The organism is Lutibacter flavus, from assembly GCF_900188355.1.
Lineage (GTDB): Bacteria > Bacteroidota > Bacteroidia > Flavobacteriales > Flavobacteriaceae > Lutibacter > Lutibacter flavus.
Genome location: NZ_FZNX01000001.1, coordinates 708110 through 765780 on the forward strand (window position 1 = coordinate 708110; position 57671 = coordinate 765780).

Consider the following 57671-nt stretch of genomic DNA (forward strand, 5'->3'; position numbering starts at 1 on the left):
TTGTCTAATTTTTCTAAAGAATTTAATCATTGGTTAGCGGTTTGTGATAATGAAGCACAACGGGATTTTATAAGATTTGTGCGACTGGAAAATCGGAGATTTTTCGGTTGTAGCAAATCGATTGTTGAATGTTTGTCTGTTCGTTATTTAGTTTAAAAGTAAGCATAAATTTTATGAGGTGTTAGCCTTTCGTTATTTTTTATAATTCCGCGAAATTGAAAACGATTAGTGCAAACTAAGTATTGCCTTTTCATTTCTGAATCTATTTCAACTTTTATTTGGGCAGTACGTTCTTCTATTTTATTCCACGTTTGTTTCAAATAACGTGCGCGATTTTATTCAAAAATTATAGCTTGTTTGAAATTTATTTAAAATATAATATCAGGATTAATAATACTTTAAAAATAGGTCTTCAATAGAAAGATAGCGCTCGCCAGTGTCATAATTTATAGTTAATATAGTTTTTTTTGAATTTATAGTTTGTAATTGTTTTCTAACCGCAGCCAAAGATGCTCCGGTAGAAATACCTACCAAAATGCCTTCGATTTTTGCTAAATTTTGAACTTCTGAAAATGCTTCCTCTTTTGTTATTTTAATGACGCCATCAATTGAATTTTTATTGAACACTTCAGGAAAAAAACCTGGTCCAATACCTTGTATTGGGTGAGGTCCTGGTTCTCCTCCAGAGATTATTGCAGAATCATTGGGTTCTACTGCTATGACCTTTAAATTTGAAAAGGTTTCCTTTAAACCCTCAGAAATACCAGTAATATGACCGCCAGTACCAACTCCAGTAATTAAATAATCTAAACCTTCAGGAAAATCATTAGCAATTTCTAAAGCTGTTGTTTTACGATGTATTTCTGGGTTTGCTTGGTTTGTGAATTGTGAAGGCATCCACGCATTTTTATTACTTGCCACTAATTCATTAGCTTTTGCAATGGTACCTCCTAAGCCTAATTCTTTTGGAGTTAGTACAAGATTAGCACCGTAAGCGGCCATTAAAGACCTTCTTTCAACAGACATTGATTCAGGCATTACAAGAGTAAGTTTGTAGTTTTTCACTGCGGCAACCATTGCTAAACCAATACCAGTATTTCCAGAAGTGGGCTCAATAATTTCTGTGTCTTGAGTTAAAATATTTCTTTTTTCAGCATCCTCAATCATAGACAATGCAATTCTGTCTTTAATGCTTCCTCCTGGGTTAGCTTTTTCAAGTTTCATCCAAACATTTGTATTTGGAAATAATTTAGCCAATCGTACAACTGGTGTGTTACCAATGCTTTCTAAAATGTTATTGATTTTCATATTGTTTTTATATTTAATTTATTCTATGTTATTTTTCACATTGAATGTAAATACATCAGGCCTCGAATAGTGTCCAACGACATCAAACATTCGTTTAGCTTTTATGATTTGTTTAAGATCAATATCTGCATATAAAATACCCTCTTCTGCCTCAAGCGGACCTGCTAATAATTGTCCATTTGGACCAATTATAGAGCTATTCCCAACATTAATCCACTCTCTTCCTTCCGGGTAAAGTTTTTTAAACTCATATTCATCAGGAATGTCATCCATTTTTAAGGACATACAAGCACTTATTACAAATAATCCACCTTCTCTAGCTATATTTTGCATAGATTGTATCCAGTTTGGACTTTTGTCCCAAGTTGGAGATGCTAGTATTTGAGTTCCAAATTCGTAGATTGCATTTCTTGCTAATGGCATAAAGTTTTCCCAACAAATCAATCCTGCTATTTTTCCAGCTGAAGTGTTATAAGAACATAGAGTACTACCAGCGCCTTGCGACCAAATTAGACGTTCACCTCCAGTTGGAATTAACTTCCTATGTTTACCTAGAATATTACCTTTATCATCTATAAAAAGTAAGCTATTAAATAAACTTGCGCTACTGGTTTCAGAATTTTTCTCGCTCATACCAATTACAACATTGATATTTGCTTTTTTTGCAGCTTTACAAAGTTTACTGGTGCTACTATCTGGAACAGAAACAGCATTTTCAACAAGTTTTAAATAAAGTTCATTTAAATCAGTTCCTTTACTATTCGGAATTAGCCATACCCAATCTGGGTATCCAGAGATAAAAGCCTCTGGAAAGACAATTAAGTTAGCTCCATTTTCTCCTGCTTCTAATATCGCTTCACAGGCTTTTTGAACAGTTTTTTCTTTGTTCAGGAATATTGGTGAAAGTTGTGCGGATGCTACCTTTATATTTTTAGTCATTTAAATTATTTTTAATTAGCTATAACGAGTTTTTATAAGATTTGTTCGATTGGAAAATTGAAGATTTTACCCTTGTAACAAATCGTTTGTTGAATGTTAATCAGTTAGTATTTAGTTTAAATGTAAGTATAATTTTTTTGAGGTGTTACCTTTCTTTGCTTTACATTATTGAAATCAACTTAAATATAGTCTAAAATCGGTCAATTTTATTTTTTAGAAAGATGCTTACTTTTCTGTATAGCACAAAGCTAAATTTTTCTAAAGAACTTTAACATTGATCAGTGGTTGATTTTAATGAAGGCTAACGGTTTAGGGTTATGATTTGTTGCGAGAAAATCCGCTAGGATTTTCGGACAAGAAATTAGGTTAAATGTACAAAACGATTGTCGGACTTGCACGAAATAGCAATAAATTATACCCATTGTTGGCGTGTCGTTATTTGTTTCTGTTTTTCATTAAAGTACTCTCCCAATCATAGAACCAGCATTAAGTACACAATGAGCAATAATTAATGGCCATAAATTTCGTCCAAACTTCACATATGCTATTCCCATAATTAAACCAATAATACCAACTGTAATTGACCTTTCTGAAAAATCATTAGAATGTCTAAACCCAAATATTGCTGCTTGTAATATCACAGCAATAACAGTTGCGAAATAGGTCTTAGAAAATAATCTTTCAATCCAATTTATTAAAAAACCTCTATCCAATAATTCTTCTAACATTGATTGAAGTAAAATGAAAGGGATTATTAAAAAAAAGTGTGACCAATTTCCTTTTAAGTCTCCAAATTTAGAAACAGCACTTTCCGATGATGTGTCTGATGCCATAGAAAATGGTAAATGGTCTTTAAAAATATTAAATGCTATTAGCGAAATCATTGTAGTTGCAAGAATTAAAGCCGCAATCCCTAACGTTTTCCATAAATTATCAGGTTTTCGTAAGCCTAGTTCTTTCCAAGTCACACTTCTGACTTTCATTCTCCAAGTAGCTACAATCAAGGTCGTGAATGACCAAAAAAGTCCATTTGCTATAAATCCTACTTTTGGAATATAAATTTCTCTAATCAAAAACATTATAGAGATATAAATAACCAAATCAAATAAAAATCCTTTGTAGTTATTTTTTCCTTCTAATTCAGTTTTTGATTTCGTATTATCTATCATACTTTTTCTGTCCTAATTAGATTGTTATTTTTCAAGAGTTATGTCCTTTTTTCTAATGCACGCCAACGTGATTTTATAAGATTTGTGCGACGTAAAAATCGGAGATTTTTCCGCCGTAGCAAATCGTTAGTTGAATGTTTGTCGGTTTGTTATTTAGTTTAAATGTAAGCATAAATTTTATGAGTTGTTGCCAGTAGTTTTTATCTCTTAAATCTATTAATTACTTTCTTTATAAATTCCGAAATAATATTGATGTCCTTTTTTATTGAATCTTTTTCAAATTGGCTGACGTTATTTCTTTTCGTTTTAGCCCAGTTTAATTTCAAAGTAGCTATGTCTGAATTAATCGAATCTTTCTCGAATTGACTTACTTTACTTTTAAACTCATTTATGAGCTGTGATACTTGAATATTAATTTTTTCGGATTGAGGCTGTTCATTCCATGTATTTTTTATGTCTTGCCAAATATTTTTCTGTTCACTATTCCACATAATATTATATTTTATTCGTTATACAATCCAATAGGATTTTTTTAATTCTTTTCATTTTTACTGCAATATGATTTTCTGTTAATCCGGTTATTTCAGCAATTTCTTTATACTTCAATTCTTCTAAATAAAGGATAATGATTGATTTATTTTCATTGTTTAATTTTGAGATACAAGAAGTCAAAGCATTATACTTTTCTTGCTGATTATTCTCAATAGGAATTTCGACAGGAATGAATTGAATAGATTCTAATTGAAGTGTCTTCTTATAAGTTTTCTCTAATTTTTGTTTTGAGCGAAGACAGACATTTAGTGTAATTCTGTAAATCCAAGTGCCAATACTCGAATTGCCTTTAAAAGTTGAAAGAGATTTCCAAATTGCAAAAATTACTTCTTGGAAAAGGTCTTGAGGTTCTAAAGGGGAAACTGCGTAGATTTTACAAATTCTATAAATTTTCTCTTTATTATTCTCAAGTAGCTGTTCAAATGTTTCTGTCATTGGTTTTTTATCTTTCATTATTATTCTCTACTTATTTAGTGACAAGAGTTTTCGAAATATGACAGATTTTTGAATTTATTTACGGATTTTCTTAAATTACTGGCAACGGTCTAGGCTATGAGTAGTTGCGTGGGTTAGCACTTAATTTTGCAAGTACACACCGAGTTGGAAATTCCGCAGGAATTTCCAAAGTAAGCGAGAACAAGCAATTACTTATAGCCATTGTTAGCCACTGACTTTTTTATAGTTTAAATTCCGTTATTTTTTCATTCGTGTCAAAAATATTTGGATAATGTTCTTTTATATTTTTAATCATAAATTCTAGAGGCACATCGTCAAAATATCCATAATCATCTACATATTCCATAAATCGACTTCCCTCACTATTATATTGTTGTAAAAATGAATTGTTTTCTCCGTCAAAATCCAATGGTTCTACATTCAATTTCTCACATAAAGATTTGTTAAATGCAGGTGACATTTTCAACCATTTTTTATCGAGATAGACGTTAACCATTCCGTGTGGTGTCAATTCATTTGAACCAAATTTTTCAGTTAATCTTTCGACAGCTATATGATTCTTTACTTTTCCCAAGTGTAGTCTTGCAGGAATTCCTAAAGCACGAAGGCAGGCAATTAATATTATAGATTTTTCCACACAATTACCCGACTGTTTTTCAGCAATGTGGCTCGACTTGTACTTTTCCTTTGAAAGGCTTATGCTGTAAGGGTCATATTTCCAATCGTCTCTTACTTTAGTATAAATTCCAATTGTCTTTTCTTTATCAGATAGTCTATTAGTTTTAAATTCAGATATCAGATTCTGAACTAATTCATTTTCAATGTCAAAATAATATGTTGATTCTAAATACTTCATTTGTAATTAAGACGAATTTCTAGTTTGTGGCTAACGTGTTTTTATAAGATTTGTGCGACTGGAAAATCGGAGATTTTTCGGACGTAGCAAATCGTTTGTTGAATGTTTGTCGGTTCGTAATTTACCTTAAATGTAAGCATAAATTTTATGAGGTGTTGTGTGTAGTTATTGATTCATACTTTGTTCAACAAAATCTACTGCCTCATTTATGCTTATCGTAAACATTCCGCCTTTTCCACTGTCAAACGCTTTTTTCCACTCATTATAACCATCCAAATAATCAGGCAAATCATTATTAGAACTTTCTAATTCTGTCAAGCTTTTGATAATCGATTCATTTGAAAAAGGTAAATGACCAATTTCCTCTGAAATTCCGCTTTCTTTTTGAGAATTTTCGATTTTCAATCCTTTTACTGCAATATGAACTACGATTTCTCCTTTGTCATATTTCTCAACTCTCAAAATTATTATTCTTGATTTTTCTTCTCCTTTTCGAGTATTGTATTTCCAAATTTGTCCGCTTTTAAGTTCAAAGTTTTTCAAATTAATTTCTGATTTTTTTTTATTCTGACCGAATAAACCAAATAGGGAAAATAATAAAATCATAGTGGTTAGTTTAATCTTTTTCATTTTATGTTTTGCATCTGTTCGAATTACACACAACGGGATTTTATAAGATTTGTGCGACTGGAAAATCGGAGATTTTTCTGCCGTAGCAAATCGTTAGTTGAATGTTTGTCGGTTCGTTATTTAGTTTAAATGTGAGCATAAATTTTATGAGTTGTTGTGTGTTGTGCTTTTTATTCTCAGTTAGTCAAGAAATCGATTTCTCCATTATTAATTTCTTTTGTCAATTGTCGTATTTTTCCATTCTTATCTTTGTAACTCATTACAACTGATTTTCCATCTTTCCATCCTAACAATCTAAACTCATTTTGGGTAATATTAAAGTCCGAGTTGTAAGATGCTGGTGTTGATTTCCAATTATCTTTATTGTTTGTCATAAAGGTGATAAAATCTTTCCATTTCTCAGAGTTAATTTTAAGAGTATCAATTTTAAAATCAGAATATTCCGATTCCACTTTTTGAATTCGTTGAGTTAGAATAAATGGTGAATCTTGATTAATAACCTCATTCAAATCAATTTTATTCTGACAACTTAAAAAAGTCATCAGGATTATAATAATCGAACTCAAATTTAAATATTTTCTCATTTTTTGTCGCATTACACACAACGTTGATGTATATGGAAAGTTGCGTGTTTGTGGGCGATGATTTTCCGAAGGTAAATCAGAAGCAAGCAAACGAGCAACTAACATTGGTTTAGCTAAAACTAGCAATTTTTTATATACTGTGTTGGCAATAGTATTTTTATTCAGTTAGATTTTCCGTTATAGGTTTCAGAGTTTCAATTGTCGGCATTTCTGTAATTTCAAATTCTCCGTCTATTGAGTAAAATTCCAATTCAGTCGGCATTAGGTCAGTTCCGAATACAGATATTCCAATCAATTCTCCGTTTTTGCCTTTTCCAGCGTAATCTATTATTAAATTCCCGTTTTGAACTTCCGAGTCAAATGTTTTTCCAAATATTATAGTCGGACATTTTCCGCAACCACATCTCGCAATAACTTTCAGATTTCCGATTGAATTAGTCCATTCCGATTTTTCTTTTCCAAACAGATAGGTCAGAAATTCAATTTCGGATTTTGTCAATTCTCTTTTATCTGGAATGCTATATTTCATTAATCAAATTGTTCACTTTTTACGTTCCGTTGATATTAATGCCAACGGGCTTTTATAAGATTTGTGCGACTGGAAAATCGGAGATTTTTCGGACGTAGCAAATCGTTTGTTGAATGTTTGTCGTTAATATTAGTTCGAATTTAAGCATAAATTTTATAAGTTGTTAGCAGCCGGCTTTATGCATATCCATTTGTTCCGATTGATAAACATTCTCCAGATGATAGATTTAATCTAATCGTAAAATAACAATTTCCTCCATCAAATACTGAAATGATTTCTTTTCTCCAATCCGAGTTGAAATCATCACAAAATCGGTTTATCCAGATTTCTTTTTCTCCTTTTTGATTTAAATATGGAACGTATTGAATTTTATAATTCGTGAGTTTCATTATTCGATACATTTTAGCATATTTTTTCTTTTCTCCTCGTTTTTTGAATCCCTCATTTACTTGAGTATTATAAATCTCAATATACTCTTGTGTTTTTTTTCCGACAAGTTTAAATTCCTCATCCGATAATTCAGTCTTTTTAGCATTTTTAGGTAGAACTTTATAAGTCAAAATAAGTTCGTCTAACGTTGATTGTTTTGATAAAATCACATATTCAGATTGTCCTCGACAAACTCCTAAATATAAAAGTCCAATTAATATTATGATAGATTTTTTCATTTCTTCTTGCTGCTAACTGAACAATATAAGATTAGGCAGTTTCTAAGTAATAGCAATAACTCTTGTAAAGTTTACTTAGTTAATAAATGAACTTGAACACATTAGTAGTTTAACTGCTTAATTTTATATATAGTTACCTGACGAAGTAAACTTTTTAAAATAACATTATGAAAACAAAAATAAAAATTAATTGCGACTGTGGGATAAGCCACGAAGTAAATAGAGATAATGAAGCACCTAAGACAGCTATAAGTATGGGCTGTAATTGGTGTCCGAAATGTGAAGATACGGCCAATGAGTATTATAGAGAATGGTATAATTATACTGACGATGGAGATAGTAACACCAATTACGGTGATGATCCAAAGCAATTAATGATGTTTAGTATAGCAGATGACATATTAGAAAATCACGAACCTAAAAAAGAGCCTGTTATTTTAAATTGCAGGTAACGGGCTTTTATAAGATTTGTGCGACTGGAAAATCGGAGATTTTTCGGACGTAGCAAATCGTTTATTGAATGTTTGTCGTTTGTTCTAGTTCAAATTTAAGCATAAATTTTATGAGTTGTTGGCAACTGGCTTTTAATCATTCTGTTTATTCGAACCTTTGCAAACATCTCCTTCTTCAATTCCTATAATCCACTCGTTCAATTTTTTTATCCTATTCTCAGTTAGGTTTGTCAAGTACATCCATTTGCACATTGGAAATATGCTTCCATATTCAGATTTGTCAATCGAGGGATATTTCATTTCAACTTCTGCATCTCTGAAATCGACCCAAATTCGTTGAGCTTTTTTCAGGTTTTGAATAAACAACAAATCGGAATTATATTCTGTCAAAATTTGATTATAAATTGAGTTTAATTTGTTATCAGTTTTGACATAATCAATTTTAGCTTTTTCATTCATTTCTCCTTGAGTTTGAGAAATAATCTGTTGTGATGAAATCAGAATAAATATTATTAAAATCTTTTTCATTTGTGTTATTTTTCTGCTTGTTGCCAACGGGATTTTATAAGATTTGTGCGACTGAGAAATCGGAGATTTTTCGGTGGTAGCAAATCGGTTTGTTGAAATGTTTGTTGGTTCGTACTAGTTCAAATTTAAGCATAAATTTTATGAGGTGTTAGGCAACGTTATTTTATATAATTATTTAAATCGACCCTAATTTGAGCAATTAAATGAATAATCTCTTGATTCTCAAATATCGAATAATTATCAAGGAGTTTATTCAATTTTTTAATTTGTTTATTGACATCTTCAGTAAGGCTATTATCAATAATAATATTGTCAAGTAGTTGTTTTGCCGCAATTAAATTATTAATCGTTAATCTTAATGGATCTTTCTTTTTTTCGATTAAATTTTTTGATAATTTCCATTCTCCGAGATGCTTTGCACCAATTAAATAATATTTTAATGAATTTATTAAATCATTATTTTGTTTAAAATGTGCTCCAATCGACATATTGATGTTTCCGAGTGCTAAATTTAAATTAGTGTCAATACCTTTTAGCTTATCCTTATGTTCTATAATTTTTAAAGTCTGTTCACTAATTTTCTTCTTTGTAAAACCTTTAATTTTAGCCAATTCATACCTTAAAACACCAAAAGAAAGTAATGCTAAAATTGCTAAAATACTCGTTAAAATAACAGCAAATCTCGATTCTTGTCTATTTAGTGCAGAAATAAAGTAATCTTCTTTCGCTCGATAAAATAGTAACTCTTTTTCTAAAGTTTCTTTTGTATTAGTTGTTCTCGTTAACTCTGAAGATTTCTTATTTAATTCTATAAGAATACTGTCTTGAGTTTTATTTGTTTTCTTTATATCATTTTCCAATTGTTCAATTCTTTTTGTTAACGGTCCCCTTTGACTAATAGAAATAATAGGTGAAATTAAAAGAAGAATTACTAATATCTTTTTCATAGTTTTTTTTTTATGTTGCCTAACGTGTTAGAATATGAAAAGTTGCGATTTTGAAAGCGCAATTTTCCGATGTTTAAATTTAGTTTTTTTTAAATTAATAAACTTTCAATTTTGTTGAATTTAGCAATTTTTTATATGCATGGTTGTATTTTAGCGGCTTTACATAATAATTTTAAAAAATAATTCCGTTGCAATTTTCAAATCCGATATAATTTTCAAAATCTGGAATTTGACATTTTTGTTTTAACTTTTCTTAAAAACTTTTTAGGTTTCAATTTTTTCATTTTGTGTTCCAATAAGTTTTTCGGTTTCAATGCTTAAATCGGTTGTTATGCTCAACTTTTTGCGTTTCAGTTTGTAATTCCGCCGTTGTGCTAAAATCATTCCGTTTCATTGAGCTTTTCACGTTTCAAATTTCATTTTCCTATTTATTTCTAAAATCAAACCGATTCAATTTTTAATTTCATTCGGCTCGTGTGTCAGTCAGTTTAACTTTTTTTACTTAAAAAACTAAAATTGTGGATTTCAGACCTGAAATCCGCCGTTAAATACAACGGTTTAGTGTAACCAAAGATGGCTTTGGTTATCGCAATTTTTCGATTATAAAAATAATAAAATTAGAATTAAGAAACATTCTATTTAGTGGGAATTGCCAATTTTGGTTAAACATTGTTGCTTGTAGCAGCTTTGCGTTTTGGTGCTCAAAAATCAGACCGTTGCAATATTCAATCTGTGATGTTTCTTATATCTTAAATTTATCTTTTAGTTTAATTAATCTTAAAATCTAATCGAGTTTCATCTTACTACTCAGTTAGTTTTCCGATTTCAATGCTTAAATCTGCTGTTTTGCTCAATTTTCACGTTTCATATAGTAATTCAGTTGTTGTGCTAAAAATCATTCCGCTACAATGAATATTTGCGTTTCAATTTATCTTTTGCTTAATTCTCAATTTATTCCAATTTAGTTTCTGTTTGATAGAGTAGAAGAGTGATCAGAATTTTCCCTCATTAATAATTTTTTCACGCCTCTGTCAGACTAACTATTTTAATCTTAAATGACTAAAATGTGGATTTCAGAAGTGAAATCCGCTGTTACAAGCAACGTGATTTTATATGATTTGTGCGACTGGAAAATCGGAGATTTTTCGGTTGTAGCAAATCGTTAGTTGAATGTTTGTCGTTTGTGTTAGTTTAAATGTAAGCATAAATTATATGAGGTGTTGGCTAACGTTTTTTATTTTATTATTCCAATTCCGATAAATAAAATCGCAACAATTATTATTAAAAGTCCAAATGAAAATAATTTGTCAGACATTTTTACTTGCGGGTTTTTTGCTCCGAAAGAATCATTAATCTCATCAGAATATCTTAAGTAAAGAATAAAGTCTCTGTTATGAATCATAAAACTAATTTTCTTAAAAACTCGGTCAAAAACCCAATAAATTATTGGTGCTAAAAATCCTAAAAACATAATCCTATCATTCTTGAATTCGGGTTTAGTAATGTTTAGTCCATAAAGACCAATTGAAAATAATCCAATACAAATCAACCAAGTAATTTTTGGATTCATCCATTTCTTTTTTCGAGTGTAAAGAATAAAGAAACTTACTCCTAGTGCAATTCCAATTCCGATTATACTATTGTCCATTATAATGTCTCATTCTTTATTCTAGCTGTTTTTTTTCTTAAATGTTAGCCAACGAGTTTTTATAAGATTTGTGCGATTGGAAAATCGGAGATTTTTCTGCCGTAGCAAATCGTTTGTTGAATGTTTGTCGTTTGTGTTAGTTCAAATTTAAGCATAAATTTTATGAGTTGTTGTGTGTAGGTTTAGTTTTACGAATTATTCTATATACCTCAATATCATTGATCAAATTGGGTTTTAACTCAAACTGTTCTTTTAATAATGATATGCCAATATTCTCTTTTGATTCAAGTAGTTCGAACCAGTTTTTCTCATAAACTACAGAATTTGAAATGTCAACATTAGTGAATATACATTTTTCGAAATTTGTTTTATACAAAATTGCTGAACAAAAACTACAATTAGTCAAATTTACTTGTACAAAAGTGGCTTCTTTTAAATTTGTCGAATAAAATTGTGCATTTTCAAGAGTACTCATCATAAACATTGTGTTGCTTAAGTTTGCACCTGAAAATTTCCAATTTTTCATATTATCATAAGTTGAAAAAGAATTGTCTGAAGCTAAATAACAATGAGATAAATCAATATTTTTAGCATTTAAATCATAAAGTCTTTTAATTAATCCTCTTGTTCTGAACATCGCTTCTTCATTCTCCCAAAACTTATAATCATTAATTTCTTCTTTATATCTTGTAATATTATCGTTCTTACTTTTTATAGTCTCGTAAATTGTCAATAATATACCGAATATTAAAAGGTCAAAAATTAGTCCGTGAAATTCAACCAGAATATCGTGATAAGAGTATTTTTCATCGAAAAAATCAAGAACTAAAACTATTATTAATCCTAAAATTGACAATGCAATCATAAGATTTATTTTAGAATCTGAAATCTTTGTATATGTTTTCTTTAAATTCAAGATTTAATCATTTTTAACTTACACACAACGAGTTTTTATATGATTTGTGCGACTGGAAAATCGGAGATTTTTCGGTGGTAGCAAATCGTTAGTTGAATGTTTGTCGTTAATGTTAGTTTGAATGTAAGCATAAATTATATGAGGTGTTGGCTGTAGTTTTTAATCGTTAATATTTTCTATCAGTTTATATTTTTCTTTAACAAGTTTTGTTCTTTTCTCTCCAATCGGTTCTGTTTTTAAAACACTTTCAATTTCGATGAATTTATTGGCAAAAGCATAAAATTTTTCAGTAGTAATAAAATTCTCTAACCAGTCAGCAAAATCGATTAACTCGTTTTGGTCTTTTGAATAAATCAATTGTTCAGCTAAACTCGAATATTCCCAATTTGAATTCTCAGATTTATCAAAGTCAAGCAATTCTTTGTTTAAAAATCTGTCAATCAAATACGTGTTAGAGTAAAATGTCTCCATAGCCTTTTTCTCGGCTTGTTTAATCCGTTTAGTTTTAAAAAGGGTAATTGTCCATTCAAACAGAAAAATTGGAAATCCGCAGTCATCTGGAAAGTTTTTTTCGAACCAGTTGTAATATCTTAAAGCTCCTGAATAATCGTTTATTTTCAAATATAATTCTGGTGGTAAATAGCGAAGTCCTCGACTATCATCATAATATCCTCCCCAACGTTTTTTATCAGCAGAAAGTGCACGTTTTATTTTCGTGATTTTATTCTTTATTCTTTCTACTTGTTTTGGTGTCATTTTTATCTTTTTCGTGTTATTACAGCCAACGGTTTAGTATTAAGATTTGTGCGACTTAAAAATCGGAGATTTTTCGGTTGTAGCAAATCGATTGTTAAATGTGTGTCGGTTTGTATTTAGTTTAAATTTTAGCATAAATTTTATACATTGTTGCCTTTTAGTTGCTTTTTTATCAACCTATAAATTTTCTTAAATCATCAATATACTTTGTGTAAATAAAAATAATAATCAAAATCGTAAATGTAATACTCAATAAAGTTATAATCCAATTTTTAATTTTGGCTTTTCTGTTTTCCGCAATCATTTGGGTTTTTATTTCTTCAAGTAATTCTGGCGATGCTTTTTTATCAAGTAATATATTTTTTCTCGAATTACCCAATTTCGAGTTTAATCTTTTTTTGTCAAAGTATCTCGTTCTATTCTTTACTCTCGAATTATTTTTGAGAGAATTTATCATTGCTTGAGCTGCTGAACCTACACCTAACATCTTTTAAATCTAAATTTTATCTAATAATTTATTCTTTAAAAAAACATTGATTTGGTCTCTCAAAAGTGTTAATTGATTTTCATTAAATACTAAAACACAATCTTCTTTACTCTCGTTATCAAAAGCACTAATTTGTAAATATTCTGATTCATTTTCTAAAATCAGTTTTCTTGATTTTGCTGAATCCTCATTTGGAAATAATACTTCAATGTCTGGAATTTCTGTTTTCATATCTTTTTATTTTTTAAATAATATTTTTCGGAAGTGTTTTAATCCGCAATTAAAGGCAACGTGTTTGTGTATGATTTCGTTGCGTATTTCAGCAACTAAATTAGTAAACAAAAACCAACCAGAGGAAATTCCGAAGGAATTTCCAAGTAGGCGAGTACCAGCAATGAATTATACACGGTGTTGCCAGTAGTTTTTCATTCCTTTTTGTTCAGTTCAATTGGATTCGGGCTTTCAGGTAATCCGATTAACTTGTCATCATAAAAGTACATTTCTTGGATTTCCCCATTCCACCATTTCAACACAATACTATCTCCTCTTTTTTCATTCATTCCCATTTCAATTATTTTCAGGGAATCCAAAGGATTTGGGTTTAATTCATAAATCCCATATGTGTTTGGGTTTTCGGAAATTCTTAATTGAATATTTCTGTTCTCAATTTTAAAATCATATCTAGTTTGCGAGTAAGGATTATTTTCCAAATAGGAATTCCAGAAAAATGAGAATATCCAATAACAGACTATTGTGTTAAAAAAGAATAAAATCGAAAGTCTTTTTTTAATGAAGAAAACAATAATTCCAATCAGAATATTCACTCCAAATATTTCAAGTCTGTGCGATTCAACTCCGACAGACATAAATGGGTCAGGTTTAATATTACCAACCCAATATTTCATAAGTAAAATATCGATTAGCAAAATCAGAATTCCAATTCCGACTAATAATTTCGTTTCTGATTTCGTCATTCTCAAATTACTGGCAACGGTTTAGCTATGAACAGTACGGGAGCAAACTAGCGTTTGCTTTCCGCCACGCACATAGCGAAATCTTTTGGTTTTCTTTTTTCTTTGTCCCGCTAAAAAGCAAAATCCCAAAGATTTTGCGGACTTCATAAAAATACGCAAACCCTGCGACTAAGCCCGAAGCCCGTATTGTTTATAGGTTGTGTTGTACTGCGTTTTTATCTCCGTTGACTTTTGAAAAGGTACGTAAATTGAATTCCAACTCCTATACTTAATTCTTCAAAATCTTGAACTTTATAGAATCGTGTAAAACCATAAAAGTTTTTATACTCTTTTTTTATCTCCGCTTGGTATTCCGTTAGATTATCGTAAAGTGAAGCCTTTGCAGAAAAAGACAAGAAGAATGGTTTTCCTATCCAAGAACCAATACCCAAAGTTGGCCCAACACTTTTTACATTTAGTGTTTCCATTGAATTTGTGAAGTCAATACTGCTTATCCCAACAATTGCTCTAATTCGATTAAAATTTAGGCTCGTCTCTATTGAATAAGCTGCTAATTCTATTCGGTTATTAAAGTCTAAGTTCCGATAATAAGCATTAATGTCTGTATCAAAATCACAGCTTACAAAAAGATGTTCTACACCTAGATTAGCATTTAAAAATCGGTTTTCTTTTAAATCCGTCTGATAACTAACACCGCTTTTTAATGTTGGTTGTCCAAAGATTACTGGAAAACTCAAATTGATTTGACCTCCAATTGGGTTATTAATTACACCGCTTACAATATTAAATCCGATTTTTTGATGGTCAAACCAATCTCGACTACAGTCTTCTCTTATCATAATATTTAAATCCTTTTCTCCTTTCAACTCTATTTCTTGTGTACGAATTCCAACACTTGAAACTATGATAGTTGAATTCTTCTCGGAAACAATTAGTGAAAATCGTCCGTCAAAATCTGTCTGAGTTCCATTTTTTGTTCCTTTCTCAATAATCGAAACTCCAGGATAAGGTTCCTTATATTTTTTTTCAATAACAATACCGTTAATTTCAATTTGCGCTAAGCCTAAAAATGGAAACAGAAAGATTATTAGCCTTATTTTGAAATTCATTCTGAAGGTTTTTTTAAATGCAGTACAACGTGTTTGTGTATGATTAGTGGCGTGGTTAAGCACCTAATTTAGCAAATAAAAACCGAATAGAAAATCCGCGAGGATTTTCGTAAGTAGGCTTGCACCAGCCATTAATTATACACGGTGTTGTGCGTTCGTTTTTTTATTCAGTTTATGTTCCGTTCAATTCAATTTCCAATAAATCAGAATCTTCTGGATGAACTTTTATTTTAAATTTTTGTCCAACTTTCAATAATTCAGGTTTATAAGTTGTCCGTGACTTTATAATTTTTTTTCCATTATGTTTAAATTCGAACAAGAAAATATCTTCCATTTGTGTTGTTCCTTTTGAAACATTAAGTTTTATTTCAGTTATTGTTCCTTCTGTCCAGATAAAATTCGATTCAAGTTTTTCAATTCTGCTATGTCTATAAATAGAAAATATAATTCCGAATATTAATATCAGAATTCCTCCAATTAATGCACTTTTTTTTCCGTCAGTTAGTTTCTTATAGAAATCAATAATTTTACTCATAAATTGATGCACCTTTTAATATATGACTGAAATTTTCCCAAGTCGGATTATCCGCATTTATATTCATTCCCATATTGTCATAAAAACCTTGAATATCTTCTGTATAAGCAATCATACTTTCTAAAAAATCAGAAAGATTTACGTTTTCCCAATTCTCTTTGTTTTGGTCAAAATCAGTTTTAAATTCCTTTAAAAATTCAATAAATTCTATTCTTGTCATTGTTCTTTCGGTTTGGCTTAAATGACGCACAACGGGTTTGTATAACTAAAGTTGCGTTTTAGTTATAACAATTTTTCGTTTGATAAATTTATTAAAATTAAGGTTTAGAATTATTCTATTTTACCCTATTTAGCCATTTTGGTTATACGGTGTTACCCACAGTTGTTGAATCATTAGGAGGAGGAAGACTTCCGTTAAACATATCAAAAATTTCTTGGTCATAAATTCCTGCAGTTAGAATTTCATCTTGCTTAATAGTTACGTCAGTGTTAAGTTCAACTGAAGTAGAGTCATCGTCTAAATTTTCAATATAATAATTAACTATTTCTAAGTAATTAGTTGTTATTTTTACTTTTTTAGATGGTTCTTTTCTATATCCACTCAAAATTGGAGAAATAACCATATAGTTTGTCTTTTGAGGTTCTGGAATTATCTCACAAAAACCAATATAAACTTTATTGTTTTTAAGTGTTATTTGCATAAGTTTTCCTTCATCTGAAGATCTTTCAAACAATTTTTCTAATTCATCACCGTTTTTTCTTATTGCCCAAATAATCGGGTCAATTTTTCCATATTTTCGATATATGCACTTATTTGAAATAAAAACTAAAATGATAGATGAGAGTGTACCAACAAATACTGTCCAAAAATAATCAGGCTTTTGAAAAGGTATTATTTTAAGGAAACTTACTATTGAAGGAATAAGTTGAGGAAATAATAATTCAATAATTGATCTAATAAAAAAAGAAATTAAGATAATCAGAATCGCAATTATTATTGATTCAAAAAGTAGTCTACGTTGATGAAATCTTTGAATATTATATTTGAATAATACAGAATAAACTAAAATTATATATCCTGCACAAATAGGAAGTAATAATAAATTGTAAGGCATTAGCTTGCAGTTTCCAAATGCTTTTTAATAACATCTGAATTCTTTAAACTTTCTATAGCTTTCTGAACGTCTTTTCTCTTAAAAAATATTGATTTATCAATATACAATCTACCAGAAAAGGTTCCTCTAACTCCTGAATCTATGTTTCTATTTTTAGATGCTTTTGCCATAATTAACTATTATACTTTGTCTAAATATACATCAAATATCTTTCCGAAAGGCGAATTTAATAGTTTTTTTTGAGATTAATTAATATTATTTATAAAAAACCACTACATTTCGTAATTGTGGGTAACGGGTTTGAATATGAAAAGTTGCAGGTTTTAAACCACAATTTTTCGATGTTTAAATTTAGTTTTTTAAAATTAGTAAACATTGTATTTTACTGAATTTAGCAATTTTTTATATGCGGTGTTACAATTTGCAGCTTTTCATTCTGGTGCTAAAAAATCAAACCGTTTCAACTTTCAATTCGGAGAACTCTATTAAAAACTGAAATCTCTCTTTTTAGTTTTAATTTTTATTAATTCTTTTCCGTTTCAACTCTTAAATTCCACGTTTCAATGGGTTTTTATTTTTCTCATAAATTACTCATTTTTTCGACCAATTTATTATTCCGCCGTTGTGCTAAAATCGTTTTTCTCCACCGAGTTATTTTTCGGTTTCAATATTTTCCTCCGATTTATTGCTAAATTCTGACCGTTTCAATTTTCTTTCGGTGTGTGTCTTAGACAGTCAATATTTTTTTAACTCAAAATGCTCAAATTAAGGACTTCAGGCTGAAGTCCGCTGTTAATTGTAACTAGTTTTTATAAGATTTGTGCGACTGGAAAATCGGAGATTTTTCTGCCGTAGCAAATCGTTTGTTGAATGTTTGTCGGTTCGTTATTTAGTTTAAAAGTAAGCATAAATTTTATGAGGTGTTGGTAAACGTTTTTTAATCTATCGGAATTTCAATTTCCTCAATATTCGGTAATTCAATCTGAATTGTGTCAATTCTTTGTTTTTTCTCGGATATGTTATTTTCTTTAAAATATAATTTCGCTCTTTTTTTAAACTCTTTAATTGTCTTTTCTTTCCAGTTTTCTAAATCATTCGAATCTATTTCGGTAATATTATTCTCAATTTTGGAAAGTTTATAATTTTGGTTCAGAAATTTTCTGTTTAGTGTGATTTTATCTTTCGAATAATTAATTAAACTAAATGTGTCAATTTTAGGTTCATACTCTTGATTATCAATTATTAATAGATTATTTTCAATTCTGTTCTTGTTCTTTATAATCTCAATGTTATTCTCGCAATAAATCAATTTTAAAATATAATCTTTTTCAATCTTTAATTCCGAGTAATTTTCGGGATTGTTGTCTATTTTCCAAGTTCCAATCAATAATTCAGAATTGTCATTTTTCGTACAACTCAGAATTAAAATGGATGACAATAAAATAATCAGATATCTCATTTCTTTATGTTTACCAACGGGCTTTTATAAGATTTGTGCGACTGGAAAATCGGAGATTTTTCGGACGTAGCAAATTGTTAGTTGAATGTTTGTCGTTTGTACTAAATCAAATTTAAGCATAAATTTTATGAGTTGTTGTAATTTTTTGCGATACGTTATGCTGATAATTGAATTTTAGTATTTTCCGAGATTTGTCATTCTTGTTCTTTATAAAAATCCTTTTTTTTGTTATTAATTTATCTTTTTTCTTGTTTTAGCGTTTTGCAATTTTTCTCCGTTTCAATGCTCAAATCCGCTCTGATTTTAAATTTCTCCGTTTCATTGAGCTTTTTGCGTTTCAATTCTCAAAAATCAGTAGAGTAGAAGTGAACTCAAATTTATCATTTTTATTTAATTTGTCATTAAACTAATTAAAAAAAAACAATTTTCTCATTTTACTAAATTTATCATTGAATGAATTTTTAATCAACTCAATTTTGTCATTTTACTGAATTTATCATTTATAGAAATTTAAATCAAATCAATTCTCCTCCTGGTTTAAATCTTAAAAATCTATTTTATTAAACTCAATTTTATCTGTTTTGTTTCTGACCGGAAAATTTCATCAGAGCAATTAATTACAACCGTGTTTTTATAAGATTTGTGCGACGTAAAAATCGGAGATTTTTCCGCCGTAGCAATATTTTTATTGAATGTTTGTCGGTTTCTGCTAGTTCAAAAGTAAGCATAAATTTTATGAGGTGTTGGCAACAGTATTTTCTACTTTCTGAATGTTTTCTGTCAGTTTTTTATTTACAATTATAAATTTGATAATTATAAATCCAAAAAATAATATAATCGGAATTTTCATATATTCCCAATAAGGATTATTCTCATTCATTGTCTGCCAAGCACTCATAAATAATATTAAAATTCCTAAAATAACTTGAATTATGTTCGTTCTTATTCTATTGTTTAATTTGTCAATCTGAAATTTCAAATCATTATTCAATTTTTCAATTCCATTGAAATCATTGTAATTATTTATTTTTTTAAAGTGTTTCAATAATTTGAGTTCAAAAATCGCATTCGGTAGATTTAAGAATACTATTAAACTCAAAAGGGCAATTAATCCTGTTTTCTGCCATTTATAAAAATCAAATTCTAATTGTTCAGATATAATACTTGTCATTAAAATTCCGAAACAAATTATGGTTATTGAAATATTCATAAAGTTCCACATTTTCAGGAATTGAATTTGTTTGTCAATTCCTTTTATTCTTTCTCCGTAATATGATTTAAGAGAAATTATTATGTTTTTTCGGTTGTCAATGTTTGTTTTCATATCGTTGTCAACAATTATTCTCCGTTATTTTTTTTTCTAAAAATTTAAAACATTTATTGCATTTAAAAGAAATATTATTAGAAATGTTACTCCGATACTGACGAAAATTGCTCCTTGCCAATAAAATAATCTCGTTCCCCAATTTTTCCATGTTCCTTTGCTAAAAACTTCATTTTTGAAATAATTCTTAGAAATTTTCCAATAAAGAAATATGGTTATTAAAAATAGTAGTATTGCAATAATCCAAATATTTTCCATTTTTCAATTTTTTTAATTGTTGCCAACTAGTTATATGTTAATAAAAAGTGTTTTTATCCCCCTAAAATTTACGGGATAAAAAACACTATTGTTGTTTTTTTGATATATATGCTATTTCATAAAAATGCAATAGCAACGTTTGTATCAAATTTAGTAATATTTGTTTCATTTTAAGCTATTTGTATATAAAATTTCAATTATTTAGTTGTCCTATGTTTAATTTAGGATACATCTATTTAATCTTAATTTCCTCTATTAAAGTAAGTAATTTGTTACGATTAATAGGTTTTGAAATATAAGCATTGCAACCAACGTCAATCACTTTTCTTTTATAGCTGTCTTGTGCAAATGCCGTATGTCCAATAATATAAACATCTTTATTAAAAGTTCTAATTTTTTTTGTTGCCTCAAAACCATTTAAATGCGGCATTTTTATATCCATTAAAATAAGATCTGTATCTGGGTGTTTTTTAGCTAGTTCAACTACTTCATTCCCATCTTTAGCGTAATACAAACTTTTGGTTACGTCTTTTAAAATTTCTTTTAAAAAATAAAAAGTAGTGCTGTCATCTTCAGCAATTATAATTTTATAGGTTAAAGATGTAAATTGTTTTATAGCTGTTTTCTCTTCAGATTCAATTATTAGAGATATTTTATTTGAAGAATTAGGAATACGAATATAAAAAGTAGTTCCTTTATTTGGCGTAGATTCTAACTTTATAATTCCATCTAATAATTGTACATAGCCTTTAGAAATTGACAATCCTAACCCTGTGCCTTCAAAGCCGCTAGAATGTGAAAAATCAGCTTGTACAAATTCATTAAATATAGTAGCTTGTTTATCTAAAGGGATGCCAATACCAGTATCTTTAATCCAAAATTCAACATATTCATTATGAGAACTATAATTAATTTCAATAGCGCCCTTAAATGTAAATTTTAGAGCATTTTTAATTAAATTGGTTAAAATGGAATTCAATTTATATTCATCGGTGTAAAATGGCTGATTCTTATTTAAAACAGTTTCATTTAATTTAAATTCCAGTCCCTTTAATGCTGCCTCAGGGCTAAAGAAATCTAACAGTTCATTTATGATTTTATTAATATTTATAGGTTTAATATGAACAGTTTCTAATCCAGATTCTAGTTTAGAAATATCCATAATATTGTTAATCGTATTCAACATTCTGTTTCCACTTTGTTGAATAATATTTATAAATTTAGCTTTCTTTTCTGAAGAATAATCAGCTGTTTTTAACAATTCGGTAAAGCCCAAAATACCATTCATAGGTGTTCTTATTTCATGACTCATATTGGCTAAAAAAGCCGATTTCATTCTGTCGCTTTCTTCGGCTTTAAATTTTTGAATTTCCAACTCTTGCATAATATCTGCATTCACTTCAATTTGGTGTCGCAAATCTTTTGTTTTTTTTCGAACTTGTATTCGTAAAATCCAATTTATAATTAAAAGAAATAAAAATAATGCTACAACAACCAGTATATATTTTAAATAATTTCGCCAGCTAAATTGTGGTTTATCATAGTTGGAGATCCATTTGTCATAAATTTGTTGATAAGTGCCATTGGCAAGAATTATTTCTAATCCATTATTTAAAGTTTCTGCTAATTCTGGCGAATTTTTGGAAACTTTAAAACCCATATTGCGCTCTAAAATTCGATGATCAAGTGTTTTTATATAATCTTTATTTAGTTTTTCTGCAAAATACATACCGCCAATTCGTTGTCCAAAAAGACAAGTAACATCTCTTCGGTCTATATTTTTTATGAGTTCTTCATAATTTTTTACATATATAAATTTAGCTGTAGGATTTATGGATAATACATAGTGTATAAGAACATCGTTTTTCCACATGGCCACCAAAGGTTCTTTTATAGTACGAAATTGCTCTAATGAAAATTTATTGAAGTAATTTGTATTGTAAAAAAAGCAATGAGAGGTATTTATTGTTGATCGTGTATAAATATACTTTTCATCATATCTGCCAGGGTAGTGAGCTCCTCCAATTGCCTGAATATATCCGCTATCTAATGCTTTGTTTATAGCATTCCAATTATCAGAATTTAATTGTATCTCCTTGTTTTCATATAAATCATTAATAGCATTTAATATATCTATATTAAAACCAGCAGGTTCGCCATTGTCATTTATGTAATTAAAAGGTGGATAATTGTCGCTAAATTGCACGTTGTATTGGGCATTTAACTTATAAGTAACCATAATAAGGAATAGGGAAATGGCAAAAACACTATTTTTCATAAAGGGAAATGGGGATTTCAACGAGCAAAATTACTAATTTTTTTTGTTTTTAAGGTGGTGTAAGTGCATTTTTAATAATTACCGGATAGTCTATTATTAGTTTGGTTATCATTCGTTTCCATTAAATTTTTTAATGCCAAGTCCAAAGGAGTTTCAATTTCTTCTTTAGATATAATAGTAGGTACTAGTATGCTTTTTTCAGTTCGTTTTAATTGTAAATCATTAAAATCACATTCCGGGTAAAAAGTCTTAAATAATTTAATAGCAATCATAAATTGCCTGTAGGTGCTTACGCTATAATTTCTTGGTACAAAAACATCTTTAATAAACAATTCAATGGTTTGGTTAGAAATTGTTGAAATAGAAGTGTCTTTTAGATAATCGAAAAAATCTGCAATAAAAGAGAAATAGGTTTTAATGGTACTTTCACTATAGCATTTTCCTTCTAAATATTTAACATACAGCCTTATTATTTGTTTGTTCTGTTCGGATATTTCTCGTGTTTTTTTAATCGGTTTTACTTTTAGCTTTTCATAAACAGAAGGATCTAATTTAAAAGTTACTTTATCATTTAAAGTTTGTTTTAAAAGTGCAATATTTTCTAAAGTAAATTGGGTATACCATCCTCGTAAAGTTTTACTCCAGTAATAACCACCTAGGTTATAAAGAATATTTTTTATTTCATTATTGTAAGGGAACAGCAATAAAAGCTGAATTTTATTTTTGTGAATTACCTTTTTTAATAAAATAGGAGGGAGTGTGTTTTGAGTGTTTTTCATAGCATTTCAAATATATATTTTTTTGAAACATTATAAAAAAAATATGTTGAAAAATGAGCTATTTTTTCTTAAAATTAGAAGGATATAAGTCAATTCCCTTTTTTTCTGCAGCTTTTAAAATAAACGGAATTAACAGCGTAGCGCCTGGAATAAGCATAAATGGCACTCCAATTCCCAATATTTTAAAAACATCAGCAACCTGTGTCTTTAAATGTTTTTCTTCTTCTTTTGAAATAGCTTTTGCAGAAACAAATTTCACAATAATTCTTGAGGTTTCTTTAGAACCTGAAGCTTCATTTTTAAGACCAATTAAAAATCCATTTAAAGCTTTTGTAGCTTTAAATTTGTTCTTTTTTATAATTTGCGCAAATTCAAACTTACCATTTTTTTCAAAAACAGCTAAATCAATTTGTACAGGTTCTTTATGGTCTTTCATTAATAAAATAGCTTTAACACTTACTTATTGAAAGTGCAAGTTTACTTATTTTAGTTCAATTGGAAAATTTGTTCAACATTTTTTTCTACATAGGTTTTTAAAATGCGTTTTACATCATTATTATCTTTTTGACTTGTAATTATTTCGCAATAATCATCTATCGATTTTAGTTTTTGTTTCTTATCGGCATACCCAAAACCCTTATAAATTCCGTTTAAAATAAGTACATAAGCATTTTCATTTTTTGCTCTGCCAGTTTCTTTTATAATAAAGTTCTCCGATTCAAATTTAATAGATTCAATTGCTTTTTTTACTCTTTTATTATACAATTCAACAGGTTCTTCATCTTTACAAATACCTTTGCATTGCTTTATTTGATAATGAAAACAAGTGGTTACATTAGATTGTAAATGACAATATTTTGGACACAATTCAAACGATTCACATAATTTTTCCATAAAAACCCGGCATTCTGTTACATTGTGAAATTTCATTAACGGTTTTGGAATTAATTTTAATCGGTTATGTGCCAGGTGAATAATGCCATTTCTATCTTCGTAACTAAACAAGCCTACACTTTCCTGAGCCCGTCTTTGAGCTCTGTTAAACTTTGGAAACAACTTTTTAATTTCTGAAGATTCTAATAACAATGCTAATAATTCGCTTCCGGTTTCAACAAAAGTTACGTTAGCGGTTTCTAAACACATAGTAATTTCCTTTTTGGCTTTATCGTAAAAATGACTGATTACACGTTGTTTTATATTGTTGGCTTTACCAACATAAATAATTTCGTCTTTTTCGTTTTTAAAATAATAAACGCCTGTTTTTTCCGACAATTCATCTACTATTTTTTTTGGAAGTAAAGGAGGTAAAGTTCCTTGTCTGGATTTTGGGTTTAAAAAGGAATTAAATACACGTTGATCTGTATCTAAATTTAACAATTTTTCAAATAAAATGGTAGTAGCTTCTGCATCTCCTTTTGCACGGTGACGGTCTATAATTTCAATATTTTGAGTACTGCAAAGCGCTCCTAAACTGTACGATTTTAATCCCGGAATTAATTTTCTGGAAAGTCGAATTGTGCACAGTTTTTTTCGTTTAAAATCAAACCCAAGTGATTTAAATTCTTTTTGAATTATATTGTAATCAAAGTTTACATTGTGTGCTACAAAAATGGTGTCTTTTGTTATTTCGGCTACTTTTTTGGCAATTTCATAAAATTTAGGAGCATTGCCAACCATTGCATTCGTAATTCCTGTTAAATTGGTAATAAATGGTGGAATTACAGATTCAGGATTTACAAGCGTAGTATATTCGTCTATTACTTTTTTACCATCAAAAATAAAAATGGAAATTTCAGTTATTTTAGAGCTGTGTCCTGTTGTTTCTATATCAACAATTGCGTACATTAATTTAGGGTTTTCTCAAGTTCTTTTAATTCAACTCCCAATTGAGTTAACATATTGGCTATACTGCTAATTTTTAATTCTTGTTCATCGTATTCCTGTGTGTTTATGCTACAGGTAAATTCCCATAATTCTAAAATTTCATCAACAGGCACAAAATAAGGATCGTATTTTTTATTGTCTGAAGCCAGCAATAACATTTGATGTTCATCTATTTTATCAAAAACACGTTTGTATACAATACCATCGTTTAGCGTTAGTACTATATAGGTTTTTCCATCTTTTACATCTCTAATATCTTCAATAAAACGAGCAACAATATAAGAACCGCTTTTTACGGGCAGCATAGAATCTCCTTTTATTGGAAAAGCTCGGTGTGTTCCGGTTGGTAAAAACGGTAGTTTAATTTTATTTAAATGCTCTATGTACTCCGGATCCGAATACCCTCTTAAATAACCCGCAGAAGCTTCAACAGAAACCACTTCTATTAAATCTTCGTTTTCACTATCAACAGTAATTGGAAACAGCAATCTCTCATTTCCAATTTTTATAAAGGAGCCATCTTTTGCTTTGGATAAATCGTTTTTCACTAAAATATCAATAGGAACTTTAAAGAATTCAGATAAAATTATTAAGAAATCAATAGGAGGAATGGCTCTATTTTCTTCGTAAGAGCTTATTCTAGAGCGTGATACATCTAATTCCTGAGCAAATTGCTCTTGTGTTAACCCTTTTAAAGACCTAAGATGTTTAATGTTTTTTGAAAGAAAATTCATATTGCTAAATTTGTGAGCATAAGTTACTAATATATTGAGCTAATTTAATAAAAAAATTAAGAACACCTAATTTAGCTCTTAAATAAAATGAATAAATAACAAGATAATAATGTGGGATATATTAAAGTAGCTTGTTTTAAAAGTATGAAAATTAATGATGTATACATTAATTTATATTCAATAAAAATAGAATTTAAAAGACAAAGATTTACCTTAAATTAGTATGTTATTTTTGAATAAAAGTGTAAATTTGAGAGTGAATTTTACAGATGATGCTTGTGAAACTATGCTTTTTAGAAGACTAAAATGAACTCAATCTTAATTAAGCTAACAACAAAACAGAAAGAGATAACATAAATTTATAATAACATGGCGAAAAAAGTAAAAGGAACCATTGCTATATTAACTGGTGGTGGGGATGTTCCAGGTTTAAATCCTGCAATTAGAGCAATAACAATTAGAGCAATTAGAGAAGGTTATAGAGTAATTGGTTTAAGAAGAGGCTGGGCAGGAATTGTTGAACTTGTTCAAGACCCAAAAGCAGATAATAGTTACAATTTTGTTGAACTTACTCAAATTATTGTTAATAAAGCTGGACGAACCGGAGGTACTTTTTTACATAGCTCAAGAACACGGCCAAGCCATCTTCCAAAAGCAAATGTGCCAGAGCAACATAGAGATACTTACCAAGAAGAATATAATGATATGACCAAAGTGGTTTTGGATAATTTAAACTATTTAGGTGTAGATTATTTAATTCCAATTGGTGGTGATGATACCTTAAGTTATGCCGTTAGGTTGTATAAAGAGGGCGTAAAAGTAGTGGCAATACCAAAAACAATGGATAATGATGTTCCTGGAACCGATTATTGTATTGGTTTTAGTACCTGTATTACCAGAACCATTAATATGACCAATACGTTAAGAACTTCTGCCGGATCGCATGAACGGTTTTTAGTATTAGAAGTATTTGGTAGATACGCTGGTTTTACAGCAATGTTACCAACAATGGCGGGTGCTGCAAATAGATGTGTAATTCCTGAATATAAATTTAATATTGAAGGTTTAACAGAGCTTTTAATACAAGATAGATTTGACAATCCAAGTAACTACTCGGTAGCACTGGTTTCTGAAGGAGCCATGTTTGAAGGTGGTGAGATGGTTTTTAAAGATGGTGAAAAAGATCAGTTTGGACATGCAAAACTTGGTGGAATAGGTGAGCTTGTTTCACAAAGATTGAAAGAGTTATCTCCAAAATACAATAATGGTAAAAAAATTAATGTAATCAATCAAAAATTAGGATATTTAGTAAGAGGTGGTGATCCGGATGCAATAGATTCTATTGTGCCAATGGCTTACGGAAACCTTGCGCTAGATCTTATTTTAAAAGGGGTACACGGACGTTTAGTAGTATTGAAAAATGGACGTTATGATAATGTTCCTATAGATGTGGTTACAGGTAAATCTAAAGTGGTTAATATTGAGAAATTCTATAATATAGACAGGTTATGTCCTACTTATAATAGTTTTGAAATGAACCCACTGTTTATTATGACAAGCGACTATTAATTAATTGTCAACCTAGAAAATACGTTGTAAAATTAATCGGGTTAATTATGCAGCGTATTTTTTTTTTGAAATTATTTAGATTTATTATTGGGATTTTGAACTGTAAAAATATGATTGTCTAAATTATCTTCATCCTTTCTGTCTTCCTTATAAATGAACTTATTATTGACTAATAATTTTTTTGAAGGGTTATTATTTCGATGTGTAAAAGCCTCAATTTCTCTAAGATTCAACGTATTAAAACCATAATTAAGTACAGTATTTAAAGCTTCATTCATAATCCCTTTTTGTTGATAATCAGGGTGTAAGTCGTATCCAACTTCAGCAATTGTTTTATCTTTAGAAAAATGCCACAAGCTAATAGTTCCAATTACTTTGGGATTGTCTTTTAATGTAATACACCAATAAACCCATTCGTTTTCTTTAATTCCATTATTAATTTTAGCAATAAAAGCCAAAGCATCATCAATACTTTTTGGTGTAGGCCTTTTTATATATTTATTTACTTCAGCATCCGACCTTAAAAAGAAAATAATAGGAGCATCAGATTTATTTAATTGTCTAAGTTGTAATCGTTCTGATTTTAATTTAGGAAATGGAGTAAAATTTAAATAATGCATTTTTTCTGTTTAAAAAACGAATGTAAAGTATTTTTTATAAAAAATTAACATATAAAATTGTATAAAACTTGTTTATTAACACCTCATTTATAGGGCTTAATATTTTGTAAACAGCAAATATATTTGTAAATTTAAAGGGAAATCTAATAACTAAATAGAAATATTCTTTACATTCTGTTTTAGTTAATGTATTGAAAGTCTAAAGATTAAAACACTTCTTGCAATCTTTAACTTTTTGGCAAATATTTTAATTGGACAAATTAAATAACTTAATATTTTACCCATGCAAATACCATTATTCTTTAGTATTCTTATTGTATTGTTTTTATTCAGTGGAATACGCGTCGTTTATGAATATAAAAGAGCCTTAAAATTTAGATTTGGTAAATATATTACCACACTTCAACCAGGTTTTAGATGGATTATTCCTGTTATTGAAACGATTCAGGTTGTAGATATTCGTGTAATTACCATTAATATTGTTTCCCAAGAAGTAATGACTGAAGACAATGTACCTTGTAGTATTGATGGGGTAGTGTTTTTTAAAGTAGATGACCCTGAAAAAGCTGTGTTGGAAGTTGAAGAGTATAATTTTGCCATAACACAACTTGCTCAAGCAGCTTTAAGAGATGTTTGTGGTAAAGTTGAATTAGACACCATTTTATCAAAAAGAGAGGAAATGGGTAAGAATATTAAAAATATTGTAGAACACGAAACTAAGGATTGGGGAATTGAAATAATTGATGTAAAAATTAAAGATATTCAGTTGCCTGAAAATATGAGACGAATGATGGCAAATCAGGCAGAAGCAGAACGTTCTAGAAGAGCACGGATTATTTTAGCACTTGCAGAAGAACAAGCAGCAGGGAAACTGTTAGAAGCTGGTAAACTAATAGATCAATCGCCATCTGCAATTAAATTAAGATTGTACCAAACATTAGCAAATATTGCTTCTGAAAAAAATTCGACAATTTTATTCCCATTCCCGGAAGAAGTATTGCCAAGAAAACGAAGAAAAGAGAAAGATTAAATAAAGTGTAGATTAACGGTTTAGAACATGAAAAGTTGCGATTTTGAAAACGCAATTTTCCGATGTTTAAATTTAATACTATTTTGTTTTACAAAAATTAATATTATCAATCCTCTATCCATTCTAATTCAAGTTTCTTAAGATAATTCATTGCTACATCAGAAAAAGTATAATACTTTTCTGGATTTTGTTTTGAAGCCTCATTAAACAATTGAATAAAAACAAAAGGATTCTCTAAACATTTAAGTATTCCATCTTTTCCATATTCCCTCTCAATAAGATGTGCCATATACAATCCATTGGGATGACATCCCAAGGGAAGTTCTCTACTTATTTTTTTTCCGTTAGCAGTAAACATCGATTCATTATCAACAATCTCTTGTATTAAATAATCCATTTTTTGAAAACGACTTTTGGATTCTTTATAGTATTTACAAAAATCTAATTCATAATCACTTTTGTTAGGCTTTTCTAATATATCATCTTTATCTATTAAATCTGCAATTCCCTCAAGTCTTAATTTGTCAATACTATATATTAGATCTGGATATCTATCCAATTCATCATTCTTCCTTAGTTTAGAAAAATAGTTTAATACATAAAGATGATGCAATTCATGACCTAAATATTTATCAAATTCATTTCCAAGTCTATAAGCGCTCAGAAGGTCGATAAGAATAAGGTCTTCTTCAGGTATAGTTTGTGAGTCAGGTACAATTAAAGTTAAGGCTATAAGTGTATTCTCATTATCAGGTTTAAAAGTTTTTGGCAGATATTTAAATGCTTGAGTATTTCCGTCATTAATATTATTTGATGTTTTCAAATTTTGAATGAACTCTTCTAGTTTTAATCTTTTTTGTTTTGCTTCATTCAAATACCTAATTATATAAGAACTAATACTACTATTATCATTATTTCTTAATCTATTTTGAAGAGAATCTTGTAAACCTGTGAGATAAACTAAATTATAATAATTATTATAGATGTCTTGAGAGGCTGTTTGATTATTATAATAATTATAACCTGGCGAATTCCATATTTCCATCAAGTCTGTATTTGATAACTCTTTTCCGCTTTCAATATTTTGCATTTTTTCCCAATAAATTTGCAATCCTTTGTCTGATATCTTTTGACCAAAAGAAGCTTCTAAACTTAAAAGAAAAATACATAATAATACTAAGATATTTTTCATAGATTTTAATGTTTGCCAACTCGTTATATCCGTATTTAATAAACTGGTTATAATATGTATATTTCTAGATAAACTTAGTGTTTTATTGTTTTTGTCAATATTATTTACTGCTCTATTTTGTATAACAAAAACTTATAATTTTTTTTGATTGTACATCGAGGGAAACTTATAGTAATTTGCATACTATGTTTTATAAACGTATGAAATTTAAGTTGTTATATTCAAATATTTAGAGGGAGAGCTTTTTTATGTTAATAAAAAGTATGGCTAATTAAAGTGAAATAAGATTGTTTTGGAGAGCTCGCTATTCCTGTTTGACTCCATTTTTGAAAATCTTAGCACTTTTTAATGTTCCATTTTCAAAATAGGATTTAAACTCACCATTCTTATCGCCATTTTCATTATATATTTCTGTTGCTTTTACCTGTCCATTTTTATAATACGTAATCCATTCTTTAATATGAACACCAGTTTCAGGAATAAAGGTCCCTGTTTCTTTTAATTCCCCGGTAGTATAATATTTTTTTATAAAATTAGTTTCCCAATTAATTATATAATCTAAAGAACCACTTTCTAAATAATAGCTCCATTCACCAGTTGGAAAACCATTTTTATCAATTTCACCAGTTTCTGTTATGTTAGCTTTTGCATAATTATAATAGCTTTCTTTCTGTTCTTGAGCATTTGTATAGTTGATGAAAAGTAGCATCGCTAAAAATAGAATTGTGTTCTTCATAATTTGATTTTATAATTTGATTTTCAACTAATTATTAGCAATGTAATTAAAATACCAATAAAAATCAATATAATTTTTATAATTGCTTATAGTATTTTTGTTTGGGATAGTTTTAAATGAACTTTTCTTCCTTCTCTTATTACTATTTCAATAATTTCTTCAATGTCTTTTTTGGAAGTCCTAAAGTTTACAATACAACCTCTTAAACAATAATTTTCCTGAACAATAGCATTTGATAGAAAAACCTCTCCACCAGTCTGTAATTCATTCAAAATATTTTCATTTAATTTATTTAGATACTCTTTATTATGAGCGTTGTCTATTGAAATATATCTAAAAGTAGCAATACTTAAATTTTGAGAAATAGCTTCTAATTCAGGATGTTTTTTAGCCAGATTATAGAGCATTTCTGAGAGTTCAATATCTTCACTAATTAGTTTTTCATAACCGCTTCTGCCAACTTGTTGTAATGTTATCCAAACTTTTAAAGCTCTAAAGCCACGTGAATTTTGAAGTCCGTATTCATAAAAGTTTTGAGCTATTTCATCTTCACTGTTGCTAAAGTTGTAATATTCGGGATGTGAACTATATGTATCAATTAAATGCTGAGGATTTTTCACCAAAGTACATCCTGCTTCAAGCGGGCTATACAACCATTTATGTGGATCCAGAGCAATGGAGTCGGCTTCTTTAATTCCATCAAACATATTTTTTAGTTTTGGAATAATTGCGGCAGGAATACCATAAGCACCATCAATGTGAAACCACAAGTCATATTTTTTACAAATAGTTGATATTTCAACTAAATTATCAACAATTCCGGTACTTACATCACCAGCAGTACCAATTACCATAATTGGTTTACAGCCATTTTCTAGATCTTTTTTTATGGTAGTTTCTAAAATTGTAGTATCCATTTTATTAGAAGCGTCAGTTTGTATCCATCGTACTGAATTGGTACCTAAACCAAATAAAATCACAGCTTTTTCAATCCAGGTATGTGTTGTTTTTGAGCAATAAACAGTTAGTTTATTTAAAGTATTTTGAATTCCATCTTCTTTGATATTCTTTGGTGCTTTCGCTGTTCTTGCGGCTAAGAATGCGGTGAAATTTGCCATATTCCCACCACTAACTAATATGCCGCCATAGTCTGGAGATACCCCTATAAATTCAGCTAGCCACTTAACAGTTTGTTTTTCAATTTCAGTTGCAATAGGACTAAGAATATGTGCTCCAACATTCGGATTAACGGATGCCGCTAGTAAATCTGCTAATGCACCAATTGGAGCAGCAGAAGAAGTAATGTAGCCTAAAAATTTGGGATGTCCGTTAAGTAATGAGTGGTTGAATAATAAATCAGTTGTTTTAGAAATTAACTCTGTTGCAGGTGTTCCATTTTCGGGTAAGGATACGTTTCCTAATATATTTTGTAGTTGGCTCGGACTTTCATTTGGTGTTACTGGTTTTTTATCTATAGAGCCAATAAATTCAGATATATCATCAATTAATTGATATCCAATTTTTCGAAATTCTTCTTTGTCCATTTCAATGGATGATTTTCTAATTTTTGTCATTTTGTTGCTTTATATAGGTTTCCTTTTCTAATTTATACCAATTATACTCTTTTCCATCTCCATTATATTCGTCTATTTTATAAAATTTCATTCCTATTTTTTGAAGTACTTTATACGAACCAATATTTTCTGGAAACGTAATTCCAATTATTTTGGAAAGTCCAAATTTTTCAAAACCATATTTAATAATTTCTCTTGAAGCTTCTGTAGTCAATCCTTTTCTCCAATATTCCGGTAAAATTCTAAATCCAATATCGGTTTCCTTAAATTCGGGTAAATACTTAAGTCCTGCAAACCCAATAATTTTATTTTCAGGTTTGTAAATTACTGCCCAACGCCCATAACCATATTTTTTATAATCGGAATAAAAAACATTTTCTATAAGTTCTTTTGCGCTATTTAACGATTCAATAATTTGATTACCTGTATATTTTTGAACCTCAATGTTAGATCCAAATTCATAAACATCCTTATAGTCATTGATGTTAAATTCCCGAAGTATTAATCTCTCAGTTTCTATTATTGTAATCATATTTCATTCCAATTATTAATCTGTAACGCAATGAGAATACCAATAACTACCAACACAATTTCACCAATAGCATATTTAAAATATTTATTGGTTTTTCCTTTATTGAGTAGGTTTTGACGGATTTTTTTAAAGAATTTTATCATATTTTAGGTGTTCTGTCATTCCTGCGAAGGCAGGAATCTATTTTGAATATTAAAGTGTATTCTATGTCAAGTGTGGAATAACATTTTTTTTTGATTTCGGTAAATAGGTTTGTAACATCCTTTTATTAAATCAGTTCATCAATAGTCTTATATCCTTAATTAGTTTATCTATTTCTTCATTGTCAGTTCCATCATAAATTCCACGTATTTGTTTTTTCTTATCAACTAATATAAAGTTTGGAGTATGAATAAAATCTTGCAGTCCACCATCACCTTGTTCTACAACTGCAAAATAACTTTTGCGAGCGAGTTGATAAATATGTTTTTTTTCTCCAGTTGTAACATTCCATTTTGAATCTATAACCCCTTTTTTAATCGCATATTCACGAAGAACTGGAATACTGTCAATATCTGGAGTAACCGAAAGAGACAAAATCATTACATCATCATTGTTTAAAAAAGCCTCTTGAATTTTAGCCATATTACCAGTCATAATTGGACAAATACTTTCACAGCGTGTAAAAAAGAAATCGGTAACATAAATTTTGTTTTTATAATTGTCTTGAGTTATTATCTCACCATTTTGATTGATAAGGTTAAAATCTGAAACAGTATGATGCTCGTTTTTATTTCTAAGGCTTTTATCTACTAATTCCGGATTTAAATCAGATGGATTATAAACAGGTAGTTGCTTGTCTTGTTTTTGATTGCAAGAAGTAATTAGCATTAAAGTAAATATGAAACCTAAAGTTTTTATTCGCATTTTAAATGGTTGCTTGTTTTGCAATAAATGCAATCGCTTCTCCTAATTCTGGTCTGTCGCTATTTGAGTTTTTAGTTAGTTCAATAAGTTGCATAAAGTAGCGTGTTGCTTTTTCATTATTTCCAGATTGTTTTGCGGCAATTGCAGCGCCATATATTCCGTTGAACCTATTAGGATGGCCTTTTAAATTTATTTCATAAGCTTCTAAAGCTTCTTCTGGTTTATTTAGTTCCAGTAACATATCACCCAACAATTCATCAGCAGGTAGCACCTCTCCAGGAGTTACAGGATGTTTAGAAGTTTCACTTTCCATTTTGGCAGCAAGTTTCATTAAAGAAAGTGCCTCAGACTTATTTCCGTTAGCTAAATGAATCCAAGCTTCCGCAGCATTTATTTGAATCATTACTTGATTGGCTTTATAAGCGTCTGTTCCGACAAGACTTTGATGATGTTTTTTCAGGATTTGTAATTCGTTTTCAGCAGCCTTAATTTTACCTAAATGAGAAAATCCTAAGGTACGTGCAAAATTTAAAATTGAATTTTCCCAAGGGAATTTTTCCCAGGGAATTTCTATTGAAGGAGGTAATTGTAGTTTGGATGCCTTTTCCCAATCTTTATTTTCTAAAGCTATTCTTGAAGGAATTGCTGAAAAAGTGTAAGCGATTTTAAAATTAGGAGGAAATATTTCCTTAAATGTTTTTATATATTCATATTGTTCGTTAGCCATTTTATTATTGCCAGTTTGTAAATAGGCATAAACTAAATATCCAATAGCGTGAATTTCTTCATCCCAATGCGCACCGGGAGAATAACTTTCGGCATAGCACACTGCAGATTCTGCAGAATTTATATTGGTGTTTATAGATTCCTCCCAAAGTCCAAGCCGCGTAAAAATATGAGATGGCATATGTTGCGCATGTGCCGATGCAGGAGCTATTTTTGCATAGCGTCTTGCGGTGCTTAATCCCATTTGAGCTAGTTCCGGATAATCATACGAATGAATAATATAATGTGCAATTCCTGGATGGTTAGGTTGTTCTTTAAATAGGTTTTCTAAAAGTGCTCCTGCTTTTTTCTGATTTTTATAAGTTTTGTCATTTGCATCTGCAGAAGACGTAAGTGCCAACGCATAAAAAACTGCTGCTTCAGGATCGTCTTTACTATTTAAATAGATGTTTTCCATCTTCTTTTCATATAACAACTCTCTTGTATGATGATCTGAAGTTTTCCAATCTTTGTAAAATGCTCCAATAGCATTAACATATTGTTCTGCTTTTTCTGTTTTTGGCAATGATTGTGCTATTGCAATTAGTTTAGAACCTTTTTCTAACACTTCAGCATTTGGAGGTGCCCAAAGTGAATGATAAATACTCATAGCAACTCCCCAATATGCCATAGCACATTCCGGGTCTGCATCAATTACTTTAACAAATACTTTTTCAGCTTCTTCATATTCAAAAGAGTGCAGCAGAGAAACAGCTAAATCGAATACTTCTCGGATTTCATAATTACAATCTAATGAGAAGCTTACTTCTCCAAATTGTTCTGTACTGCACAGCAACAGTTCTCCACGTTTTAAATCAATTGAAGCCAATGCAGGATTTGGTTTTGGAGTTTTATTTTTACAGGAAAACAAGCAAAATAATAGAATTGTACTTGTAAAAACGAACATTTTTTTTGAATGTTTCATAGTTTTAATGTATTAAATATGATACTTATTTACAATTTGTTTTACAGTTTGATCAATTAGATTTTATGCTCTATTATGTTTTATAAAACATAGAGTTTTCTTTATTTTCCGGAGTTGTAAATCGAGGGAGATTTATAGCAATTTGCACATGATACTTTGTAAATATATGAATATTTAGTTGTTAAAACCAACTATTAAAGGGAGGAGATTTTTATTTTGTTAATTAAAAGTCGGTTAATAAAAGCTGAAGTAAGTTTTTTTGAAGTAGGCGAGAAGGAGCAATTAATATTAATTTATTATTAGCATTTGTATAACGGTAATGTAAATTTGAAATCACTTCCTTTTCCCACTTCACTTTTAACCCAAATTTCACCATTAAGAATTTCCACAAATTCTTTACAAAGTACCAATCCTAATCCCGAGCCTTTTTCGCCTTCAGTACCAAAGGATGTTGGATTTGAAGACACATTAAACAATAAATTGAGTTTGTCTTTATTAATTCCAACTCCATTATCAGAAATTGAAATTTCAACTTGGTTTTGTTGTGAAATTACAGCAATATTTATAGTTCCTTCTGATTTGGTGAATTTAATAGCATTTGAAATAAGATTTTGTAAAATCGTCTTCACCATATTTTCATTGGCATAGACTTCAATTTCATCAGATTTAATTTTATTTATAGTAATGTTTTTAATTTTCGCCTGTGAATTTGATACATCTATTATTTCCTGTATAATTGATGACAAAATTATTTTTGAATTAGTGTAATTAATTTGTCCAGTTTGAGATTTTGCCCAATTTAATAAGTTGTTAAGTAAAATTAGCGTGGTTTTAGCAGAAGAATTTATAATGTTTACATACACTTTAGATTTTTCTTTTTTTTCTAAATTTTCTTTTAATAGTTCAGAAAATCCTAAAATACTGTTAAACGGGTTTCTTAAATCGTGCGCTATTATTGAAAAAAGTTTGTCTTTAGAGGCATTAAGATTTTTTAATTGTTTTTCCCTTTCTTTTAATTTATTTTCTGATTTGTATCGTTTCGATATGTCATGAATTACACCTATAACAAACTTATTTCCATCGGAATCTATAAATCGTGTTTTACGTGTAGATATAATTTTGGTTTGACCACCACGAACTGTAAGTGACTCTTCATTAATGTTTTCAATTCCATTATTAAGTACCTGTCTGTCAATTTTTAAAAAGCTTTCTCGCTCAACATCAAGAACATCTTCTACAAGTGTTTTTCCAATTATCTTATCCCTTGAAAGATTAAAAATTTCACAAAAGGCATCATTAACTATTAGTAACCTACTTTTATGATCCTTTACAAATACAGGGTCTCCTATGCTGTTTAGTATCGTATTATAATAATATATGATACCTTTTTCGTGAGATGTAGCATGTTGATGAAGTATTACATTCTGCTTTTTGAGTTCAGTAATCTGATTCTCTAAATCTTGGTATGTTGGTTTAGTATCTATTTTCATTTTTTTCAAAGCGATTTTGGGTGTTTATAAGATTTCTGCTTCTTATAAATCAAAAATTTTAGTACGTAGCATATATTTTGTTGAATATTTATATGTTTAAATATAAGTTTTTTAACTTGCTTCTTTGCTAGTTTGTTATTATTTTTTATAGCTGATTTTTATACTTGGTGGTATCATCCTTAATTTATCTAAAATATATGGGCTCCTTTGTTAATTTCATTTAAAATATTTTTATCCATTTTAATGTAAGTATTGGTTTTGGGCAGCATTACATAAATTTGGCCATCGCAATTAAACCCTTCTTTTTTTAAATCGAATTTTTTTATTTTATGGGTATGCGTTAAATTGATTTCATCTTTTAACCTTATAAAAATGGGAACGGCATATTTTGGTAGTTCTTTCTGAAGTTGATTTGCAATAGCATCAATATTAAAATTTTCATTGATTCGTTTCACAATCGTAACCATTCCTGCTCTTCCATCATTATTTGGAATTTGCACCCCATAAGCAGCACACATTTCAACACATTTTAAATTACCCACAATACCTTCCACTTCAGCCGTAGCTACATTTTCTCCTTTCCATCTATAAGTATCTCCAATTCTGTCAACAAATCGTGCGTGTCTAAATCCAATGTCTTGCAACAAATCTCCACTGTTAAACCATAAGTCTCCAGGTTTAAAAGTATTTCGAAGGATTTTTTCTTCATTACTTTCTTTATTTACGTATCCATCAAAAGCGGATTTACTGCTTATTTCAGAAATTAATAAACCTGTTTCACCTTTACTTACAGGTATAAGAAAGCCATTGGAATCTTTTATAGGCTCATCATTTTCAACATCATATTTAACTATTTTGAAATTTTGTGCAGACCACCCAATGGTACAATCAAAATTAAGTGTATTTGTAAATCCAACATTACCATCGGCAGCACCGTAAAATTCAAAGATGTGTTTAATTTGAAAACGATACTTCAACTCATGCCAAATATCTGGCCGCAAACCATTTCCCATGATTTTTTTAATACTGTGATTTTTCTCTAAAGCTGATTCTGGGGCATTTAATAAGTATCTACATAATTCTCCAATGTAAATGAACGCCGTTACGTTATACTTTTTAACATCTTCCCAGAAATGTGTAACGGAAAATTTTCTTCTCATTACCATAGTGCAAGAGGCTGCAAGTACTGTTGGCCAACCCACAATAAGCGCATTGGTATGGTAGAAGGGTAGTGGCACATACATTACATCATGAATACCTAGATTCATGTTTACTTTTCCGAACCAATAATAAGTGCTTAACCACTTGCTATGAGTTTGTCTTGATGCTTTAGGCAAACCTGTTGTGCCAGAAGTAAAAACATAGGCATATACTTGACTTGCTATTATTGGCTGAGTTGCAATTGGGTTCTTTTTAGCTGCTTTTTCCAATTCCTTTTTTAAATCTATATAGTGTATTGGACAAGCAGTAATTTGTTGATCACTTATCCAATAATGCTTATGATCACTATTATTTGAAAGTGAATTTTTAACTTCTTCAAAATATGGAATCAATTCTTCACCTATAAAAAAGTGTTTAGATTTAGCAAGTTCCATAGAGTGAATTAATACTTTTCCTCTCTGATTTGGATTGATAAGCGAAACTATAGCACCAATTTTGGCACAAGCGGTAATTAAAAATAAAAGTTCCGGTCTATTTTCTAAAAAACCAATAACCGTTTCTCCATTTTTAACGCCTGCTCCAAGAAGATAATTGGCATACTTATTAGCCATTTCATTGAATTGAGTATAAGAATAGCTCTGATTCTCAAATTTAAGTGCAATTATATTTCCGTGATTTATTGCATTCAACTCTATTAGCTTTCCAATTGATTGAGTACTATCTGGTTTTATTTTTTTAATTTTTTTGATATACTTTATCATCCGTGGAAACTGCGGTAGCAACTTAAATACCTTTCCAAGGAAATTGACCAGATTTAAATTATTATTTAATGTTTTAGGCATTTATTTTTTTCTTTTGTTGTACGTAAATTAATTAACAACGTGTTCAGGTATGATGCCCTTGAGTTGGCAAAGAACTAATTTAGTAAATATAATAATAACGTAGGGAAATCCGTAGGAATTTAAGTCAGTGTAAATCAGATGATTAAAGATGTAAATTTTAATTGTATTAGAAGTAGACGTAGAACTTAAGCATTGATTATACAATGCTTAAGTTTACATATTATTAATTTAAACTATAAATCAGAAAGAACAAAAAGAGAGGATTACGGTTAATCTATACTTTTAATAGGCCTAGAATTATTGTGTCAAAAACAGTGTAGAATTTAGTTTTTTTTTAACTCAGTTCTTTGTTTTGGTACATTTTTTACCCTTTAATTTTGATCAATTATTAGTTTATTTTGTTTATACATTTTATGTTCAACTACTTGAGATGGCATTTCAATATTATTCTCGTCTAAAATTCTTTTAACATCTGTAATAGCCTTACTTCTAATATTGTGTCCTAAATATTCATCAGGTAAATTTTTGATTGCTAAAATGTCTACCCAAAAGAATATTTGAATATTAGTAGTAAACTCTCCTAATTCTTGCACTATGACACTATGTTTTGGTGTTTTTAATATATTGACGTTAGTATCAAGATAGGCGAGTATTAACTTACGTGTGTGTTCAATATCACATTCAGGTGCAATTCCAATCATAAAATTGATGCGTAGAAAACCGTCCTTAGTATAATTAGTTAGCGTATTTTTTATAATTAACGAATTAGGAATATAGATATCTTTGCCCTCTGCATTTCTTAAGTGAGTTAATCTTAAATCAAGGTCTTTTACTGTCCCTTTATCACCTCCAATTTCGATAATGTCTCCAATTTCGAAAGGCCGTTTTAACGCTAAAATTATACCAGCCAAAAAGTTTTCGCCAATATCCTTAAAAGCGAAACCAAATACTATGGCGCTTACTCCGGCTCCTGCAAAAATAGTACTTGCTATTCCTGTAAAACCAACTGCGTTTAATGCGATAACCACACCAAAAAGGTAAAAAGTCCATTTAATTATTTCTGCTAAAAAGTTAGAAATAATACTGTCTTGCCATCTTTTTTGTGTGGTTTTAGAAATTACTTTAAAAACAATTTTACCTAATAAAATAGCTATTAGTAAAATAATTAGTCCTGTGATAATATTTGGAATAAGTTCACTTATTTGTTGGAAATAATCATTAAAAATCTTTTTAAAATCTATTTGCATTTAAAAGGTGTATTAATATTATACTTTTTTATTAAAACCATTTTTTCTTCTTAAAAAACAATAGCATACCTATTGCTACTATAATCATAACAAGCCACATTATAAAATAGCTATATTTAAAAGAAAGTTCTGGCACATATTCAAAGTTAGTTCCATAGATTCCCGCGATAAAAGTTAATGGTATAAATATTACGGAAAAAACTGTAAGAAATTTCATAATATCATTTAGCTTACTACTAATTGTAGTATGATAAATATTAAGTTGGTCTGATAATATTTCACGGTAATCATCGGAAGCATCATTGGCTTGACTTATATTATCTTCAAGCTCCTTAAAATGAATATAGGTGTCCTCAGTAATAAAGTCAGTTTCGGTTTTTGCTAATGAAAAAATCATTTCTTTAGCAGGTTTTATACTTTTTCTTAAATAGTTTAATTCTCGTTTGTAATTATTAATTTCATTAATAATATTTTGATTGGGATTTAGTAATAGGTTTTCTTCTAAAGTTTCAATCTTTTCCCCTAAAACACTTATAACATATAAATAATTATCAACTACAATATCTAATAAAGCAAAGGTTAAATAATCAGTGCCTCCGTTACGAATTCTCTTCTTTTGCTTTCTAATTCTCTCTCTAACTGGCTCAAATACATCTCCCTTTTGTTCTTGAAAAGAAATTAATACTTTTTTTGTTAATATTAAACTTAGATTTTCAACAAGTGTTTTTCCGTTTTTCTGGTCTAAGCGTAACATTTTGATGGTTATTAAAGCGCAATTGTCGTATTCAATAACTCTTGGTCTTGCGTCAGTATTTAACACCTCTGCCATAACCAATGTATCTAGATTAAATGCAGTTGTTATCTCTTGCATTATCGATGTATTGTGTAAACCATCTACATTTATCCAAGTAACAGAGTTTTTATGTTGGTATTTACTAACTTCTTTAACTGTTTTTACATCACCTTCTGTCAAATTATTAGAATCAAAATCAATTATTCTTAATAAGACTTGGTCAGTTTTTTTTTGACCTCTAAAAATAAGTTCGTCAGGTGCAAGTCCAATTTCCTGTTTTTTCTTTTTTATAAATCTTGTAATATTTTTATGTAACGGGATAGATTTTTGGTGCAATTTAATTCTAATAATTTTTTATTTACGATAAGGTTTTTGTATGTACCGGGATTTTATAAGATTTGTACGACTGGTAAATGTGAGATTTTTCGGACGCAGCAAATTCTTTGTTGAATGTTTTTTAGTTCATTATTTAGTTTAAAATTAAGCATAAATTTTATGAAGTGGTATAGTAAATTTATTTATTCTACCAATATTCCTTGCATTTGTCGTACTCCGCCTCTTTTAATATCTCAAATCCTAAATCAATAGACTTTTGAAAGTCATCGCATCCTTTTTGCTTTTCATCTAATCCATAATATGCCAAACCTCTTAAAAAATATGCATTTTTGTCAGTTGAATCTAAAGCAATAGATTTATTACAATCATAAACAATTCCTTTTAATCCAAATGGAAATCTTGTTGCCGCTCTGTTTATAAATACTTTTGCATCTGAAGAATCTCTTTTTATGTATGTGTCAAAGTCATTTTTAGCCAATTTATATTTTGTTAAAGCTAAATACATTCGCGCTCTATGTAATACAAATTCAATATCATTTGTTTTTTCAATTATTGTGTTCAATTGACTAATCTGTTCCATATGATTAGGTCTAACCCAAAATCCTGATGTAGATTTAATTCTTCCATTACAGAGGTCATCTAAAACGTCAAAAGAAACTGTATATCCTCGATTATAAACTTTATAAACTCCAAGATTAGGACAAGATTTTCCTTCTTTATCAAAGAACTCTATAGTGTCAGCTTTTATAATATAGCTTGAAATTACATCGATTGAATTATCATCTCCTAAATCTGTTTCTACAACTCCATTTTCTTTAAAATTTATTTTCATAGGTCCATGTGGACTCATATGTTTCCAAATTCCTATGATAGAACTATCGTTTGGTTTAATGATTTTTAGTGAACTTTCTGAATTAGGTTTGTGAGTTGTTTCTTTACAATTATAAAATGAAATTATTGTAAAGACAATCAATAAAAGTTTTATAGCTTTCATCTTATTCATATTTAATAAATTATTTCAAAAATTGGCTACGGGTTTGTACAAGATTAGTTGTATTTTTAAAGAACTAATTTAATTAAAAATTATGGGCCTAGAAAATCCATGAGGATTTTAGTTAGTTTAATAAAACCAAGCAATTAATCATACGCATTGTTGTGTGTATGCTTTTTATTCCTCGAAATCTAGATTTGTCGGCTTGGGTAAAAGTTTATTTGAAATCCCAACATTTAAAGAATCGTTAAATTTCTCAGTAGATTTTCCTAAAATCTCAAAACTCAAATTATCAAACCAAACCTTTTGTGAAATTAAATTATCGAATCCAGTTTTATAACTTTTTGGATTACTTCCAGCCAAAAACCAATCTTTCGCTAAATTCTGATTACAAGAATTAAATCCAATTACCAATAATGATAGGATGATAGTTTTTTGTAGATTTTTCATAGTTTAATTTTTAATACTAAGTATTTTTTCAGGACGGTTCAGGTTTAATTTTTTTGAAAAATTAAGCTAAATTCGTTTCAATTTTTAACACTTAATTCTATACATCTAAATTCATTTTACTTTATAAACATTGTAAGTCCTTGTCCATTCAGCTGATTGATTTGGTTTAATAAATATATTAAAAAATAACTCAGGACTTATCACATGCTTCCAGCCCCAAAGATTTACTTTGTTTGTTTGAAAACTTCCGGTTTCAATAATTCCAATATTGCTCTTAAGGTTTATTAGTTCCCATTGTGCATTAACATTTTCATTGCCAGAAATGTTGCTAAAAAAGAATTGCTCGTTAGTAAAACTGTTAAAAGTAATTTCATTTTGCCCTAAATCAACTTTACGTTCAGGATTAACAGTTTCCTTAAAAAACTCAGGTTTTAATTGAAATGGAAATTTTAATAAATAATTTGGTCCTATTAAATCTTCATTTATTGCTGTAAAATTGTGAATATATTCATCAGTTATAATATCTTTTTCGCCATTGTTGTGTAAGTGATATTTAATTATAAAACTATTTTTATATATTTCAATCTCCTTTTTCAATACATAAGAATAACCGTTTACAGATTTTGATTTGCAAATGATTACTATCTTATTTGATTCGGTACTAATTTCAAATTTGGCTGGTTTGATATCGTAATTTTTAGAAAAGAGATAATGATTATCATCTTTTTTTAATAATCCCACACCTATTTTGTGAAACCATCCACCTATATCAGCCTCATTAAAACCTAATGCCGTGTCAATTCCAAATTCATTATAAAATCCTTTTCCAAAAGAATTTTCATTTTTAAAACCAGTTCTTTCAGCACTTGACAAATAAACATTTTCAAATTTAACCACTGTAATTTTTCCTGTCCAGTCAAATCTCGAAAAATTATAATTTTCGTTAGGAAGATCAACATGAACTTCAAGATTTTCATTTTTAAGAATTTGCGGCATAATAAAAGCAAAAAATTACAAATTAATAGTTTTTTATCCGGTGCTTCCTAAACCTCCTGACAATGAGTTAATTATATGCAGTAGTTTTAGCAACATTTGGTCAGATTGAGGATCATTTTCTTCTTTAAGTTTTCTCCATTTTTTTATTGAATCGATCTGAAGTTTATGCAAAACCTTTAATTCTTTTTCTCGAATATTCAAAGTATTAAGCTGACCGGTTCTTCTTACATTTACACTTTCACCTAATAAATACTCAATATTTAATTTACTTTCTTCATAATCAGAAAGAATGAGGTTTAAAAATTTACTTTTTATCTTTTCATCCGTAACCAAATCTGCATACATTTTCATAATTTCAGTATTGGCAATTAGTAAATTGGTTTCTGTTTGGATGAATAAATACCTCAAAAATGGCCAAGAAGCTATTGATTTTTTTAATTCTTCAAAACTATCATTATCCTGCTCTTTTAACTCTTTTAAGGCTGCTCCAACTCCATACCATCCAGTTAGTGTAAATCTAGATAGGTTCCAACTAAAAACCCAAGGTATAGCTCTTAAATCTTTTAGTTCCCTTTTTCCAGTTCTTCGGGCTGGTCGTGAGCCAATTTTACTTTGCTCTAGAATATCAATAGGAGTTGCTTCGCTATAAAATTGCATGAAATCTTTATCATTGATTAAGTTTTTATAATGTCGCATTGATTTATCCGACAACCACTCTAGTGTTTTTATAGGATAGTCTTGTTTTTTAGTATCAGTAGGAGGTAACGTATGTAGCGCCACTCCTGAAGCTAACATTTCTAAGTTATAGGTTCCAGTTAAGAGGTTTCCAAATTGCTGTGATATAGACTCTCCTTGTATGGTTAGTTTTATTTTACCGTTAACGGAACCAGGCGGTTTACCCTCAATAAAGCGATGATATTTACCTCCACCACGACTAATAGTTCCTCCTCTACCATGAAAGAAAAACACCTTAATATCGTGCTTTCTTCCTACTTCCGTAAGCGCTGTTTCAGCTTTGTAAAGATTCCACTTGCTGGCCAATACACCACCATCTTTGTTACTGTCGCTATAACCCACCATAACCTCTTGGGAGTCTTGCACCAATAATTTTCGTTTTCTTGTCATCGGGTGCTGAAGGAATTTGTCTAATATAGAGGCTCCATTATCTAAATCTTCTATGGTTTCAAAGAGAGGTACCACCAATAAATCTGTTCCTAATAATTGAGTTTCTTTCATAAAGAAGTACACCATAAGTAAATCACTTAGACTTCTTGTCATACTAACAATTAATGAACCGATTCCCTCAGAGCCATATAGAATGTTATGATCTCTTAAAACTCTAAAATAATCTAACACATTATCAGCTTCGTCACCATAAGATATGGTGATGTTGGTTAACAGTTCTGGTGAATTTATTGCGTTATTTAAAAACGTAAGTCGTGTATCTTCATCCCAATTTTGAAAATCAGTAGCTGCTAATGTAGATTTTTGTAATATTTGAGTAATCGCTTTTTCGTAATATTCGCTATTCTGACGGATATCCAACTTTGCTAAATGAAATCCGAAACATTGTACGATTCGCTCTAATGGAAAGATTAAACTTTCTGCTATTTTATCAGCCTTTATTTCAATTAATAGTTCCCTAATAAATTTTAAGTCTTTTTGTAATTCATGACTACTTCTATAAAAAAGCTTAGAATCACTAAAGGTTCCTGAAATGGTATTTTCAAGTTTGAGCTCTATTAAATTAACAAATTGTCTCCATGGCTCATACGGATTTCGATTGATTGCCTTTGTACCTTTTTCACCCAATAATTGAGCATACTTGGCTATAATAGTTGTCAATACTTCGGGAGTAGGGTTATGTTTGGACGATAAAGACAGTTCGGCTCCTAATTTTAAAACTTGGTTATAAATGATGTTTAAAGACTCTTTACGATGAATAAGAAGTGTGTCTTTTGTAATTTGAGGAGTAACAAAAGGATGACCATCTCGATCTCCTCCAACCCAACTTCCAAAAGTATATTTTGGAAAGTGTTCTATGTGTTTCAATTTTTGGGGATCAAAACCCATTTCTAACCAGGAATATTTTAATTTTAAATCGCTAGCTTCCAAAATTAAAGGGAAAATTGTACTTAAATAATGAACTACATTCGCTCGTTCATCTCGTAAATCAGGTTTTTCCAGATAAATTTCGCCCGTTCTCCACCACCTTTCTAATAAGCTAATTATTTTATCTCGAATAATATTTTTTTCTGATTGAGAGTATGTTGAATTTTCATTTTGTACTAATAATAAATACAATTGCCTATGTAATTCCAATATGGTTACCCTTTTTGCTTCTGTAGGATGTGCTGTAAGTACGGGGCAAATATTAATGGATGCTATAGTGCTAATCATTTTATCTTGTTCAATACCTTGCTCATTCCATAGTTTAAATGTTTCTCCCCAAGAACCACGAATAGCAGAAATTCCAAAGGTTTTTTCAAACTGTCTATTAAACTGTATCGCACCGTTCTCTTCAATAAGGTTCATCAGTTGAAAATAGATACCAAAGGATTGTATTATTTTTTCATCAGAAATTCCGCTATATTCATTATTTTCATTCAATGATTCAATGAACGTACCAATATTATTTTCTTCAATGTTTGATAACATCTCCTTGAAACAGGATAGAATATTTTTTTTATCATCTAAGATTTTATCAAATCCTTTTATGTTTATTGTTGTATCCATATTTTTTATTAGTTAGAACGTTTTGGTTTAACCAACGTTTTTTATATTATTTTGCAAATTGCAAAAAAATAAAAAAATAAAAAAATTAATATTTAGAAACATTCTATTTTAATGAATTAGGCAATTTAGGTGATATTTTATTGTCAAAAAAAGATAACTAAACCTTTCAATTATCAAATTCGTTTTGGTTGGAAAAATAGAAAAGGTTTCTTGAGTTCGTTTAATAAGTTTTCATTCAACTCACTTTTTCCAGAATGTACTAAAATCAACTCGTTAAAATTCTCAAATCAAAATAGAGTAGAAGTAATTATAATCTTTTGTTCATTAAGTTATTACGTTCATACTTCCTAATCCATTTATTGATGGTTGCAGAGGCAATACTGTAAAGTTTACCTAATTCATAATTTGTGTATTTTCCAGAACTAAACTCGGATGAAATTTTTAATTTGAATGATTAGCTGTAAATTCTGGTTACTTTGTCGTTTTTATACATAATGTTTAAAATTATGTAGCCTTATTTCAGGACGTGTCAAGCACTTGCCAAAGCAATTAATTATACATGGTGTTGTACGTAGTTTTTAAAAGTTTAGACTTCTGATAAATTCACTTGTAATTTTTGAAACTTCTGCAGAGTGTTTACCAAACCATATCCAATGTTCAGCATTCTTCACAGTATGAAACTGGATGTCATTTCCTAAATTTTTCATTTCTTTATGAAAAGATACTGCGATTTCATAAGGACAATTTCTATCTTTTTCTCCATGAATTAAAAGCATTTTAATAGGACTCTTTTTTAATAAATGGTTTGGTGAAATTTCTTTGGCTATTTCTTTATTTTCGTACTGCTCAGTAATCCATCTATTTTCTCTAGTTGTTAAATCATAAACTCCTGCATTTACTATGATAACATTTGGAATCGCACTTATTTTAAGATTATCTGTGTTCTCATTCCAATTCTCAACAAGTGTTATTGCTAAACATAAATGACCTCCCGCTGAGTCTCCTGTGGCAATAATTTTATTAGAATCTACATTATATTTTTCCGCATTTTCTCTTATCCAGCGCATAGCTGATTTTGCATCTTTAACAGATCCAAACGGATAAGCATTATGTCTTCCTTTTATTCGATATTCAACAACAGCAACTACCCAACCTTGTTTGGCGTATGATTCTGCTGTACTAAAAAACCAGTCAGGTTTACCTTCTGACCAACTACCTCCATGAAATTTTACTATTGTAGGTCGTTTTCCTTTAAATTTCTCAGGATTTGGTAAAAACAAATGCATATCTAATTTAAAACCATCTACTTCTTTATAGGTTTCTATAATATGGTTTTCTCTTCCCATTTTATGAGAATTATATAGTTTGCTTATACTTTCTTTATATTCAGTTGTTTTACAAGAGGCCATAAAACTTGAATAAATTTTGTCTATATTTTTTATTCCAAAATTGTTAACATGGTAGTTTAGATATTTGTGTTTCCAAAAATCACTGATTTTACTGTTGGTAAATAGTTTATCCATAACACTCCAGTCTGCTTCTAATTGCTGATTGTCTGATTTGTTAAAAACACCGCTTCCTAATTTTTTGTCAGCCTCAATTCGTATGTATGAAGCTATATATTCTTTTAATTCTCTAGCTGATAAAAATGTTGTGTCGTTAAAGATTATTAAGTTCTTATTCAGTTTAGATTGATTTGTTTTAGATAAGGAAATTTTCTCACCTGTATATCTTTTATGAAGTTCAGGGTATTCTAAAATAAACTTGTTGAATGCCAATTTAATTAATACAGTTTCCTCATTAAAGGTTTTCTTGTCCAATTTACTTTTATTATTGTCAAGATATTTAGTGAAGATAAACTGTAATGAATCTATCTTTTGTGTAAAATCATTTTGGTCTAGAATATATAATGGGTACTTATTTCCTTTAATAAAATTGGATATTGGTTTCGCAAATTCTAATTGTTCTTGCAAGTAGAGTTCTTTATTCTTTTTATAATCTACATTTTTACAACTTTGTGTAAATATTATTAAGGACAATATAAAGATTAGTTTTACTCTCATGTTTTTGTTTTGGCAGTTTGTTAATCGCGAAAGAAATCATTTGTAATCAGCCATTTTCCATTTTTAAAATGCCATTCTGTAATACCTATTTGATTACTAACTTTTCCTTTGTACCTATAAGTGTTCTTATATTTTTCTACAGCAATAGTGTCACTAACATTTATGGATATAGAACGATATTCAATTAATTCATAATCATTATTCACAATGTCATTCATCATTTGGCGAATTTGAATCTTTCCACACACTGAATTTAAAATACAAGCATTATCATTATATATTGTGAGTACTGAATCAACTTGTTTGTTGTTCATCCATCTTTTTATGTTTGATTGATTATTATTTATGATTTCAGTTACTTCTTTGGTTGATTGTTTATTAGAGTTAGAGACAAGTTTGAAAATAAGAATAGAAACAATAGAAGTCGTTAAAAGTAAAAGGATAGTTCTAACTACATTTTTTCTCGAATTATTTGAGTTTTCTGATTTTATTGAAGAACTAAAACCATCAAAATCCAAAACCTTAAAAATTAACTTAAGTGTATAACTTCTTGGTGTAACTTCTGTAGACTCTATTCTTTGAATAGTTCTTAAGCTTATATTACACTTTTCAGCCAGTTCGGTTTGCGTTAATCCTTTATCAAGTCTTAACTCTAATATTTTTTTTCCTAATTGGGGTTGTTTCATTTCTTTTAAATTCAATGCAAGATTAAATCAATCTTTAATTTCTATCAAATTTAAGCAATGTATTTGATACGTCATTCATATGACATATTGCTTGGAAAGAGAGATATAATGTGACTTTTGGAACTGGGATTAAATTACGTACAACGGGATTTTATATGATTTGTGCGACTGGAAAATTGGAGATTCTTCAGTTGTAGCAAATCGTTAGTTGAATGTTTGTCGTTTGTGTTAGTTCAAATTTAAGCATAAAATTATATGAGGTGTTTTAAAACGCTTATTTAAATCCAAATGGTTTTGTCGGTAATTCTTTAATCCAATCATTTCCATAAGTTTTATTTAAATATTCAATAATTCTTTTATTATTTTCGGTTGCTTTTTTAAATGAAATTGGGTCAACAACACAATTCTTTGTTTTAAATCCAATTCCAAATTTCTCAATAAATTCTGAATAATTTTCGGGAGTATTGTTAATAATTCCGTGAATTATAAAATTAAGTTTTTTAGTATTAATTTTTTCAAGAATTACTTGATCAGTCATTTTTAAATCTGCATAATCAGAAAAACTCAAATTTTCATTTTTAAAATTACTCGATTTTAGTTCTGTTAATCTAATCGTAATTATATTTTTCTTTTCGGAAATTTTTGAAGGATAATAAACATATGAAATATAATCATTTGAGTAAAATGAGAATCGATATTTTCCTTTTTTAGGTAATTCAACTGTGAAGTTTTCCATAGAATTAATCTGAAATGTTTCTCCAGTTTCAAATATTTTAAATTCTCCTGAAGAAAATTTTTCATTCGCAAAGTTTTCAAATATAACAGTAGCAACGATTTTTTTCTCGGAAGCAATCGAAGAATTAATGTTAAAAATTACAATTAAAATCAAAGTTAGTTTTTTCATAGAATTTTTGTCTTTAATGTTTTACAACGGTCAAGTATAAGAATAGTGCGGTTCATCAGCGAGTAATTTCCGAAGAAAATTCAGAAGTAATAAAAGAGTACTAACTTTTGATTAATCAACTAATTTAGCATTATTTTTATACAATGTTGGCAATAGTTTTTTACTTTTCTATTTTAGTCGGATTAGTTTTAAATACATAGGCAAAAAGTATTGCAAAAATTACATACACTACTGTGAGAAAAATAACAATTTCCAGATGAGTTTGGATATTAGAAATAACTTTAACTAATGCAATTGCCCCAACTGCAAAATGCATTAAGTTTCCAATGACAATTGGCTTATTATAGATCCCTCCAATTAACGTTCCTTTTGCCATCCAATTTAAAATTCCAAACCCCAGATATAATGCACTCAATATATTCAAAAAGAGTATTGTAATGGTATTTGATTCTACATTTAAATATTCAATTACTTCATTCGGTAAAAAAGAAAAAAGGATTCCGATAATTGCTAAGAATATGGCGCTTGAGGTCATTACTATTTTTGTGATCATGATCTTTATTTTTTAATCTGTTAATTGTTCTTTTAAATCTTTTAATTGAGCTATCAATTTATTTAATCGAGCTTGTTGCTTCCTTATAGTTTTTGGTCTAAAATAAAAGGTATTTAGAGCTATCGTAAAAAACACAATCCCGTAAGTTAATACAGCCCAAATAAACGTCATTCTAACAGCATACTCATACATATAAAAGCCAAAACCTAAAGAAAGTAAAAAGAAGTAACCATTTAATAAAGTTGTCTGCTGAAAACGTTGCTTTTCTTTTAGTTGTAATAGCTGTAGCAACTGCTCTTTAGCACTTGCCTCAAGATTCCTTTTTGATAGAAGCGGCATTAATGTGCTTTGGAATGCTACGTATATTAGAATTGCTGTCATAATTATAATAACTCCGATTTTTGTTGTCAAAAACTCAGGTTGATAATAGAACCAAATAAAACTAATGCCTATACAAGATATGAGTAAAACAATGTTGCCTACAATTAGTTTAAAGCGCGTTTTTCTTTTAAACTCATTGGCTTTTTTTATTAGTTCCTCTGGTGTTTGAGTTTCAATTTTCTGCTTATTCCAGTATCGTTTAAAGTCTATGTTATCTGTCATGTTTCTGGAATTTTTTGGTTAACTTTTCTTTAATTCGGTGAATTTTCACTCTGACATTACTTTCTGTAAGTCCAACAATTTTTGCTATCTCTTTCTGTTTCAATTCCTCCAATTCCAATGATATGATGATACGTTCAACTTCAGGAAGTTCTGAAATGCATTTGTACAAAAACTCTACTAGAGGTTCATTATTGACTAGGATTTCTTCAACTATTTCATTTGGAAATTCAGATTTTGGCATTTTTTTATCTTTACTAATTTGTCTTAAACAAGAGTTTGCCGCAATTCTAAACACCCAAGTACCGATGGAAGATTCATTCCTGAATTTTGGTAGATGTTGCCAAACCTTTATAAAGGTTTCTTGCGTAATATCTTTAGCTGCATCATGGTCGTTCATATACCCCATACATTGCCGATATACTTTTGGCCAATACACTTTATGAATTTCTTCAAAAGTCATTAGTGAATCCAAGTTTTTAAAGAGGCTATAAACTGACTTTGTTGATCAATAAAGACATTGTGAGAGCAGTTCTTCATGTATTTTAAATTGTTTTTTGGTATTATTCCTTTGATTTTCTTAACATGTTCTTTTGAATATAAACCATCTTCGGTACCGTAGAGTCCAAAAATTTCAATTTTATGTTTTAATACATTTTTTAAGTTTTGTGTTAGATCTATTGAAGTATACTTTTCATTTTTCCAAAACCCTTTTGGTGCTTCCATGGTCATTTTTGCATCTTTACTTTTAACTAAAGTATCTGATTTCAATTTTGTGTAAATGGCTGTGGCTTCTTCAGATGGTGGCTTGGGCATATAAAAACCATTTTGCATGGCATGTCCAAAACTGTACGAACTATATTCCAATGAGTTTTTATCCATGGTCTCTAGCATTCCAATGTACCTTAGGTTGGTGTTGTCATTATTGCTTTCGTAGATGCTTTTAGAAGTTTTTATAATGGTGCTTAATGTCTCTTTTATAGATAATGGGGCGGCTACCAGTACTAAAGATTTTGTTTTATTTGGATATTTCTCTGCGTAAAGAGTTCCAACCACTCCTCCAAAGCTATGTCCTATAAGGGTAGCAACTTTTAAATTGAATTTTGTATATATGGCGTCCAAATCATCAAACGTTTCTTGAAATGTAAATTTTGCATTTTTATCTGAAGATCTACCTTCTCCACGTCTATCATAAACTATGACAAAAAATCCGTTTTCACTAAGCTTTTTGGCAGTTGTTACTTCAAAACCTATTGAATTGTATCCAGGACCACCATGTAGGTAAATTACGGTTTCATTATTTGGGTTACCAAATGCTTTTGAATAAATCGTTTGAGAATTAACAGCTATTGAAGCTAAGATAAATACGAATAAGGTGATAGTTTTTTTCATTTTGTTTCCTTTATTTTTCATTTAGATACAAGGAATGACAAAATGTTACAAGTTATTTTTTAATTATTGCCAACTAGTTATATCCGCATTAAATATACTGTTTATCGGAACATACTTCCGGATAAACGTACTTTTTTGTTGTGTTTATCCCTTTTATAAAAAGTTTAAGTTGAAATTCAGCAATTCTAATTGTATTATACTCAAATGTACAATTTTATAGTTTATTATTAAACTGCTTAACACAATTTGAAGTAATTCCAATTAGTATTGTTTATTAAATTTAAAACAAAAAAAACAGTTATTTCTAACTGTTTTTCCTCTCTTTTTAAGTTTAACGGTTTAATTATTTTTAGAGCCCTTTTCTTTTTATAGGTAATTTATGAGTTTTAAAATTGGATTAAATATATAGTATTAGTAAAGTTGAGATTGCGTAAATAAATATTGATTTTATCTCGAAAATAATTCAACCAACTCTTTAAGTTCAGTTTGTACTTTGTGTTGTTTTACAACTTTTTCAAAAGGAGTAAAGGTTATTTTGTTATTTAATAAACCAGCCATAACATTTGTAGTTCCTTTCAATACTTCGTCTAATGCGGCTACACCAAGTCTTATGCCTAAGAGCCTGTCAAAAGCTGTTGGATTTCCACCACGTTGTATGTGACCAAGTATGGTTATGCGTACATCTACTTTTTTGTTAATTGCTTTTATTTTTTCAGCCATCACTATTGCTCCGGTTTCATCGCCTTCTGCAACAACAATTATTAAGGATTCCCTATTTTTAAAATGTTGTAATTTATTTAATAATAATACCTGATCTTTTTTGCTTTCAGGAATTAAAATTCCATCTGCAGCGGTGCATAAACCACTGTTTATTGCTATGTAACCGGAATCTCTACCCATAACTTCAACTAAAAAAATACGGTTATGAGATTCTGCAGTATCTCTAATATTATCTATAGCATTAATAGCTGTATTTACCGCCGAATCAAAACCCAAAGTATAATCGGTACCCATCATATCATTATCTATTGTTCCTGGAATACCAATTGTTGGGATGTCACAAATTTCTTTAAGCGCCATTAATCCTCTAAATGTTCCATCGCCGCCAATAGCAATAAGAGCATCAATTTTAGCTTTTTTTAAATTTTTAGCAGCTTTTATTCTGCCTTTTAACGTTAAAAATCGCGGACTTCTGGATGTTTTTATAATTGTACCTCCCTGGTGCACATGAGGTGCCAGATTTTTTGGATGAAGGTGCGTAAATGAAGCATCTACCATTCCATCATAGCCTTGCCAAATACCGGTAATTGTAATATTTTTTAAACTTGCAGCTTTTATAATTGCGTATAGTGAAGCATTCATTCCTGGAGCATCTCCACCAGATGTAAAAACACCAATATTTTTTATTGTTTTAGTCATTTTATCAAATAAATTATAATTTATTACTAATTTAAAATGGTTTATAGAATTACAAAATGATAATGCTCATATTATAGCTTCATTTAAAGAAACATTAGTCATTATTTTTATTGATAAAACTACTACTTTAGCCTTTTTTTAAACTGTGTATGTCAAATTCTAATAAATTTTCTATAATTAACCCAAATAAATCACCTTTTTACTATGGGTATGTAGTGCTTTTTATTGGTACTATTGGAGTATGGGCAAGTATTCCCGGACAAACTGTTGGGGTTTCTGTTTTTACGGATCCAGTTAAAGATGCATTAGGACTTACAAGAAATCAGTTTAGTAATGCTTATATGATAGGTACTTTTTTCAGTTCATTTTTAGTTGTAAAAGCAGGTGTTTGGTTTGATAGATATGGAGCAAGATATGTTGCGTTTTTTGCAACGTTATTATTAGCTTTTTCATTGTTATTATGTTCAGTTTCAGTTGAAATTAGCGAGTTTTTACAGCATAATTTAAAAATTACTTCTTGGATAATACCATTTGTAGTAATTACAATATTGTTTTTCTTCATTAGATTAAGTGGGCAAGGAGTGTTAACCATGTCGTCTAGAAATATGATTATGATTTGGTTTAACAAAAACCGAGGAAAAGTAAATTCAATAAGTAGTATTGCAGTTTCATTGGGTTTTTCAGCATCTCCAATTTTTATAAATAAGCTGATTAATAATAATGGTTGGGAAGTAACCTGGCAATTAATGTCGTTAAGTTTATTTATTTTTAGCTTTTTTATTTTACAATTATATAGAAATAAACCTGAAGATTTTAACCTTAAACCAGATGGAAAAGTTCAAAACACTCTTGAAAATGAAGTAGAGGAGGATCTTGAAACTAATTTCACCTTAAAAGAAGCTAAAGAAACAAGAGCATTTTGGATGTTTGGACTTATGTTGGCATTTAATAGTTTTTTTATCACTGGATTTACATTTCACGTGGTTTCTATTTTTTCGAGTCAGGATTATTCAAAAGAACAAGCCATCTCAGTATTTTTACCAATGTCTATTCTTGCAGTATCAGTTTCAACGTTGTTTAATATTTTAAGTGATTATTTTAATCATAAAATATATTTATATATGATGATTGGTAGTGGAATTATGGCTTCATTAGGGTTGCTTTTTTTAAGTGAAACTATGGGCGTTTATTTATTAATTGGTGGTTTAGGAATGTTAGGAGGTTTATTTTCGGTTGTAAATGCAGTTACCTGGCCACGATATTATGGCAGAAAATATTTAGGTGCAATTACAGGGAAAGTAATGAGTTTTTTAGTAATAGCTAGTGCTGTAGCCCCTAGCTTATTTAGTTATTGTTTTACAAAATTGGGTTCTTATAGTTATATAAGTTATGTAACATTGGGTTTTTTACTATTTTTAATAATAGGTTCATTAAAAGCCAAAAACCCTCAATTAGATAATTAGAGTAAGTTTATGTTCAATTTTATTTAATTTCTGCAAAAACAGTTTTTAAAAGTGTTTACTTTTTTTATAAAATAATTATGGATTTAGGTCAAAATATAAAATCCTTTAAAATTGTAATTATTATGTTATTTCAAATTGAAGTTTTAATAAGTTTTTATGTAAGCTGATTAAATAGAGTATTTAAAATTAATTTAAATTTTGAAAATGAGCTATTTACAAGATTATTCTACCTTTTTTTAATATAATTTTGAAGTGACTTAATTTATGAGTAAATTTAATAAAAATCAAATCAATTTATTATATTTGATTTTTTAGACCCCTAAAACTTAATAAAATTTACTTACTGCTATGAGTATATTTAAGAAAATGCCCCAAAGAATATTAACCATGTTTAATTTTAAAAATATTAAACAAAGGTTAACTTCAAATACCAATAAATCTAGAGAAAATAGTTATAGAAAATTATTAAATAATTTAAACTTAATTGCTGTTTTTTTAGACACAACGGGGAAGATAACCTATTGTAATTCTAGCTTTTATAAATTAACTGGTTATATACCTAAGGAAATAATTGGAAAGAATTGGTTTGATAAAATGATTCCAATTGAAAATCAAAAAAGCAAAGAAATTTTTTTTAATGCAATGAAATTTAAAAAAATTATTGACCATTATGAAAACCCTATAATCACAAAATTTGGTGAAAAAAGAACTGTTTTTTGGAATAATTCTTTACTTAAAAATGATAGAGACGAAGTTATAGGGATTGCAAGTATAGGTGAAGATATTTCAATTCGTCAAAAAGCTATAGAAAATTTAAATAAAAGTGAAAAACAATTTCAATCATTGGTTGAAAATATTAATGATCTGGTTATGGTTACTGATGCTCAGGGAAAATTTCTATACATCAGTCCATCAGTTGAAATTACAACAGGATATACGTTAAAAGAATTACAAAAGCATTCTCCACTAACTTTAACGCATCCAGACGATCAGGATCCTACAAAAAAAGCAATTTCAAAAATTTTAAAAAACCCAGGAGTTCCAATAAAAAAAACAAATAGAATATTACATAAAAACGGAAATTGGATTTGGATAGAAGGAGTTGTTGTAAATTTATTGGAAGATGAAAATATAAAAGCAATAGTTGCCAATTATAGTGATATTACAGAAAAAAGAAAAACAAATCAAAAATTAAAGGAAGAACAAAATAAACTCTTAAAAATAGCAACTACAATTTCTGGCTTAATATGCTCATTGCGCTTACGCCCAAATGGCAAAATAGAAATGCCTTATGCCAGTGCAGCTATAGAAGATGTTTACGGCTTTAAATTTGAGGAAATAAAAGGAGAAAATGTGTCAAATATATTTTCCTTAATTCATGAAGAAGATATAGAGGGGGTTAATGAGTCAATTGACATATCTGCCAAAAATATGACTCCCTGGAGAAAAGAATTTCGATATACGCACCCACAAAAAGGAGAGGTTTGGATTGAAGGTTATTCTACTCCTCAATTAGAAAAAGATGGAAGTATTATTTGGCATGGATTTATAACAGATATTACAAAGCGTAAAAAAGAAGAGGAACAACTAATACAAACTGATAATGCCCTAAAAAGTATCTATAACAATTTAGATGTTGCTATCTTTTCTATGGACACTTTAAATAATAAAATGTTGCAAGCCTCTGTAGGTCATGAGGCTGTATTTGGGTATCCCCCTCAAGATTTTATGAACAACGCACAATTTTGGTATGAACTAATTTTACCTGAAGACAGACCAATTGTGGATAGCGGTTACCCAATAATTTTAGCAGGAAAAAGTCTTCA

General features: G+C 29.2%; 59 protein-coding genes and 1 pseudogene (2 of these 60 running past the window's edge). 5 read left to right on the forward strand and 55 right to left on the reverse strand.

Features of this window, described 5'->3' with window-relative positions; translation table 11 throughout:
* The 11 genes from CHB63_RS03050 to CHB63_RS03100 form a co-directional block, all read right to left on the reverse strand.
* Window positions 1–30 carry the 5' portion of a DUF6090 family protein gene (locus tag CHB63_RS03050; RefSeq protein WP_089376947.1) on the reverse strand. Its footprint begins 1020 nt before the window's first position, so 30 of the gene's 1050 nt are visible here — the first part of the coding sequence; its start codon is at window positions 28–30; its stop codon lies beyond the left edge, outside the window.
* 357 nt (window positions 31–387) lie between these two features.
* Window positions 388–1308: a cysteine synthase A gene (cysK, locus tag CHB63_RS03055; RefSeq protein WP_089376948.1), complete on the reverse strand. Its 921-nt coding sequence runs from the start codon at window positions 1306–1308 to the stop codon at window positions 388–390.
* Between the two features lie 18 nt (window positions 1309–1326).
* Complete coding sequence (locus CHB63_RS03060; RefSeq protein WP_089376949.1) at window positions 1327–2247, reverse strand: carbon-nitrogen hydrolase family protein; 921 nt, start codon at window positions 2245–2247, stop codon at window positions 1327–1329.
* A 455-nt stretch (window positions 2248–2702) separates the two neighbouring features.
* A complete protein-coding gene (locus CHB63_RS03065; RefSeq protein WP_089376950.1) occupies window positions 2703–3416 on the reverse strand; it encodes a CPBP family intramembrane glutamic endopeptidase in 714 nt (237 codons plus the stop codon).
* 200 nt (window positions 3417–3616) lie between these two features.
* Window positions 3617–3907 (reverse strand): hypothetical protein, encoded by a 291-nt coding sequence (locus CHB63_RS03070; protein WP_089376951.1) that lies wholly within the window; start codon window positions 3905–3907, stop codon window positions 3617–3619.
* 4 nt (window positions 3908–3911) lie between these two features.
* Window positions 3912–4421: an RNA polymerase sigma factor gene (locus tag CHB63_RS03075; RefSeq protein ID WP_089376952.1), complete on the reverse strand. Its 510-nt coding sequence runs from the start codon at window positions 4419–4421 to the stop codon at window positions 3912–3914.
* A gap of 223 nt (window positions 4422–4644) precedes the next feature.
* Window positions 4645–5280: a transglutaminase-like domain-containing protein gene (locus tag CHB63_RS03080; protein WP_089376953.1), complete on the reverse strand. Its 636-nt coding sequence runs from the start codon at window positions 5278–5280 to the stop codon at window positions 4645–4647.
* A 165-nt stretch (window positions 5281–5445) separates the two neighbouring features.
* A complete protein-coding gene (locus CHB63_RS03085; RefSeq protein WP_217898394.1) occupies window positions 5446–5886 on the reverse strand; it encodes a hypothetical protein in 441 nt (146 codons plus the stop codon).
* Window positions 5887–6086: 200 nt separating this feature from the next.
* Window positions 6087–6620: a hypothetical protein gene (locus tag CHB63_RS03090; RefSeq protein WP_141107252.1), complete on the reverse strand. Its 534-nt coding sequence runs from the start codon at window positions 6618–6620 to the stop codon at window positions 6087–6089.
* Between the two features lie 31 nt (window positions 6621–6651).
* Window positions 6652–7023, reverse strand: a complete 372-nt coding sequence (locus CHB63_RS03095) for a hypothetical protein (protein ID WP_089376956.1) — start codon at window positions 7021–7023, stop codon at window positions 6652–6654.
* 176 nt (window positions 7024–7199) lie between these two features.
* Window positions 7200–7691, reverse strand: a complete 492-nt coding sequence (locus tag CHB63_RS03100) for a hypothetical protein (protein WP_089376957.1) — start codon at window positions 7689–7691, stop codon at window positions 7200–7202.
* Between the two features lie 167 nt (window positions 7692–7858).
* Here CHB63_RS03100 and CHB63_RS03105 point away from each other — a divergent pair, with 167 nt between their 5' ends.
* Window positions 7859–8143: a hypothetical protein gene (locus CHB63_RS03105; protein ID WP_089376958.1), complete on the forward strand. Its 285-nt coding sequence runs from the start codon at window positions 7859–7861 to the stop codon at window positions 8141–8143.
* 132 nt (window positions 8144–8275) lie between these two features.
* Here the strand turns inward: CHB63_RS03105 and CHB63_RS03110 are convergent, their stop codons facing one another.
* From CHB63_RS03110 to CHB63_RS03205, 20 genes are all read right to left on the reverse strand, one after another.
* Entirely contained in the window at window positions 8276–8671 is a 396-nt protein-coding gene (locus CHB63_RS03110; RefSeq protein WP_089376959.1) for a lysozyme inhibitor LprI family protein, read from the reverse strand.
* A 158-nt stretch (window positions 8672–8829) separates the two neighbouring features.
* Window positions 8830–9618, reverse strand: a complete 789-nt coding sequence (locus CHB63_RS03115) for a hypothetical protein (protein ID WP_089376960.1) — start codon at window positions 9616–9618, stop codon at window positions 8830–8832.
* A gap of 1234 nt (window positions 9619–10852) precedes the next feature.
* On the reverse strand, window positions 10853–11266 hold the full coding sequence (locus tag CHB63_RS03120) for a hypothetical protein (RefSeq protein ID WP_141107254.1): 414 nt from the start codon (window positions 11264–11266) through the stop codon (window positions 10853–10855).
* 160 nt (window positions 11267–11426) lie between these two features.
* Window positions 11427–12182 carry a pentapeptide repeat-containing protein gene (locus tag CHB63_RS03125; protein WP_141107255.1) on the reverse strand — a complete coding sequence of 252 codons (756 nt, stop codon included), beginning with the start codon at window positions 12180–12182 and terminating at the stop codon, window positions 11427–11429.
* A 159-nt stretch (window positions 12183–12341) separates the two neighbouring features.
* Entirely contained in the window at window positions 12342–12938 is a 597-nt protein-coding gene (locus tag CHB63_RS03130) for a hypothetical protein (protein WP_089376963.1), read from the reverse strand.
* Window positions 12939–13110: 172 nt separating this feature from the next.
* Complete coding sequence (locus tag CHB63_RS03135) at window positions 13111–13425, reverse strand: hypothetical protein (protein ID WP_089376964.1); 315 nt, start codon at window positions 13423–13425, stop codon at window positions 13111–13113.
* A 9-nt stretch (window positions 13426–13434) separates the two neighbouring features.
* Window positions 13435–13656 carry a hypothetical protein gene (locus tag CHB63_RS03140; protein ID WP_089376965.1) on the reverse strand — a complete coding sequence of 74 codons (222 nt, stop codon included), beginning with the start codon at window positions 13654–13656 and terminating at the stop codon, window positions 13435–13437.
* A 194-nt stretch (window positions 13657–13850) separates the two neighbouring features.
* Window positions 13851–14399 (reverse strand): hypothetical protein, encoded by a 549-nt coding sequence (locus CHB63_RS03145; protein WP_141107256.1) that lies wholly within the window; start codon window positions 14397–14399, stop codon window positions 13851–13853.
* A 215-nt stretch (window positions 14400–14614) separates the two neighbouring features.
* Complete coding sequence (locus tag CHB63_RS03150) at window positions 14615–15508, reverse strand: carboxypeptidase-like regulatory domain-containing protein (RefSeq protein WP_089376967.1); 894 nt, start codon at window positions 15506–15508, stop codon at window positions 14615–14617.
* A gap of 172 nt (window positions 15509–15680) precedes the next feature.
* Entirely contained in the window at window positions 15681–16043 is a 363-nt protein-coding gene (locus CHB63_RS03155; RefSeq protein ID WP_089376968.1) for a hypothetical protein, read from the reverse strand.
* Window positions 16036–16263 carry a DUF7660 family protein gene (locus CHB63_RS03160; RefSeq protein ID WP_089376969.1) on the reverse strand — a complete coding sequence of 76 codons (228 nt, stop codon included), beginning with the start codon at window positions 16261–16263 and terminating at the stop codon, window positions 16036–16038. The genes CHB63_RS03155 and CHB63_RS03160 overlap by 8 nt, the downstream gene beginning before the upstream one ends.
* A 142-nt stretch (window positions 16264–16405) precedes the next feature.
* Window positions 16406–17158 carry a hypothetical protein gene (locus CHB63_RS03165; protein WP_089376970.1) on the reverse strand — a complete coding sequence of 251 codons (753 nt, stop codon included), beginning with the start codon at window positions 17156–17158 and terminating at the stop codon, window positions 16406–16408.
* Window positions 17158–17328 carry a hypothetical protein gene (locus CHB63_RS17095; protein WP_176420229.1) on the reverse strand — a complete coding sequence of 57 codons (171 nt, stop codon included), beginning with the start codon at window positions 17326–17328 and terminating at the stop codon, window positions 17158–17160. The genes CHB63_RS03165 and CHB63_RS17095 overlap by 1 nt, the downstream gene beginning before the upstream one ends.
* Before the next feature lie 767 nt (window positions 17329–18095).
* Complete coding sequence (locus tag CHB63_RS03170; RefSeq protein ID WP_141107257.1) at window positions 18096–18617, reverse strand: hypothetical protein; 522 nt, start codon at window positions 18615–18617, stop codon at window positions 18096–18098.
* Between the two features lie 733 nt (window positions 18618–19350).
* A complete protein-coding gene (locus tag CHB63_RS03175) occupies window positions 19351–19941 on the reverse strand; it encodes a hypothetical protein (RefSeq protein ID WP_089376972.1) in 591 nt (196 codons plus the stop codon).
* Window positions 19942–20431: 490 nt separating this feature from the next.
* Window positions 20432–22477, reverse strand: a complete 2046-nt coding sequence (locus CHB63_RS03185; RefSeq protein WP_089376974.1) for an ATP-binding protein — start codon at window positions 22475–22477, stop codon at window positions 20432–20434.
* 71 nt (window positions 22478–22548) lie between these two features.
* Window positions 22549–23256, reverse strand: a complete 708-nt coding sequence (locus CHB63_RS03190; protein ID WP_089376975.1) for a phage integrase N-terminal SAM-like domain-containing protein — start codon at window positions 23254–23256, stop codon at window positions 22549–22551.
* Window positions 23257–23314: 58 nt separating this feature from the next.
* The gene (locus CHB63_RS03195; protein ID WP_089376976.1) at window positions 23315–23692 is read right to left on the reverse strand and encodes an LETM1 domain-containing protein; all 378 of its coding nucleotides are present in this window, start codon (window positions 23690–23692) and stop codon (window positions 23315–23317) included.
* Window positions 23693–23742: 50 nt separating this feature from the next.
* A complete protein-coding gene (locus CHB63_RS03200) occupies window positions 23743–25101 on the reverse strand; it encodes an exonuclease domain-containing protein (protein WP_089376977.1) in 1359 nt (452 codons plus the stop codon).
* Window positions 25101–25874, reverse strand: coding sequence for an XRE family transcriptional regulator (locus CHB63_RS03205; RefSeq protein ID WP_089376978.1), 774 nt, complete (start codon window positions 25872–25874; stop codon window positions 25101–25103). The genes CHB63_RS03200 and CHB63_RS03205 overlap by 1 nt, the downstream gene beginning before the upstream one ends.
* Before the next feature lie 369 nt (window positions 25875–26243).
* Between CHB63_RS03205 and CHB63_RS03210 the strand changes: the two genes are divergently transcribed.
* A complete protein-coding gene (locus CHB63_RS03210; RefSeq protein ID WP_089376979.1) occupies window positions 26244–27443 on the forward strand; it encodes a 6-phosphofructokinase in 1200 nt (399 codons plus the stop codon).
* Window positions 27444–27514: 71 nt separating this feature from the next.
* Here the strand turns inward: CHB63_RS03210 and CHB63_RS03215 are convergent, their stop codons facing one another.
* Window positions 27515–28063: a GNAT family N-acetyltransferase gene (locus CHB63_RS03215; RefSeq protein WP_089376980.1), complete on the reverse strand. Its 549-nt coding sequence runs from the start codon at window positions 28061–28063 to the stop codon at window positions 27515–27517.
* 283 nt (window positions 28064–28346) lie between these two features.
* Here CHB63_RS03215 and CHB63_RS03220 point away from each other — a divergent pair, with 283 nt between their 5' ends.
* Window positions 28347–29093 (forward strand): slipin family protein, encoded by a 747-nt coding sequence (locus tag CHB63_RS03220; RefSeq protein ID WP_089376981.1) that lies wholly within the window; start codon window positions 28347–28349, stop codon window positions 29091–29093.
* Window positions 29094–29199: 106 nt separating this feature from the next.
* Here CHB63_RS03220 and CHB63_RS03225 read toward each other — a convergent pair whose 3' ends face one another.
* The 23 genes and pseudogenes from CHB63_RS03225 to CHB63_RS03335 form a co-directional block, all read right to left on the reverse strand.
* The gene (locus tag CHB63_RS03225; protein WP_089376982.1) at window positions 29200–30285 is read right to left on the reverse strand and encodes a DUF5700 domain-containing putative Zn-dependent protease; all 1086 of its coding nucleotides are present in this window, start codon (window positions 30283–30285) and stop codon (window positions 29200–29202) included.
* A gap of 304 nt (window positions 30286–30589) precedes the next feature.
* On the reverse strand, window positions 30590–31021 hold the full coding sequence (locus CHB63_RS03230) for a toxin-antitoxin system YwqK family antitoxin (RefSeq protein ID WP_089376983.1): 432 nt from the start codon (window positions 31019–31021) through the stop codon (window positions 30590–30592).
* Between the two features lie 86 nt (window positions 31022–31107).
* Window positions 31108–32595 carry a pyridoxal phosphate-dependent decarboxylase family protein gene (locus tag CHB63_RS03235; protein ID WP_089376984.1) on the reverse strand — a complete coding sequence of 496 codons (1488 nt, stop codon included), beginning with the start codon at window positions 32593–32595 and terminating at the stop codon, window positions 31108–31110.
* The gene (locus CHB63_RS03240) at window positions 32582–33127 is read right to left on the reverse strand and encodes a GNAT family N-acetyltransferase (protein ID WP_089376985.1); all 546 of its coding nucleotides are present in this window, start codon (window positions 33125–33127) and stop codon (window positions 32582–32584) included. The genes CHB63_RS03235 and CHB63_RS03240 overlap by 14 nt, the downstream gene beginning before the upstream one ends.
* Window positions 33128–33129: 2 nt before the next feature.
* Window positions 33130–33270: pseudogene (locus CHB63_RS17490) on the reverse strand (DUF6090 family protein); the annotation flags it as partial.
* Between the two features lie 130 nt (window positions 33271–33400).
* Window positions 33401–34033 carry an SCO family protein gene (locus tag CHB63_RS03245; RefSeq protein WP_089376986.1) on the reverse strand — a complete coding sequence of 211 codons (633 nt, stop codon included), beginning with the start codon at window positions 34031–34033 and terminating at the stop codon, window positions 33401–33403.
* A gap of 1 nt (window position 34034) precedes the next feature.
* The gene (locus CHB63_RS03250; protein ID WP_245856743.1) at window positions 34035–35723 is read right to left on the reverse strand and encodes a tetratricopeptide repeat protein; all 1689 of its coding nucleotides are present in this window, start codon (window positions 35721–35723) and stop codon (window positions 34035–34037) included.
* Window positions 35724–36022: 299 nt separating this feature from the next.
* Window positions 36023–37213 carry a PAS domain-containing sensor histidine kinase gene (locus CHB63_RS03255; protein WP_217898395.1) on the reverse strand — a complete coding sequence of 397 codons (1191 nt, stop codon included), beginning with the start codon at window positions 37211–37213 and terminating at the stop codon, window positions 36023–36025.
* 188 nt (window positions 37214–37401) lie between these two features.
* On the reverse strand, window positions 37402–39216 hold the full coding sequence (locus tag CHB63_RS03260) for a long-chain-acyl-CoA synthetase (RefSeq protein WP_089376987.1): 1815 nt from the start codon (window positions 39214–39216) through the stop codon (window positions 37402–37404).
* A 371-nt stretch (window positions 39217–39587) separates the two neighbouring features.
* A complete protein-coding gene (locus CHB63_RS03265) occupies window positions 39588–40463 on the reverse strand; it encodes a mechanosensitive ion channel family protein (RefSeq protein ID WP_089376988.1) in 876 nt (291 codons plus the stop codon).
* A gap of 31 nt (window positions 40464–40494) precedes the next feature.
* Complete coding sequence (gene corA / locus CHB63_RS03270; RefSeq protein WP_245856745.1) at window positions 40495–41592, reverse strand: magnesium/cobalt transporter CorA; 1098 nt, start codon at window positions 41590–41592, stop codon at window positions 40495–40497.
* 187 nt (window positions 41593–41779) lie between these two features.
* Window positions 41780–42586, reverse strand: a complete 807-nt coding sequence (locus CHB63_RS03275) for a tetratricopeptide repeat protein (RefSeq protein ID WP_089376989.1) — start codon at window positions 42584–42586, stop codon at window positions 41780–41782.
* Between the two features lie 174 nt (window positions 42587–42760).
* Window positions 42761–43033 (reverse strand): hypothetical protein, encoded by a 273-nt coding sequence (locus CHB63_RS03280; RefSeq protein WP_089376990.1) that lies wholly within the window; start codon window positions 43031–43033, stop codon window positions 42761–42763.
* Between the two features lie 111 nt (window positions 43034–43144).
* A complete protein-coding gene (locus CHB63_RS03285; protein WP_089376991.1) occupies window positions 43145–44029 on the reverse strand; it encodes a hypothetical protein in 885 nt (294 codons plus the stop codon).
* A gap of 33 nt (window positions 44030–44062) precedes the next feature.
* A complete protein-coding gene (locus CHB63_RS03290) occupies window positions 44063–46765 on the reverse strand; it encodes a phosphoenolpyruvate carboxylase (RefSeq protein WP_089376992.1) in 2703 nt (900 codons plus the stop codon).
* A gap of 578 nt (window positions 46766–47343) precedes the next feature.
* Window positions 47344–48828: an alpha/beta hydrolase gene (locus CHB63_RS03300; protein WP_089376993.1), complete on the reverse strand. Its 1485-nt coding sequence runs from the start codon at window positions 48826–48828 to the stop codon at window positions 47344–47346.
* Between the two features lie 20 nt (window positions 48829–48848).
* Entirely contained in the window at window positions 48849–49514 is a 666-nt protein-coding gene (locus CHB63_RS03305) for a helix-turn-helix domain-containing protein (protein ID WP_089376994.1), read from the reverse strand.
* Window positions 49515–49788: 274 nt separating this feature from the next.
* Complete coding sequence (locus CHB63_RS03310) at window positions 49789–50418, reverse strand: FEKKY domain-containing protein (protein WP_089376995.1); 630 nt, start codon at window positions 50416–50418, stop codon at window positions 49789–49791.
* A 160-nt stretch (window positions 50419–50578) separates the two neighbouring features.
* On the reverse strand, window positions 50579–50971 hold the full coding sequence (locus CHB63_RS03315; RefSeq protein ID WP_089376996.1) for a hypothetical protein: 393 nt from the start codon (window positions 50969–50971) through the stop codon (window positions 50579–50581).
* A 12-nt stretch (window positions 50972–50983) separates the two neighbouring features.
* The gene (locus CHB63_RS03320; protein WP_089376997.1) at window positions 50984–51574 is read right to left on the reverse strand and encodes a hypothetical protein; all 591 of its coding nucleotides are present in this window, start codon (window positions 51572–51574) and stop codon (window positions 50984–50986) included.
* Window positions 51564–52034: an RNA polymerase sigma factor gene (locus tag CHB63_RS03325; RefSeq protein ID WP_089376998.1), complete on the reverse strand. Its 471-nt coding sequence runs from the start codon at window positions 52032–52034 to the stop codon at window positions 51564–51566. Before CHB63_RS03325 ends, CHB63_RS03320 begins: the two co-directional genes overlap by 11 nt.
* The gene (locus CHB63_RS03330; protein WP_089377568.1) at window positions 52034–52963 is read right to left on the reverse strand and encodes an alpha/beta hydrolase; all 930 of its coding nucleotides are present in this window, start codon (window positions 52961–52963) and stop codon (window positions 52034–52036) included. Before CHB63_RS03330 ends, CHB63_RS03325 begins: the two co-directional genes overlap by 1 nt.
* Before the next feature lie 447 nt (window positions 52964–53410).
* Window positions 53411–54382, reverse strand: a complete 972-nt coding sequence (locus CHB63_RS03335; protein WP_089376999.1) for an ATP-dependent 6-phosphofructokinase — start codon at window positions 54380–54382, stop codon at window positions 53411–53413.
* Between the two features lie 149 nt (window positions 54383–54531).
* On the opposite strand from CHB63_RS03335, the gene CHB63_RS03340 reads away from it, so the two are divergent.
* Together CHB63_RS03340 and CHB63_RS03345 are read left to right on the forward strand one after the other, a co-directional pair.
* Window positions 54532–55845: an MFS transporter gene (locus CHB63_RS03340; protein ID WP_089377000.1), complete on the forward strand. Its 1314-nt coding sequence runs from the start codon at window positions 54532–54534 to the stop codon at window positions 55843–55845.
* A 348-nt stretch (window positions 55846–56193) separates the two neighbouring features.
* Window positions 56194–57671: the beginning of a PAS domain S-box protein gene (locus CHB63_RS03345; protein ID WP_089377001.1), read on the forward strand. 2077 nt of this gene lie beyond the right edge of the window; 1478 of the gene's 3555 nt are visible here — the first part of the coding sequence; it begins with the start codon at window positions 56194–56196; its stop codon lies off the right edge, out of view.

What these genes read in the sequence shown, in the direction of transcription:
- CHB63_RS03195 (WP_089376976.1), bottom strand. Translation starts at nt 23,692, where the DNA reads ATGAAAGACCATAAAGAACCTGTACAAATTGATTTAGCTGTTTTTGAA.
- CHB63_RS03340 (WP_089377000.1), top strand. Translation starts at nt 54,532, where the DNA reads ATGTCAAATTCTAATAAATTTTCTATAATTAACCCAAATAAATCACCT.
- CHB63_RS03110 (WP_089376959.1), bottom strand. Translation starts at nt 8,671, where the DNA reads ATGAAAAAGATTTTAATAATATTTATTCTGATTTCATCACAACAGATT.
- CHB63_RS03255 (WP_217898395.1), bottom strand. Translation starts at nt 37,213, where the DNA reads ATGAAAATAGATACTAAACCAACATACCAAGATTTAGAGAATCAGATT.
- CHB63_RS03290 (WP_089376992.1), bottom strand. Translation starts at nt 46,765, where the DNA reads ATGGATACAACAATAAACATAAAAGGATTTGATAAAATCTTAGATGAT.
- CHB63_RS03130 (WP_089376963.1), bottom strand. Translation starts at nt 12,938, where the DNA reads ATGACACCAAAACAAGTAGAAAGAATAAAGAATAAAATCACGAAAATA.
- CHB63_RS03260 (WP_089376987.1), bottom strand. Translation starts at nt 39,216, where the DNA reads ATGCCTAAAACATTAAATAATAATTTAAATCTGGTCAATTTCCTTGGA.
- CHB63_RS03245 (WP_089376986.1), bottom strand. Translation starts at nt 34,033, where the DNA reads ATGCGAATAAAAACTTTAGGTTTCATATTTACTTTAATGCTAATTACT.
- CHB63_RS03160 (WP_089376969.1), bottom strand. Translation starts at nt 16,263, where the DNA reads ATGACAAGAATAGAATTTATTGAATTTTTAAAGGAATTTAAAACTGAT.
- CHB63_RS03305 (WP_089376994.1), bottom strand. Translation starts at nt 49,514, where the DNA reads ATGAAACAACCCCAATTAGGAAAAAAAATATTAGAGTTAAGACTTGAT.
- CHB63_RS03310 (WP_089376995.1), bottom strand. Translation starts at nt 50,418, where the DNA reads ATGAAAAAACTAACTTTGATTTTAATTGTAATTTTTAACATTAATTCT.
- CHB63_RS03080 (WP_089376953.1), bottom strand. Translation starts at nt 5,280, where the DNA reads ATGAAGTATTTAGAATCAACATATTATTTTGACATTGAAAATGAATTA.
- CHB63_RS03275 (WP_089376989.1), bottom strand. Translation starts at nt 42,586, where the DNA reads ATGAAAGCTATAAAACTTTTATTGATTGTCTTTACAATAATTTCATTT.
- CHB63_RS03280 (WP_089376990.1), bottom strand. Translation starts at nt 43,033, where the DNA reads ATGAAAAATCTACAAAAAACTATCATCCTATCATTATTGGTAATTGGA.
- CHB63_RS03200 (WP_089376977.1), bottom strand. Translation starts at nt 25,101, where the DNA reads ATGTACGCAATTGTTGATATAGAAACAACAGGACACAGCTCTAAAATA.
- CHB63_RS03250 (WP_245856743.1), bottom strand. Translation starts at nt 35,723, where the DNA reads ATGAAACATTCAAAAAAAATGTTCGTTTTTACAAGTACAATTCTATTA.
- CHB63_RS03185 (WP_089376974.1), bottom strand. Translation starts at nt 22,477, where the DNA reads ATGAAAAATAGTGTTTTTGCCATTTCCCTATTCCTTATTATGGTTACT.
- CHB63_RS03175 (WP_089376972.1), bottom strand. Translation starts at nt 19,941, where the DNA reads ATGAAAACAAACATTGACAACCGAAAAAACATAATAATTTCTCTTAAA.
- CHB63_RS03205 (WP_089376978.1), bottom strand. Translation starts at nt 25,874, where the DNA reads ATGAATTTTCTTTCAAAAAACATTAAACATCTTAGGTCTTTAAAAGGG.
- cysK (WP_089376948.1), bottom strand. Translation starts at nt 1,308, where the DNA reads ATGAAAATCAATAACATTTTAGAAAGCATTGGTAACACACCAGTTGTA.
- CHB63_RS03145 (WP_141107256.1), bottom strand. Translation starts at nt 14,399, where the DNA reads ATGACGAAATCAGAAACGAAATTATTAGTCGGAATTGGAATTCTGATT.
- CHB63_RS03220 (WP_089376981.1), top strand. Translation starts at nt 28,347, where the DNA reads ATGCAAATACCATTATTCTTTAGTATTCTTATTGTATTGTTTTTATTC.
- CHB63_RS03075 (WP_089376952.1), bottom strand. Translation starts at nt 4,421, where the DNA reads ATGAAAGATAAAAAACCAATGACAGAAACATTTGAACAGCTACTTGAG.
- CHB63_RS03225 (WP_089376982.1), bottom strand. Translation starts at nt 30,285, where the DNA reads ATGAAAAATATCTTAGTATTATTATGTATTTTTCTTTTAAGTTTAGAA.
- CHB63_RS03300 (WP_089376993.1), bottom strand. Translation starts at nt 48,828, where the DNA reads ATGAGAGTAAAACTAATCTTTATATTGTCCTTAATAATATTTACACAA.
- CHB63_RS03325 (WP_089376998.1), bottom strand. Translation starts at nt 52,034, where the DNA reads ATGACTTTTGAAGAAATTCATAAAGTGTATTGGCCAAAAGTATATCGG.
- CHB63_RS03105 (WP_089376958.1), top strand. Translation starts at nt 7,859, where the DNA reads ATGAAAACAAAAATAAAAATTAATTGCGACTGTGGGATAAGCCACGAA.
- CHB63_RS03100 (WP_089376957.1), bottom strand. Translation starts at nt 7,691, where the DNA reads ATGAAAAAATCTATCATAATATTAATTGGACTTTTATATTTAGGAGTT.
- CHB63_RS03285 (WP_089376991.1), bottom strand. Translation starts at nt 44,029, where the DNA reads ATGCCGCAAATTCTTAAAAATGAAAATCTTGAAGTTCATGTTGATCTT.
- CHB63_RS03120 (WP_141107254.1), bottom strand. Translation starts at nt 11,266, where the DNA reads ATGGACAATAGTATAATCGGAATTGGAATTGCACTAGGAGTAAGTTTC.
- CHB63_RS03065 (WP_089376950.1), bottom strand. Translation starts at nt 3,416, where the DNA reads ATGATAGATAATACGAAATCAAAAACTGAATTAGAAGGAAAAAATAAC.
- CHB63_RS17095 (WP_176420229.1), bottom strand. Translation starts at nt 17,328, where the DNA reads ATGGCAAAAGCATCTAAAAATAGAAACATAGATTCAGGAGTTAGAGGA.
- CHB63_RS03115 (WP_089376960.1), bottom strand. Translation starts at nt 9,618, where the DNA reads ATGAAAAAGATATTAGTAATTCTTCTTTTAATTTCACCTATTATTTCT.
- CHB63_RS03240 (WP_089376985.1), bottom strand. Translation starts at nt 33,127, where the DNA reads ATGATTACAATAATAGAAACTGAGAGATTAATACTTCGGGAATTTAAC.
- CHB63_RS03265 (WP_089376988.1), bottom strand. Translation starts at nt 40,463, where the DNA reads ATGCAAATAGATTTTAAAAAGATTTTTAATGATTATTTCCAACAAATA.
- CHB63_RS03085 (WP_217898394.1), bottom strand. Translation starts at nt 5,886, where the DNA reads ATGATTTTATTATTTTCCCTATTTGGTTTATTCGGTCAGAATAAAAAA.
- CHB63_RS03140 (WP_089376965.1), bottom strand. Translation starts at nt 13,656, where the DNA reads ATGAAAACAGAAATTCCAGACATTGAAGTATTATTTCCAAATGAGGAT.
- CHB63_RS03235 (WP_089376984.1), bottom strand. Translation starts at nt 32,595, where the DNA reads ATGACAAAAATTAGAAAATCATCCATTGAAATGGACAAAGAAGAATTT.
- CHB63_RS03335 (WP_089376999.1), bottom strand. Translation starts at nt 54,382, where the DNA reads ATGACTAAAACAATAAAAAATATTGGTGTTTTTACATCTGGTGGAGAT.
- CHB63_RS03315 (WP_089376996.1), bottom strand. Translation starts at nt 50,971, where the DNA reads ATGATCACAAAAATAGTAATGACCTCAAGCGCCATATTCTTAGCAATT.
- CHB63_RS03215 (WP_089376980.1), bottom strand. Translation starts at nt 28,063, where the DNA reads ATGCATTATTTAAATTTTACTCCATTTCCTAAATTAAAATCAGAACGA.
- CHB63_RS03070 (WP_089376951.1), bottom strand. Translation starts at nt 3,907, where the DNA reads ATGTGGAATAGTGAACAGAAAAATATTTGGCAAGACATAAAAAATACA.
- CHB63_RS03210 (WP_089376979.1), top strand. Translation starts at nt 26,244, where the DNA reads ATGGCGAAAAAAGTAAAAGGAACCATTGCTATATTAACTGGTGGTGGG.
- CHB63_RS03135 (WP_089376964.1), bottom strand. Translation starts at nt 13,425, where the DNA reads ATGTTAGGTGTAGGTTCAGCAGCTCAAGCAATGATAAATTCTCTCAAA.
- CHB63_RS03230 (WP_089376983.1), bottom strand. Translation starts at nt 31,021, where the DNA reads ATGAAGAACACAATTCTATTTTTAGCGATGCTACTTTTCATCAACTAT.
- CHB63_RS03330 (WP_089377568.1), bottom strand. Translation starts at nt 52,963, where the DNA reads ATGAAAAAAACTATCACCTTATTCGTATTTATCTTAGCTTCAATAGCT.
- CHB63_RS03165 (WP_089376970.1), bottom strand. Translation starts at nt 17,158, where the DNA reads ATGCCTTACAATTTATTATTACTTCCTATTTGTGCAGGATATATAATT.
- CHB63_RS03170 (WP_141107257.1), bottom strand. Translation starts at nt 18,617, where the DNA reads ATGAGATATCTGATTATTTTATTGTCATCCATTTTAATTCTGAGTTGT.
- CHB63_RS03095 (WP_089376956.1), bottom strand. Translation starts at nt 7,023, where the DNA reads ATGAAATATAGCATTCCAGATAAAAGAGAATTGACAAAATCCGAAATT.
- CHB63_RS03190 (WP_089376975.1), bottom strand. Translation starts at nt 23,256, where the DNA reads ATGAAAAACACTCAAAACACACTCCCTCCTATTTTATTAAAAAAGGTA.
- CHB63_RS03320 (WP_089376997.1), bottom strand. Translation starts at nt 51,574, where the DNA reads ATGACAGATAACATAGACTTTAAACGATACTGGAATAAGCAGAAAATT.
- CHB63_RS03150 (WP_089376967.1), bottom strand. Translation starts at nt 15,508, where the DNA reads ATGAATTTCAAAATAAGGCTAATAATCTTTCTGTTTCCATTTTTAGGC.
- CHB63_RS03060 (WP_089376949.1), bottom strand. Translation starts at nt 2,247, where the DNA reads ATGACTAAAAATATAAAGGTAGCATCCGCACAACTTTCACCAATATTC.
- CHB63_RS03155 (WP_089376968.1), bottom strand. Translation starts at nt 16,043, where the DNA reads ATGAGTAAAATTATTGATTTCTATAAGAAACTAACTGACGGAAAAAAA.